42 protein-coding genes and 1 pseudogene are annotated in these 55,928 nt (G+C 33.3%); 25 read left to right on the top strand and 18 right to left on the bottom strand.

Annotation, left to right across the window (positions count from 1 at the left end):
- Window positions 1-102 precede the first annotated feature (102 nt).
- On the top strand, window positions 103-513 hold the full coding sequence (locus tag AC1DCD_RS05910; RefSeq protein WP_464640816.1) for a glycosyltransferase family 2 protein: 411 nt from the start codon (window positions 103-105) through the stop codon (window positions 511-513).
- Between the two features lie 732 nt (window positions 514-1,245).
- Here the strand turns inward: AC1DCD_RS05910 and rlmH are convergent.
- Both rlmH and AC1DCD_RS05900 read right to left on the bottom strand, forming a co-directional pair.
- Entirely contained in the window at window positions 1,246-1,716 is a 471-nt protein-coding gene (gene rlmH / locus AC1DCD_RS05905; RefSeq protein WP_008449823.1) for a 23S rRNA (pseudouridine(1915)-N(3))-methyltransferase RlmH, read from the bottom strand.
- Entirely contained in the window at window positions 1,713-2,036 is a 324-nt protein-coding gene (locus tag AC1DCD_RS05900; RefSeq protein WP_008449820.1) for a DUF4491 family protein, read from the bottom strand. Before AC1DCD_RS05900 ends, rlmH begins: the two co-directional genes overlap by 4 nt.
- A 191-nt stretch (window positions 2,037-2,227) precedes the next feature.
- Here AC1DCD_RS05900 and AC1DCD_RS05895 point away from each other — a divergent pair, with 191 nt between their 5' ends.
- From AC1DCD_RS05895 to AC1DCD_RS05885, 3 genes are all read left to right on the top strand, one after another.
- Window positions 2,228-3,976, top strand: a complete 1,749-nt coding sequence (locus tag AC1DCD_RS05895; RefSeq protein ID WP_008449827.1) for a phospho-sugar mutase — start codon at window positions 2,228-2,230, stop codon at window positions 3,974-3,976.
- A 243-nt stretch (window positions 3,977-4,219) separates the two neighbouring features.
- Entirely contained in the window at window positions 4,220-4,696 is a 477-nt protein-coding gene (locus AC1DCD_RS05890; RefSeq protein ID WP_008449814.1) for a ferritin, read from the top strand.
- Window positions 4,697-5,100: 404 nt separating this feature from the next.
- Window positions 5,101-6,570: a trypsin-like peptidase domain-containing protein gene (locus AC1DCD_RS05885; RefSeq protein WP_008449818.1), complete on the top strand. Its 1,470-nt coding sequence runs from the start codon at window positions 5,101-5,103 to the stop codon at window positions 6,568-6,570.
- Between the two features lie 109 nt (window positions 6,571-6,679).
- Here AC1DCD_RS05885 and AC1DCD_RS05880 read toward each other — a convergent pair whose 3' ends face one another.
- Window positions 6,680-7,879, bottom strand: coding sequence for a C1 family peptidase (locus AC1DCD_RS05880; RefSeq protein ID WP_008449816.1), 1,200 nt, complete (start codon window positions 7,877-7,879; stop codon window positions 6,680-6,682).
- Window positions 7,880-8,194: 315 nt separating this feature from the next.
- On the opposite strand from AC1DCD_RS05880, the gene AC1DCD_RS05875 reads away from it, so the two are divergent.
- Entirely contained in the window at window positions 8,195-10,198 is a 2,004-nt protein-coding gene (locus tag AC1DCD_RS05875) for a phosphatidylinositol-specific phospholipase C (RefSeq protein ID WP_464640812.1), read from the top strand.
- 46 nt (window positions 10,199-10,244) lie between these two features.
- Here the strand turns inward: AC1DCD_RS05875 and AC1DCD_RS05870 are convergent.
- Window positions 10,245-10,512: pseudogene (locus tag AC1DCD_RS05870) on the bottom strand (transposase); the annotation flags it as partial.
- 408 nt (window positions 10,513-10,920) lie between these two features.
- On the opposite strand from AC1DCD_RS05870, the gene AC1DCD_RS05865 reads away from it, so the two are divergent.
- Both AC1DCD_RS05865 and rprY read left to right on the top strand, forming a co-directional pair.
- A complete protein-coding gene (locus AC1DCD_RS05865) occupies window positions 10,921-12,483 on the top strand; it encodes a sensor histidine kinase (RefSeq protein ID WP_036854008.1) in 1,563 nt (520 codons plus the stop codon).
- Window positions 12,484-12,529: 46 nt separating this feature from the next.
- Window positions 12,530-13,237, top strand: a complete 708-nt coding sequence (gene rprY / locus AC1DCD_RS05860; RefSeq protein WP_008448673.1) for a response regulator transcription factor RprY — start codon at window positions 12,530-12,532, stop codon at window positions 13,235-13,237.
- A gap of 422 nt (window positions 13,238-13,659) precedes the next feature.
- Here the strand turns inward: rprY and AC1DCD_RS05855 are convergent, their stop codons facing one another.
- A complete protein-coding gene (locus tag AC1DCD_RS05855) occupies window positions 13,660-14,208 on the bottom strand; it encodes a glutathione peroxidase (RefSeq protein ID WP_008448675.1) in 549 nt (182 codons plus the stop codon).
- Window positions 14,209-14,735: 527 nt separating this feature from the next.
- Here AC1DCD_RS05855 and lepA point away from each other — a divergent pair.
- Both lepA and AC1DCD_RS05845 read left to right on the top strand, forming a co-directional pair.
- Window positions 14,736-16,517 (top strand): translation elongation factor 4, encoded by a 1,782-nt coding sequence (gene lepA, locus AC1DCD_RS05850; RefSeq protein WP_036853912.1) that lies wholly within the window; start codon window positions 14,736-14,738, stop codon window positions 16,515-16,517.
- Window positions 16,518-16,550: 33 nt separating this feature from the next.
- Entirely contained in the window at window positions 16,551-17,150 is a 600-nt protein-coding gene (locus AC1DCD_RS05845; RefSeq protein WP_019035543.1) for a Crp/Fnr family transcriptional regulator, read from the top strand.
- Between the two features lie 249 nt (window positions 17,151-17,399).
- On the opposite strand, the gene AC1DCD_RS05840 is transcribed toward AC1DCD_RS05845, so the two are convergent.
- The 6 genes from AC1DCD_RS05840 to AC1DCD_RS05815 are packed head-to-tail and all read right to left on the bottom strand — an operon-like array spanning window position 17,400 to window position 23,554.
- Window positions 17,400-18,401, bottom strand: a complete 1,002-nt coding sequence (locus tag AC1DCD_RS05840; RefSeq protein WP_036853915.1) for an AMP-binding protein — start codon at window positions 18,399-18,401, stop codon at window positions 17,400-17,402.
- Window positions 18,402-18,425: 24 nt separating this feature from the next.
- Window positions 18,426-19,463 (bottom strand): o-succinylbenzoate synthase, encoded by a 1,038-nt coding sequence (locus tag AC1DCD_RS05835; RefSeq protein WP_036853916.1) that lies wholly within the window; start codon window positions 19,461-19,463, stop codon window positions 18,426-18,428.
- Between the two features lie 31 nt (window positions 19,464-19,494).
- Window positions 19,495-20,322, bottom strand: coding sequence for a 1,4-dihydroxy-2-naphthoyl-CoA synthase (menB, locus tag AC1DCD_RS05830; RefSeq protein WP_008448685.1), 828 nt, complete (start codon window positions 20,320-20,322; stop codon window positions 19,495-19,497).
- A 51-nt stretch (window positions 20,323-20,373) separates the two neighbouring features.
- Window positions 20,374-22,038 (bottom strand): 2-succinyl-5-enolpyruvyl-6-hydroxy-3-cyclohexene-1-carboxylic-acid synthase, encoded by a 1,665-nt coding sequence (menD, locus tag AC1DCD_RS05825; protein WP_008448857.1) that lies wholly within the window; start codon window positions 22,036-22,038, stop codon window positions 20,374-20,376.
- 9 nt (window positions 22,039-22,047) lie between these two features.
- On the bottom strand, window positions 22,048-23,106 hold the full coding sequence (locus AC1DCD_RS05820; RefSeq protein WP_008448769.1) for an isochorismate synthase: 1,059 nt from the start codon (window positions 23,104-23,106) through the stop codon (window positions 22,048-22,050).
- 31 nt (window positions 23,107-23,137) lie between these two features.
- Window positions 23,138-23,554 (bottom strand): PaaI family thioesterase, encoded by a 417-nt coding sequence (locus AC1DCD_RS05815; protein ID WP_008448862.1) that lies wholly within the window; start codon window positions 23,552-23,554, stop codon window positions 23,138-23,140.
- Between the two features lie 652 nt (window positions 23,555-24,206).
- Here AC1DCD_RS05815 and ftsY point away from each other — a divergent pair.
- The 15 genes from ftsY (at window position 24,207) to AC1DCD_RS05740 (ending at window position 42,536) form a co-directional block, all read left to right on the top strand.
- Complete coding sequence (gene ftsY / locus AC1DCD_RS05810; RefSeq protein ID WP_036853918.1) at window positions 24,207-25,160, top strand: signal recognition particle-docking protein FtsY; 954 nt, start codon at window positions 24,207-24,209, stop codon at window positions 25,158-25,160.
- Between the two features lie 28 nt (window positions 25,161-25,188).
- Window positions 25,189-26,487: a 30S ribosomal protein S12 methylthiotransferase RimO gene (gene rimO, locus AC1DCD_RS05805; RefSeq protein ID WP_008448814.1), complete on the top strand. Its 1,299-nt coding sequence runs from the start codon at window positions 25,189-25,191 to the stop codon at window positions 26,485-26,487.
- Between the two features lie 11 nt (window positions 26,488-26,498).
- A complete protein-coding gene (locus AC1DCD_RS05800; protein WP_008448826.1) occupies window positions 26,499-26,789 on the top strand; it encodes an HU family DNA-binding protein in 291 nt (96 codons plus the stop codon).
- The gene (locus AC1DCD_RS05795) at window positions 26,789-28,084 is read left to right on the top strand and encodes an HU family DNA-binding protein (RefSeq protein WP_019035537.1); all 1,296 of its coding nucleotides are present in this window, start codon (window positions 26,789-26,791) and stop codon (window positions 28,082-28,084) included. Before AC1DCD_RS05800 ends, AC1DCD_RS05795 begins: the two co-directional genes overlap by 1 nt.
- Window positions 28,085-28,230: 146 nt before the next feature.
- Entirely contained in the window at window positions 28,231-29,226 is a 996-nt protein-coding gene (locus tag AC1DCD_RS05790; RefSeq protein ID WP_008448819.1) for an AAA family ATPase, read from the top strand.
- A 21-nt stretch (window positions 29,227-29,247) separates the two neighbouring features.
- Entirely contained in the window at window positions 29,248-30,120 is an 873-nt protein-coding gene (locus tag AC1DCD_RS05785; RefSeq protein ID WP_008448717.1) for a DUF58 domain-containing protein, read from the top strand.
- Window positions 30,117-31,184: a hypothetical protein gene (locus AC1DCD_RS05780; protein WP_464640805.1), complete on the top strand. Its 1,068-nt coding sequence runs from the start codon at window positions 30,117-30,119 to the stop codon at window positions 31,182-31,184. Before AC1DCD_RS05785 ends, AC1DCD_RS05780 begins: the two co-directional genes overlap by 4 nt.
- Window positions 31,185-31,197: 13 nt before the next feature.
- Complete coding sequence (locus AC1DCD_RS05775) at window positions 31,198-32,154, top strand: vWA domain-containing protein (protein WP_008448668.1); 957 nt, start codon at window positions 31,198-31,200, stop codon at window positions 32,152-32,154.
- 32 nt (window positions 32,155-32,186) lie between these two features.
- The gene (locus AC1DCD_RS05770) at window positions 32,187-33,887 is read left to right on the top strand and encodes a VWA domain-containing protein (protein WP_464640803.1); all 1,701 of its coding nucleotides are present in this window, start codon (window positions 32,187-32,189) and stop codon (window positions 33,885-33,887) included.
- Window positions 33,888-33,891: 4 nt separating this feature from the next.
- Entirely contained in the window at window positions 33,892-36,477 is a 2,586-nt protein-coding gene (locus tag AC1DCD_RS05765; RefSeq protein WP_464640801.1) for a BatD family protein, read from the top strand.
- A gap of 32 nt (window positions 36,478-36,509) precedes the next feature.
- The gene (locus tag AC1DCD_RS05760; protein WP_060932850.1) at window positions 36,510-37,199 is read left to right on the top strand and encodes a phosphatase PAP2 family protein; all 690 of its coding nucleotides are present in this window, start codon (window positions 36,510-36,512) and stop codon (window positions 37,197-37,199) included.
- Window positions 37,200-37,219: 20 nt separating this feature from the next.
- On the top strand, window positions 37,220-38,491 hold the full coding sequence (locus tag AC1DCD_RS05755) for an S-adenosylmethionine:tRNA ribosyltransferase-isomerase (protein ID WP_464640798.1): 1,272 nt from the start codon (window positions 37,220-37,222) through the stop codon (window positions 38,489-38,491).
- 32 nt (window positions 38,492-38,523) lie between these two features.
- Window positions 38,524-39,750 carry a DUF2027 domain-containing protein gene (locus tag AC1DCD_RS05750; RefSeq protein WP_464640796.1) on the top strand — a complete coding sequence of 409 codons (1,227 nt, stop codon included), beginning with the start codon at window positions 38,524-38,526 and terminating at the stop codon, window positions 39,748-39,750.
- A 32-nt stretch (window positions 39,751-39,782) separates the two neighbouring features.
- Window positions 39,783-41,750 carry an NAD(+) synthase gene (locus AC1DCD_RS05745; RefSeq protein ID WP_464640794.1) on the top strand — a complete coding sequence of 656 codons (1,968 nt, stop codon included), beginning with the start codon at window positions 39,783-39,785 and terminating at the stop codon, window positions 41,748-41,750.
- Between the two features lie 99 nt (window positions 41,751-41,849).
- The gene (locus AC1DCD_RS05740; protein ID WP_464640792.1) at window positions 41,850-42,536 is read left to right on the top strand and encodes a tetratricopeptide repeat protein; all 687 of its coding nucleotides are present in this window, start codon (window positions 41,850-41,852) and stop codon (window positions 42,534-42,536) included.
- Window positions 42,537-42,554: 18 nt separating this feature from the next.
- On the opposite strand, the gene AC1DCD_RS05735 is transcribed toward AC1DCD_RS05740, so the two are convergent.
- Both AC1DCD_RS05735 and AC1DCD_RS05730 read right to left on the bottom strand, forming a co-directional pair.
- Window positions 42,555-44,192, bottom strand: coding sequence for a beta-N-acetylhexosaminidase (locus tag AC1DCD_RS05735; protein ID WP_464640790.1), 1,638 nt, complete (start codon window positions 44,190-44,192; stop codon window positions 42,555-42,557).
- 40 nt (window positions 44,193-44,232) lie between these two features.
- Window positions 44,233-45,504 (bottom strand): MFS transporter, encoded by a 1,272-nt coding sequence (locus AC1DCD_RS05730; RefSeq protein WP_464640788.1) that lies wholly within the window; start codon window positions 45,502-45,504, stop codon window positions 44,233-44,235.
- A 104-nt stretch (window positions 45,505-45,608) separates the two neighbouring features.
- Here AC1DCD_RS05730 and AC1DCD_RS05725 point away from each other — a divergent pair, with 104 nt between their 5' ends.
- The gene (locus AC1DCD_RS05725) at window positions 45,609-47,135 is read left to right on the top strand and encodes an alpha-L-fucosidase (RefSeq protein WP_464640786.1); all 1,527 of its coding nucleotides are present in this window, start codon (window positions 45,609-45,611) and stop codon (window positions 47,133-47,135) included.
- A 169-nt stretch (window positions 47,136-47,304) separates the two neighbouring features.
- On the opposite strand, the gene AC1DCD_RS05720 is transcribed toward AC1DCD_RS05725, so the two are convergent.
- The 5 genes from AC1DCD_RS05720 to AC1DCD_RS05700 are packed head-to-tail and all read right to left on the bottom strand — an operon-like array spanning window position 47,305 to window position 55,352.
- Window positions 47,305-48,309: a DUF1735 domain-containing protein gene (locus AC1DCD_RS05720; RefSeq protein ID WP_464640784.1), complete on the bottom strand. Its 1,005-nt coding sequence runs from the start codon at window positions 48,307-48,309 to the stop codon at window positions 47,305-47,307.
- Window positions 48,310-48,329: 20 nt separating this feature from the next.
- The gene (locus AC1DCD_RS05715; RefSeq protein ID WP_464640782.1) at window positions 48,330-49,499 is read right to left on the bottom strand and encodes a DUF1735 and LamG domain-containing protein; all 1,170 of its coding nucleotides are present in this window, start codon (window positions 49,497-49,499) and stop codon (window positions 48,330-48,332) included.
- A 19-nt stretch (window positions 49,500-49,518) separates the two neighbouring features.
- Entirely contained in the window at window positions 49,519-50,619 is a 1,101-nt protein-coding gene (locus tag AC1DCD_RS05710) for a glycoside hydrolase family 18 (protein WP_464640780.1), read from the bottom strand.
- A 35-nt stretch (window positions 50,620-50,654) separates the two neighbouring features.
- Window positions 50,655-52,211, bottom strand: coding sequence for a SusD/RagB family nutrient-binding outer membrane lipoprotein (locus AC1DCD_RS05705; protein WP_464640778.1), 1,557 nt, complete (start codon window positions 52,209-52,211; stop codon window positions 50,655-50,657).
- A gap of 30 nt (window positions 52,212-52,241) precedes the next feature.
- Window positions 52,242-55,352 carry a SusC/RagA family TonB-linked outer membrane protein gene (locus AC1DCD_RS05700; RefSeq protein ID WP_464640776.1) on the bottom strand — a complete coding sequence of 1,037 codons (3,111 nt, stop codon included), beginning with the start codon at window positions 55,350-55,352 and terminating at the stop codon, window positions 52,242-52,244.
- Window positions 55,353-55,928: the final 576 nt, after the last annotated feature.

Here is a 55,928-nt window from a genome sequence, read left to right as displayed (position 1 = left end):
GGAAAAAATCATCCTGCAATTTGAGCTATAGGATACATACTTCTCAAAATCATCCTGCAAAATGAGCTATACGCCTAATATTATTAATGATATATAAAAGCAATGATAACAGTAGTAGTTCCTATATATAATGTAGAGAAAGTTTTAACTTATTGTCTATCAAGTATTCAGAAACAAACATATACTGATATAGAAGTTATATTGGTAGATGATGGTTCTATGGATAAATCTGGTTTAATATGTGATAAATTTTGTCAGTTAGATAAAAGGTTTCGGGTCATTCACAAGATTAATGAAGGTATTGCAAAGGCGCGTAATATAGGAGTTAAAGAAGCAAATGGAGATTATATTTGTTTTGTAGATAGTGATGATATGCTACACCCACAAATGTTAGAAAAATTGTTTGAAGCTTTACATAATGGAGATTATGACTTCTCTATGTGCAATTATAAGCTGATACAGGCCCATACAGAGCCTATACCTGCCTTAGTGGGGGGGGGGAGAGATATTTGAGCAGGAAAGCTTAATATATGGGCTATTTGCCCCTTCTGGCATTGAAATGAAATATTTGGCAGTATGGAATAAACTATATAAGAGAGAAAATATATGTGATGTTTTATTTGAAGACGTTGTGTCAGAAGATTTTGAGTATAATCTTAAAGTATTTTTGAAAAGCAAAAGAGCAATATGTGTGAATGATATATTATTATTATCAAAATCCAAACTCTATTACTCACAAAGATATTATTGATAATAAATTAATAAAGAGTAGGTTTATTTATTCTATTAATACTTATGCAAATGCAGTAAAAAGAGTTGAAGGACATATAAAATATGAGGCGTGGGCATTATGGAAACTTTATCGATGCATGTTTAGTGTAAGATATTATGCTAAAGGTACAAAATTTGAAAATCTTGTAGAAATTATTATTAAGCAGGTTCATAATAAATATTGGAAGAAAGTTAAGAAGAATAATAATTTATCTTTAACTCAGAAAAGTTTTATGTATTTTTTTATGTCCTTCCCACAATTTTATAAAATATTACTATTTATACATTAGCAATGATATTATATAATACAATATATAGCATTTTATTATAAAAGAGAACAGAAATAACTAAGATATAGTGGTTATATATTTTGTTATTTTGCAGAATATGTTTGGTTAGTATTTAAGTACTAAAAAATAGTTACTGAGACAACATATGTTTATATTTTTTGTATTATAGTGTTCTTATATATGTCTATTCATGGTGATATGGCTCACCTTTAAGAATAGTACAAGCTCTGTAAAGTTGTTCGACAAATATAAGGCGTACCATCTGGTGTGAAAATGTCATTTTAGAAAGAGAAATCTTTTCATTAGCACGTTCGTAAATCTCTTTAGAGAAGCCGTATGAACCACCGATTATAAATATTAAACGTCTGGAAATAGATTGCTTTTGTTTAAGCCATTTAGCATATTCTGTTGAACGAAATTCTTTACCTTTTTCATCAAGTAAAATAATAGTATCTGTTGGTTGTATTTCTTTTAAGATAAGTTCTCCTTCTTTTTTCTTTTGTAGATCTATAGTTAGGTTTTTAGTATTTTTTAATTCAGGAATAGTTATAATAGAAAAAGGCATATAATGCCCTATCCTATTAGTGTAATCATCTATTCCTGTTTGGAATATTTTGTTAACAGTCTTACCTACAACTATCAAAATAGTTTTCATCGTTTCACATCTTTATTATTCTTTTCATTATATTCTTTAATGCGTTTAGGATTCATAGGGAACCATCCTTTTTTTACACGTTCTTTTTGTTCAAATAGCTCGCCAATACCCCAAAGCAATGATGCACCTGTTACTCCAAGTAAGGCAGACCAAAATATAGAAGATACAAATAAGGCAGCTACACAACACCCTAATCCTCCAATTAACCATAACCACCATGGTTTAGTGCCAAAATAATATTCAGTTTTAATTACTATAGGATGCAATAAGCCGATAATAATAAAAGTACAAATTGCAAGGAAAACGCCTTCAAAGTTCATATTATAATAAGTCTTTTATATTGATAAAAAATAATTGCAAAGGTAATAAAATATCTGTCATATCAGATAGACTTATAAATGAAATTCAATAGTATTTTTTGATAAAGGAAAATATGTATGCTTATTTGTATTTGGTTATTTATTTGTATATTTGCAAGTAGAATGATAAATAATTATAAAAGAGTAACAATATGGCAAAAGATTTAAAACTTATTGAGCAATGTGAGGATAAAGCTAAGTCATGGATGTCGCCATCTTTTGATGAAGAGACACGTTTGGCAGTAAAAAAAATGATAGAGGCTAAAGACAAGAGTTGTTTAATAGACAGCTTCTATAAAGATTTAGAGTTTGGTACAGGTGGCTTACGTGGTATAATGGGAGCAGGTTCTAACCGCATGAACATTTATACAGTGGGAATGGCTACACAGGGTTTTGCTAATTATTTGAAAAGAAATTTCAAAGAAAGAGAACAGATAAGTGTTGTAGTATGTCATGATTGTCGTAATAACTCACGTCTTTTTGCAGAAACGGTAGCTAACATCTTTTCAGCAAATGGTATAAAAGTGTTTTTATTTGAAGATTTACGTCCAACCCCAGAATGTTCGTTTGCTATTCGCAATCTTAGAGCACAAGCAGGTGTTAATATCACAGCCAGTCATAACCCTCGCGAATATAATGGATATAAGGCTTATTGGGAAGATGGGGCACAAGTATTAGCACCACATGATAAGGGTATTATAGAAGAGGTTAATAAAGTAAGAGTAGAAGATGTAAAGTTTGAAGGTAAAAAAGAGCTTATTCAAATAATAGGAGAAGATATAGATAAGCTTTTCTTAGATGCAGTAAAAACAGTAAGCATTGATCCTTCAGTTATAAAGAATCAGCATGACTTAAAAATAGTATATACTCCTTTACATGGTGCAGGACGTGTGATGATTCCGCGTGCCTTACGTTCTTGGGGATTTGATAATATACATTGTGTAGAGGAACAGATGGTAAAAGACGGGAATTTTCCTACAGTAGACCGTCCTAATCCAGAGATAGCAGAGGCTCTTACGTTAGGTTTACGTGATGCTAAGAAGATAGATGCAGATATTCTTATGGCTTCAGATCCTGATGCTGATCGTGTAGGTATGGCTTGTAAAAATAGTAATGGCGAGTGGGTATTGATTAATGGTAATCAGACTTGTTTGATTTTCTTGTGGTATATTCTAACTAACCGTAAAGCTATGGGGTTATTAAAGCCTACCGATTTTATTGTTAAAACTATTGTTACTACTGAAGTTATCCGTAAAATAGCAGAGAAGCAACATGTAGAAATGCGTGATTGCTATACAGGTTTTAAATGGATTGCACGTGAAGTTGCGCTTTCAGAAGGTAAGCAAGATTATATAGGTGGTGGAGAAGAAAGCTATGGCTTTATGGCTGAGAGCTTTTGCCGTGATAAAGATGCAGTTAGTGCATGTTGTCTTTTGGCTGAAATATGCGCCTATGCTAAAGATCATGGCAAGACTTTATATGATATAGTAATGGATATTTATATGGAGTATGGTTTTAGTTATGAATATACCATTAATGTAGAACGTCCAGGAAAGACAGGTGCAGATGAAATTCAGCAAATGATGCAGAATTTCCGTACCAAGGCACCTAAGGAACTTGGAGGTAGTAAGATAGCAATATGGAAGGATTATCAAACTTTGGAAGCTATAAAAGCCGATGGTACAAAGGAAAAAATTGATATGCCAGAAACAAGTAATGTGCTGCAATGGTTTTGCGAAGATGGTAATAAGGTTAGTGTTCGTCCTTCAGGTACAGAGCCTAAGATTAAGTTCTATCTTGAAATAAAAGAAAACATGACTTCTCCTAATGATTATAATAATTGTGTCAGTCATGCAAAAGAAAAGATAGAAGCTATAAAAAAGAGCTTAAATCTCAATTAGAATTGAGGCATGATAACAATAGAATTATAGATGAAATAAAAGGGCATTCGTTTTGAGAGAATGCTCTTTTATTTTATAGTAGATTATGTTTTTATGTAAAAACATAATAGTAAAATATAAAGATTGTTATTATTCTATGATTTGAATAATATTGTTGTGTAGAATAACTTGTTTAATATAAAATATTTTTTACCTTTGTAGTAGGATAATACAAATCATTATAATAATAAAAAATAGATAGTTATGAATATAAGTAAAACTATGCAAGAGGCATTTAGCCAGCAGATTATATCTGAGTTGTGGTCTTCTAATCTTTATTTGCAAATGGCTTTTTGGTTTCAAAAGGAAGGCTGGAAAGGCTTTGCAAATTATATGTTTAAGCATTCTGAAGAAGAAAGAGAACATGCTACAGATATGGCTAATTATGTTTTTGATCGTGGAGGCGAAGTAGTGTTAGGTGCAATTGATGCTGTTACTACTTCATGGAAAGATGAAAAATCTGTTTTTGAAAATGTTTATCAGCATGAGCAGCATGTAACCGAATTGATTTATAACTTAGCAGAAGTAGCTGAAAAAGAGAATGATCGTGCTTCTCAAAATTTTATAGCTAAGTATGTTGATGAGCAGGTAGAAGAAGAGAAGAATGTGCGTGATATATTAAAAGATTGGGAACATCAGGAAAATCATGATGTAGCACATATGGATAAAAAGTTTATTTAACCTGACTTAAAATTAATAATAATCTGATTATTATAAAGTGAAACTCACTACTCTGAGAAAGGGTAGTGAGTTTTTTCATATTACATTGTTTTTATATAAATATTTCGAGAAAAAAGGGATTCTAATTAGCTGCTGTATTATTGTTGTTTTTAATGTGTAAGATAAAACAGTAAGGATTTATATTCAGCTTAACAGAAGAGTAATTATAAATGAATTTAAAATTATATGTGGTGCTTTTTAATTGCCGTTAATTGTTAAATTGTAAGTGTTAAAATCGAATAAAGATTAGTTGTGTTATGTATTTATTACGTTTTTTGCCTTTATATTTGCATAATCATTAATAGAAGATGATTAAAGAATAAGAAATAAAAAGAGAAAAATCAAATAAATAAATTAAATTATAGATGAAAAATCTTTCAAAATTATTAGTAGGAGCATCTTGCTTTTCTGCTCTTGCTTTATCAACAGGGGCTTTTATTAAAGTCTGCGCAGCTCCAACTACTGTTGCAGCCTATGGTCAGCCAGTAGATTTAACTTATGCGTCTGAAAAAGCGTTACCTGCAGTTGTGCATATTAAATATGTTCAGAATTCAAAGACGAAGACAGTAGAAGTTGATGAGGATCCATTTGGAGGTTTTTTTGATCCTTTTGGTTTCTTCGATCAGCGTCAGGGGGACGGTAATAGGCGTCGTCAGCAGATACAAACTCCTAAGAAAGAAGCTACAGGAAGTGGTGTTATTATATCTTCAGATGGATATATAGTAACAAATAATCATGTAGTAGAAGGTGCAGATGAGCTAACTGTTACGTTGAATGACAACCGTGAGTTTAGTGCAAAAATAGTAGGTACTGATAAGCAAACAGACTTGGCTTTGCTTAAGGTTAATGCAAAAAACTTGCCTGTATTGCCTATAGGTGATTCAGAAAAGTTGAAAGTAGGTGAATGGGTAATAGCAGTAGGTAATCCTTATAATTTAAGTTCTACGGTAACAGCAGGTATAGTAAGTGCTAAGGCTCGTGGTTTAGGAGCTACTCAAGGAGGTATAGAAAGCTTTATACAAACAGATGCTGCTATTAATCCTGGCAATTCTGGTGGTGCCCTTGTTAACACAAAAGGTGAGCTTGTAGGTATTAATGCAATGCTTTATTCTAGGACAGGATCGTATAGTGGTTATGGTTTTGCTATTCCTACGTCTATAATGATAAAGGTAGTAGATGATATAAAGAAATATGGCAGTGTACAACGTGTAATGCTTGGTATTCAAGGAGGTGATGTGCTTGATTATATAAATGCTCAAAAAGATGATGGAAAAACAGTAGACCTTGGTACAAATGAGGGCGTTTATGTAGATAAAATCACAAATGATGATGGTAATGGTGCAGCGGCAGGGCTGCAGAAGGGTGATGTTATTACTCAGTTTGATGGAACGAAAGTTACTAAAATGTCAGAGCTTCAGCAAGCTATTAATGCAAAACGTCCTGGTGATAAGGTTTATATTACTTATATGCGTAATAAGAAGGTTATTAAAAAGCTGATAACTTTGAAAAATGCTCAAGGTACAACAAAACTTTTAGAGCAGGCAGATATAGATGTTTTAGGTGGACAGTTCCGTCCAGTTAGCAAATCAATGAAACAGCAGTTAGGCATTAATTATGGCTTAGAAGTAATAAAGGTAAATAATGGTGCATTGAAAAAGGCAGGTATTCCTCGTGATTATATTATACAAAATGTAAATGATACTCCTGTTAAGACTATAGACGACTTGCAAAGTATTGTAAAGAAGGCTTCCACAAGTAAATATCCTGTGCTTTATATTCAAGGTATTTATCCAACAGGTAAGAAGGGCTATTTTGCAGTTCCTTTATCAGAATAAGAAAGTAATTGTTATAAAATAATTAATGTAAGATTCCCTATCAAATTGGTGTTTTTTCCAATTGGTAGGGATCTTTCTTTTATAAGTAGTTTTATGTTATAAGGTTAAACTAAAGTTTTATTTGTTTCATCATCTTTTTACTTATAGCATTCTTATTAAGGAATATATATATGGTGTTGTCTGCAATAAAGTTGCGAGACATATACCAAGTACCATTATATTTGTTATTAGTACCCCATGAATTTTTCACCATATAAAAATCTTTACCTTTTTGATCTTTAGCCTTGCCATAAATAACCATAACATGATCGTAGGTCATGCGCCAGTTGTCAAAGCGTTTTTGGCGGCGTTCTTGTGTAACAGACACTTCTGGTGTGTTAATACCTATCTTTGCTATCTTATTGCCTCGCTCTGTCTTTGATAATTGTAACCATCTTGCAGCATCAGAACCTATTATAGATGATATCTTGTCGTTATCTACATCTAATGCAAGCCCATTGCGTGTAAAGCCATCTTCACTAACATCACCTCCCCAAGCTATTGTATAGCCAGCATCAATAGCATCGTCAATAATCTTCATCATATCATTTAATGGGATATTATAGCTTTGTTTCATTCTCCATTTATATGGCGCTTCTATTACAAAAGAGCTATAGAATGGATGATGAGTAAAACTTGTTATACTAATATAATTGTTCCAGTCTATTCCTAATGATGAAGCAAATGTTTTTGGTGTATATTGTTTACCTTTATAAGTGAACGTTTGAGGACATTTACCAATATAAGAATCTATAATACCTTGCACGCTGTTCTGCCATGCTGGGCTTAACTCTTCATGATTTCCTTGTGCTATAGTAGTCATATACTTCTCAAGTCCTGGAAAAAATTCGGTAAAATTAGCAAGGCTATCTCCAACCAAAGATCCAGGTTTTGGCATGACATTTTCAGGCACTATCCCATAAGTTTTAATCATTTCCAAAGCATCGTCAGCACTGCCTCCTTCTGAAAATCTACTATACCCATGCATACGGGTGTGAAATATAGCTTCGTCAAGATAATTTTTATTAGCTACAAACATTTCACTAAGGTCATAAGTTTTACCTGTAGATTTAAGTATCTCACTTTCAAAAAATCCTAATGTAGCATAACACCAGCAGGTACCACTTTTATATTGATTTTTTACAGGAGTAATAGCGTTAGCTTTTATAGTAGTAAAATGGAAATCAGAAGCATTGCTATTTTCTTTATTTTGCGCATATACAGATATGCTTATAGCTGTAAATGCTAATGCTAAATATTGCTTTTTCATATAGTGTAATTAATTTTAATTTAAAGCAAAGTTACATAAAAAAAGGTTAAGGTAAATAGTGAATAAGCTTTTTTTGAAAAATATTTAAAATCAATCAATGAGAATAATTAGACAATAAAGGTGAAAACGTCTTTGAAGTTTTTAAAATATAAATACCTTATATATAAGGTATATAAAAGTTAATATATATGGGATAGATGCTTAATAAAGGTATTATGTTCTTTGATATTTGCAAATAAATTACTAACTTTGTGTTCTTCAAAATAATTTACATTAAAAAATTGATAAGATATGATGATTCCGAGAAAACACAAAATGTCCATAATTGAAAATAATAAACATAAATCAGCTCATAGCATAGCTAAAGATGTGATTACAAATAGCGTGTTATTTATGTTTTGGAGTATGGTTATTATTGCTATATATATGTTGCTTTGTAGTTGTAGCCATAATATAGATAATGTTGAATCTGAACAGCAGCAAGGGGTTCATATAGTATATCTTAATGTTAAGGTAGATGGTGCTATAGTTAAAAATGATAATAAGGAAAGTACGAGGGCTTTTGCGTACGACTTTAATAATAAGCAAGCATTACCTTTGTTACGCCTCAAAGCAGATGATGTAGAAGAAGGGCTTTGCTTAATAAGAAATGAAAATCCTAAAATACCATTAAGATGTATAAAGGTGGTGTGGAAAGGATGTGAAAATGGGGTAAGATGTGATAATTTTACCGCAGATATAAAATGTCCTAATAATGAGAAAATAGGTAAGTGGGAGGCTTGTTTCCTGCTTGGACAAGGTAAGTATGACGAGAAGAGTCGTTGTGTAATATTTAGCGGAGAACACTTTGCACGACCTATAACTATTAGGAAAGAGCAACGATGGGATATGCCTTATCTATCTAAGTGGTTACCACTTTCTACGGAAGATGGCGTAAATATGAGCACCCCACGAGTAAATTTTCTCCCACAAGGATCTTTTATTCGTATGAAGATAGCTAATACTACGGAGAAAGATATTAATATAGCTGCACTTCGTATGAAGCCAACAGACAATTCGATGCAGGCTGCCCCCTTTGTATGGGAAGCAAAATGGCAAGTAGACGAACAAAAGGATTCGCCTATAGTAGTTCCTGTTCTGCTAAAAAATGGAGAGGATTTAATATGTAAGCTCGATAAGCCAATTACTCTAAAGCCTAAAGAAATGTCTAAAGTATATGGCTTTTGGGTAATGCCAGTAGGTAAGAATGTAAGTTTTTCTAACGACCTTTATATAGTGCCTCAAACAGAGGCTATTGCTAAACGGTCAGAATGGTGGTTATATCATACACCTTTAGATGGAATGAGCAATTCTCAAGGACAAGAGGCTGGTAAAAGTTATACTTTTAAGCCCAAGCTACGTTCTATAGTGCCTACCAAACAAAATAATTGGATGCAGGATATGGAGGACGACCGGCTAATATGCAAGATGTCCATACCCGGAACACACGATACCGGAGCATGGTCTTCAGGTATTTGGTGGGTAAAGACACAAGACAAAGATATCAAAGGGCAGCTTGAAAATGGCATACGCTTCTTCGATATACGCTTGGTGCTTGATGGTGATGTGCTGAAGCTGTGCCACTCCAGTGTAGTGTTCGACCGCACGTTTCATAAAGATGTATTGCGTGCTACTGCCGATTTTTTACGAGATCACCCTTCTGAAACGGTTATCATGACTATAAAGCGTGACTGTAAAAAATATGATGATGGTGGTAATAGGTATCGTACAGCAGTAGGCAATATCTTAAATGCAGATCCTTATATTAAGCAATATATAGCAGGAGCTTTTAGTCCGGATCTAACTATGGGCGATATTCGTGGTAAGATGCTTATAGTGAGCCGTGAGGGTTGGTATTCTACAAACTCTGGCTGGATAACAAGTTGGCCTGATAACAGACAGTTTTCTACTACGCTTGCTTCTACTAATTATTCCACTACCACGCTGCATGTGGAGGATACATATAAATGCCGTGCAGGTGATAAGGTAAACCTCGTTCGCCAGAATTTGATTAAAGCTAGTGAAGCGTATGGAGGAATGGCTCCCGAATGGTTTATTACATTCTGCTCGTACACGGGTCCAAACGGCATAGGTACTCCGAATGTTGTTACAGGATATGTAGACCCTTATGTAAAAGATATTCTTAATAAAGACCAGCAATTGCGTACTACAGGCATTCTACTATTCAATTTTGAAGGTTGGTATGGACTAACTAAAGAGGTTATTAAATTTAACAAGAAATTCCCACCGAAACTTATACAACGTTATGAAGATGAATAGAAAACATAGCGTTACAGGGTTATTTTGGTATAAATTAAAGTCCAATACAAAAATATTGGTAGTAAGCATTCTCACCCCATTGAGAAATCACTATTTCATCTGATACATCACGCAAATGTTTTAAGATTAAAAGTCCACACACATCAAGCGAATAGGGGAGCGGGGCGACAGTTAGTGCTGCAATACAATGGAGAAAAAGCATTTTCAAAACGCTCCCAACAATCTTATTACTAAGTTGGAAAGGGGGGTGAAGACTGAGTATGTCCTCTAAAGAAGAGAACATAGAGAGCTATTTTAGCTTTACGTTTAAGCATAAATATCTGCAAGATTTATAATGTAAAGGTCAAAAAAAAATGAAAATATAAGCAAATAATTTGAGTATAATATATTGTAAATCTGAGGAATATTAGGTTTATAAGGAATGACTATTTAGATCAATTTTATGAGTTTAATATATTATTTTTAGTTTTCAGAAAACTTATATATATAGTAAAATCTTGTAAAAGAAGATCTAATAAGTTGTTTGTTTTAAGTATCTACATTGACTTATATATGATTTTTATAAATCAAAATAACTATATTTGGTTAAAATATAAAAAAACAAGCAACTTTATTAACTTTTGATTATTAATTTATCTTAGGTTTGTTTATATTTGCATTATTAACATATTTAAGTATTATTCTTATTATATGTTGTAATAAAGATGAGAAAAGATAGTATTATGAGTAAGAAAACAATTTGGGCAGTTGCAATCATTATGGGATTATCATTTCTTGGTTTGCTTTTTATTCAGTTTAACTATATAGAAGAAATGGTTAGCATGAAGAAAGAACAATTTGCTGAATCGGTAAGTCGTGCTTTATATCAGGCATCTCGTAATATGGAACTTAATGAAACTTTGCGTTATCTTGAAAGTGATATAAATAAGCATGAGAAAAAAGATAGTAATGAAAATAAAATGGTATCAGTTGTTTCTCCAAAGACTCATCAGGTTCCGCCTTCTGATATTCAGGGAGAGCCATATTCTTCTTTCGAGAGCAAACTATTGAGAACAAAACCAACGCTTACGCCAAAAGCTTTAATCTTACGAAATGACAGCAATTCTATTTCAGCAACTAAACGTGATATACAGGGTATTGTAAGAAATAGGTATGTATATAAAAAAGCTATGCTTGATGAGGTTATTTATAATATATTGTATTCTGCTTCAGACAAGCCATTAAAAGAAAGAGTAAATTTTAAATTATTAGATCAAGATTTAAAAGCGGAGTTAATGAATAATGGAATAGATATTCCTTATCATTTTTCTGTAAGTACCCAAGATGGAAGAGAGGTATATCGTTGTCCGGATTATGTATCAGAAGGTGAGCAAAACTCGTATTCACAAATTTTGTTTCGAAATGATCCAGTCAATAGGATGGGAATTATAAAGATACACTTTCCTGATATGAATAGTTATATTTTCTCAAGTGTACAGTTTATGATACCTTCTATTATTTTTATATTTGTTTTATTGGTTACATTTATTTATACTATAGTTATTATATTTCGTCAAAAGAAATATAGTGAAATAAAGAATGATTTTATTAATAATATGACCCATGAGCTTAAAACTCCTATTGCAAGTATTTCATTAGCAGCACAGATGTTAACAGATAAATCTCTTAACAAAACGCCAAAAATGCTTGATCATCTTAGTAGTGTAGTAGCTGATGAGTCAAAGCGGCTTCGTTTTCTTGTAGAAAAAGTTTTACAAATGAGCTTATATGATAGTAAGCGAGCTGTGCTTAAGAAGACTTATACTGATATGAATGAAATGGTAGAAAATATAGCTAATTCTTTTTCATTACGTGTAGAGCATACTGGAGGTAAAGTATATACAGACGTAGAAGCTGTTGACTCAACAATGTATGTTGACGAAACACATTTTCAAAATGTAATTTTTAATTTAATGGATAATGCTGTTAAGTATGCTAAATCAGGAGAGCCATTAAATATATATATGAAAACATGGAATACTAATGAGCATTTATATCTTTCTATTCGTGATACAGGTATGGGTATAAAAAAAGAGAATTTAAAAAAGATTTTTGATAAGTTTTATCGTGTACATACAGGTAATCGACATGATGTTAAGGGGTTTGGCTTAGGCTTAGCTTATGTTAAGAGAATGATAGATTTGCATGAAGGTGATATAAAAGTAATTAGTGATTATGGTAAAGGTACCAAGTTTGTTATAAAGTTACCTGTTATTCATGATCAAGAAGATGAAAATAAAAGATAAATATATTTTAGTAAAACGAAATAATAACATTTAAAGTTTAAGCGATATGGATGAGAAATTAAAAATTTTATTGTGTGAAGATGATGAGAATTTAGGTACTCTTCTTAGTGAGTATTTACAAGCTAAAGGGTATGAGGCAGAACTTTGTCCTGATGGGGAAGCTGGTTTTAAGGCTTTTCTAAAGAGTAAGTTTGACATTTGTGTGTTAGATGTTATGATGCCTAAGATGGATGGTTTTGCTTTAGCTACAGAAATTCGTCAGGTTAATGCAGAAATACCTATTATATTTTTAACAGCTAAGCAGCTTAAAGAGGATATATTAGAAGGTTTTAAGATCGGTGCAGATGATTATATTACAAAGCCTTTCTCTATGGAGGAGCTAGTTTTTCGTATTGAAGCAATACTTCGTAGAGTTAGAGGTAAAAAAGTAAAGGAGCAAACTTTATATACTCTTGGTAGGTTTGTTTTTGATACTCAGAAGCAATTACTTACTCTTGATAACGACCCTGTAAAAATTACAAAGTTAACAACGAAAGAAAATGAACTTTTAGCATTGCTATGTGCTCATGCTAATGAGATATTACAACGTGATTATGCTTTAAAAACAATATGGATAGACGACAATTATTTTAATGCAAGGTCTATGGATGTTTATATTACCAAACTTCGTAAGCATTTAAAACCAGATCCTAATATTGAAATAATTAATATTCATGGTAAGGGATATAAATTAATCATTCCAGGTCAGGAATAAGAAAATATGAAAAGGGGTTGTGTCAAAATTGACACAACCTCTTTTTTTATGCAAAAAGATTTCATCTTTTTAGATGTATATTTTAAAAGGAGTAAGCTGGGAAAAGTTTATCAAAAATGTGCATCTTCAGATTATAGCTTCTGAATTATCCCAAATATAGAGCATAGGACTTTATAAGCTCTAATAAATTAACACGTAATAGGATTATAATCCGAGAAAATATACTTTAGAAAGGATATGTTATTTTAAATGGTTAATATATTGAATGATATCTCAAATAGATATTTCTATATATGAAAGTTCCGTACTGTGTTGTATAAGAGGTTATTATATATGAAAGTAGGAGACAAGCATCTATAATTAGTGTGTTTATCTCCTACTTGATTAAAATTAATAAAAGTTTTACCGTGCAGTAATATTTTTTATATTATAGAATTAATTTTGTTTTCTATTTCAGAAATACTATATGTAGGCTCGAAACGTTCAACAACATTACCTTCACGATTTACTAAAAATTTGGTGAAATTCCATTTTATATCTGTTTCGTTGCGAGGCACTTTATTAGCTTTGTTGTAAAGATCTTCCATAATAGCTGCTAATTTATCTTCATATTTGCCAAGGCCATGAGGTTTTTCTTTCTTTAACCATGTGAAGAGAGGAAGCTCGTTTTCACCATTAACATCAGATATTTTAAATTGAGGGAAATCGGTGCCAAATTTTGTAGTACAAAAGTTTGTTACATCTTCATCAGTACCTGGAGTTTGATGTCCAAATTGGTTACAAGGAATATCCAATATTTCAAATCCTTTCTCTTTTAGTTTTTTGTAAAGAGCTTCTAATTCTTCATATTGTGGAGTAAAACCACAACCTGTAGCAGTATTAATTATAAGAAGTACTTTACCTTTATACTCAGAAAGACATACTTCTTTGTTTTTTTTGTCAGGAAGACTAAAATTGTAAACTGTTTCCATTTTCGTATTATTTTTTTGTTATTGAAATATTATTGTAATTTTTACAAAGGTATATATTTTTCTCACTATCGTAAGCGATATAAAAGAAACTTAACTATATTTTTGTTTTTATTAGTATGCTTAAGTACTAAATGCAATGTAGTTATATAGCAAATGTAAGTTATAATATTAATATAGTCTTTAAAGAACTCTTATAGAAGAAACAAAGGACAACTAAAACAATTTTTTATTTATCTTTTTTGTTAACTTGTTGTGTGGAGAAAAAGCTCGGGATAGAACTTTTTCTCAAGATTATCAAAATAATTATGTTTGGAGAATATTCATATATTGTCAATTTGCTATATATTATAAAATAAGAAAATATTATAGGAATACGTAAATTTAAAATAGGTTATTTTGTTTATTATCAACAAGTAGGATAGTTTTCAAGAACGATTATTAAATTATTTCATATAAAAAACTACACCTTTTTTTAGTTTTTCGTTTTTTATTGTTATTTTTGCAGGTATATATACAATTATGTATCAATGGAACATATCAGAAATTTTTGCATTATAGCTCATATCGATCATGGTAAATCAACTTTAGCTGATAGATTATTAGAGCATACAAATACTATTCAGATAACGCAAGGTCAAATGCTCGACAATATGGACTTGGAGAAAGAGCGTGGTATTACTATTAAAAGTCATGCCATACAAATGGAATATAAAAAGAATGGTAATAAGTATGTTCTTAACCTTATAGACACTCCAGGTCATGTTGATTTTTCCTATGAAGTATCTCGAAGTATTGCTGCTTGTGAAGGTGCTTTGCTTGTTGTTGATGCAACGCAGGGTGTGCAGGCACAAACAATATCAAATCTTTATATGGCAATAGAACATAACTTGGAAATTATTCCTGTTATAAATAAAATAGATATGCCTAATGCTATGCCAGAAGAGGTTGAAGACGAGATTGTTGACCTTATTGGTTGCGAACCTGCAGATATTATTTTGGCAAGTGGTAAGACAGGCGAGGGGGTAGATGCTATCCTTGATGCAATTGTAGAAAAAGTGCCAGCTCCTAAAGGTGATTTAAAATCTCCATTGCAAGCATTAATATTCGATTCTATATTTAATTCATTTAGAGGCATAATTACACTATGTAAAGTAGAAAACGGTGTGATAAAAAAAGGAGATAAGGTAAAATTTGTACAGACTGGAATGGAATATATTGCTGATGAGGTGGGCGTTTTAAAAATGGATATGAAACCAACAAAGGAGCTATCTACAGGCGAAGTAGGTTATATTATATCTGGTATTAAGAATGCTACTGAGGTAAAGGTCGGTGATACTATTACCAATATAGATAATCCTTGTGAGAAAGCTATAGACGGTTTTCAAGAGGTTAAACCTATGGTCTTTGCAGGTGTTTATCCCATTGATCCTAATGATTATGAAAATTTGCGTTCATCATTAGAAAAGCTTCAGCTTAATGATGCTTCACTTACGTTTATGCCCGAGAGTTCACAAGCCTTAGGTTTTGGTTTTCGTTGTGGCTTTTTAGGATTATTGCACATGGAAATAGTACAGGAACGATTAGATAGAGAGTTTAATATGGATGTAATAACTACCGTTCCCAATGTTAGCTACATGGTATACGATAAGCAAGGTAATAAAAAAGAAGTACATAACCCGTCAGGATTGCCAGAACAGACCATGATAGAACATATAGAAGAACCTTATATAAAGGCTTCTATTATTACTATTTCCGATTTTATTGGTCCTATTATGACATTATGTCTTGATAAACGAGGCGAGCTAATAAGCCAAAATTATGTTAGTGGCAATAGGTTAGAATTAATTTTTATGTTACCTTTAGGTGAAATAGTCATTGATTTTTATGACAAACTAAAAAGTATATCTAAAGGCTATGCTTCTTTCGATTATCATATTGATTCTTTTCGTCCTTCAAAATTGGCTAAACTTGACATTTTACTTAATGGTGAGCCCGTCGATGCTCTCTCTACATTAACGCATGAATCAAATGCAGTAGCCTTTGGGCGTCGTATCTGTGAAAAATTAAAGGAGCTTATCCCACGACAACAGTTTGATATAGCTATTCAGGCTGCTATTGGTGCCAAAATTATAGCACGTGAAACAGTTAAGCAGGTACGAAAAGATGTTACAGCAAAATGTTATGGAGGAGATGTTAGTCGTAAGAGAAAATTATTAGAAAAGCAAAAAAAGGGTAAGAAACGTATGAAGCAGGTAGGTAATGTACAAGTTCCACAAAAAGCCTTCCTTGCTGTATTGAAACTTGATTAAGAATAAAATATAACTTTATGGGGAGGTTTTTGTATGCGTATAGATGATATAAGCGAAACTAGAAACATTGCAAGAGAATTAGCAAGAAAGTATAGTACAATGACTCATGAAGAGTTAAATGTGCTTGAGAATATTCTTGAGCCCATGCGTTTTGCAAAGGGGCAAATGATACTTAAAGAGGGTGAGGTATGTAAAAACATTTATTACATAGAACAAGGGTTGATACGCCAGTTCTATTTTAAAAAAGGTAAACAAATAACAGAACACTTGGGTGAAGATCATACCATCTTTATGTGTATAGAGAGTCTTTTTAAAGAAGAACCTACCTCTTTGCAAGTAGAGGCTTTAGAGCCAACTATTATATATGCTATTCCTAAATTTAGATTAGAACAAGTGGCACTTCATAATGTAAATATTCAAATACTTTATAGAAAAATTTTGGAAGAAAGCCTAATAACTTCTCAGATACATGCCGATCTTGTGCGCTTTGAGACTGCGCAAGATAGATATAAAAGATTTTGCAAGTTGTGTCCACAGGTTATATTACGTGCACCTTTGGTATATATAGCAAGTTATCTTCAAATGACGCCAGAAACTTTAAGTAGAGTGAGATCATCGACCCTTTTAGAATAAAAAAATAATAGTTAGCATAGTGATTTAATAAGGATAGAACTAATAATAAATAAAAGAAAAAGAGGTATGGTTAAGCTATAATATCTCTTTCATATAAAAGTTTGTCTTTTATTATTGATGTCTTGTAAAATCCTTGTTATCTAATTCGGTCTTCTTGCTTTATAATAAAACATGGAAGAGCTTCCTTTCTTATTGTAAAAAAGTATTTGAAATCAAAAAAAACAAAACCAATAAGCTTTTAAACATTTCCTATATATCTTTAGCAATAGTTTCTGCCTTTGCTCGAGCTATCTTGCCATTTTTTGTAAGAGGTATATGCGCTAAATGAGCAATATGTTTAGGCTGCCAAAATTTTGGTAAATATTGTTTACATATATTTCTAATTTCATCTAAATCATTGTTTTCTGTAAGCATAACAACTATTTCTCCGAAGATATTATCTTTCTTTTTTGTAATTACAAAAGGAGCCGATAAATATGGTCTGAGAATGGTTTCTACTTCTTCTATTTGTATTTTTATTCCACCAGAATTGATAATATTATCCTTACGACCTAAAATGCGAAAAAGAGTTTTACCCTGTTTTGTTTGTTTTAACTCCACTCTGTCATTTGTTTTAAGTATGTTATCGCATACTAAAGGAGCGTTAATAATTAGACTATTGTCTGAATCTACAGATAACTTTACACTATCAAAAGGTTCATACCATTCACTTGCAGCAGCACCACTAAGTGGTCGTAGGGCAATATGAGATAAAGTTTCTGTCATGCCGTATGTACTCCATACTGCATTAGGGAACGATTTTAAAATAGTCTCCATGTTTACATCTATAGCCCCACCGCCTATGATAAGATTCTTTATAGCCATTAGCCGTTTACGTTCAGAAGGAACTTTGAGAGAGTTGGCTACTTGTAAAGGTATCATTGCCGCAAAAGTTATTTCACCAGAATAGCCTGATTCTCTAAGAGAGTTGTTAGAAAGAGGATGTCCATTAGGTTCTACATAGATAAGTTTCAATCCACGTTCTATGCTACGTACTACCATCATTTTACCTGCAATAAAATCAAGAGGTAGACATAGAAGGGCTGTGTCGTCTTTCTTTAAGTTAAGAAAATCGCAAGTTATTTTAGCAGAGTTTAGCATATTCTGTTTTTTTACAAGCATATTTTTAGGGGTACCTGTAGAGCCACTGGTATGCACAAGTAGCGTACTTTTATCATTATGCCACTCTAATAAAAAATCGTGTAAGGTCATTATTATAAATATTTATGTAAAATATTAACCACAGAAAAACAGTTTATCTCCTCTTATTTCTAAAGGTAAAGGTATGTTATCTATAAAGAGATGTCCTGTACCTAACCCTTGTGGAGTAACAAGTTCAGAGCCATAAATACTTGCTGTAAATTGTGCAATAGCATTTAGTCCTATGTTACTTTCTAAAGCAGATGTTATCCATGACCCAATGTTGCGTTCTTTTGCCATATTTATCCATTCTCGAGAGCCTTGCAAACCACCATGTAGACTAGGTTTTAATATAATATATTGAGGTCTTATGGTATCTAATAATATTTTTTTCTTATCTATATAGTTTATTCCTATCAACTCTTCGTCGAGAGCTATAGGTAATGGACTATTCTTACAAATGAAAGCCATTTCTTGCCATTGATTTTGTTTGATAGGTTGCTCTATGGAATGAATGTCATATTTAGCTAATGCTTCTAAACGTGAAAGAGCCTCATTAGGTGAAAAAGCACCATTAGCATCTACACGCAGCTCTATTTGTTCTTTTGTAAAAGATGCTCGAATATGTTTTATAAGCTCTAACTCTTTAGTAAAATCAATAGATCCTATTTTTAATTTTATGCAATGAAAACCTGATTTTAGTTTTTCTTCTAAACGCTGAAACATTTCATCAAAAGTCCCCATCCATATTAGTCCGTTAATGGTTATCCCTTTCTCACCTTTACCAAAGGGAGTATTAAAAAGGTCTAAACTTCCTTTTCTATCTAATTGTTTCATTGCTGTTTCAAGTCCAAACAGCATAGAGGGATAAGGTCTTAGTGCTGTATAATTTATTTTCCCTGTATGTTCTATATCGTTACAGAAATGTTTTAGGATATGCTCATAATCATAATCAGGCATGGCATCGCATGATAAATCTGGAAGTGTAGCACACTCACCAATACCCTTTATATGATGGTTATCTGTATCATGTATAGTTACATACCAACTTTTACGTGTAAGATATACTCCCCTTGAAGTAGTGGCAGGAACTTTAAAATGAAAAATCTTTTTAGTAATATTTATTTTATACATAGCCTTTTTATATAAAAGACATTTTCAGAAACTATGGAAACTGTGGATATTTATCAAAGTCTGGTTTACGTTTTTCAAGAAAAGCTTGCCCACCTTCATGTGCCTCTTCCATATTATAATATAACATAGTGGCATCACCTGCAAGCTCTTGTATACCTGCCTGACCATCTAATTCTGCGTTTAATCCTGCTTTGATCATACGAAGAGCAAGTGGAGAATGTTCCATCATGCGTTCAGCCCATGCTACACATTCATCTTCTAAATGATCGAAAGCAACCACTTTGTTAATTAATCCCATTCGTTCAGCCTCTATAGCATTATATTGACGACACATAAACCATATTTCACGCGCTTTTTTCTGTCCTACAATACGAGCCAGATAAGAAGCTCCAAATCCAGCATCGAAAGAGCCTACACGAGGACCTGTCTGTCCAAAAATAGCATTATCAGAAGCAATAGATAAATCGCACATTATATGCAAAACATGTCCTCCACCAATAGCATAACCATTAACCATGGCTATTACAGGCTTAGTTAAACGACGTATTTGCATTTGTACATCAAGAACATTTAGACGTGGTACACCATCAGTTCCAATATATCCACCTTGACCTTTAACGTGCATATCGCCACCAGAGCAAAATGCCTTATCGCCAGCACCTGTAAGAATAACTACACGAATATCAAGAGATTCGCGACAATAACTAAAAGCTTGAGACATCTCCCATACTGTCTTGGGAGTAAAGGCATTGCGATAGCGAGGACGATTAATAGTTATCTTTGCAATATGATTAAATTCCTCAAAGAGTATATCCTCAAAACTAAACCCTTCAATGGGTTTCCATTCTCTTTCTTGCATATTCTTCTATTTTAATTATTATTCTATATTTTAATTTTAGTCTTGTATTTTTTATAATATACATTGAAAATATTCATTCATTACTTGTGCATCATTATTGGGATTAGTAAAAACTTCCAACAGAACAGCCCCTTCCGTATTTGTTACAAAACGCTGCATTTGCTCACGCAGCTCCTCCTCATTATGCGCACTAAGGTATTGTAAGCCATAGGAATGGCAGATACCTTCAGCCGATGTGTGATGACTTGCTGCTATATATTCTTCACAATAAGGTGATTTTTTAGGGTCTTTCATTTGGTAAAATATACCGCCACCACCGTTATTGAGTAATAACACTTTTAGAAGACGCTTAGAACATATATTCCAAAGGGCATTATTGTCATAGAAAAAACTTAGATCGCCTATTACACAATATACTTGCTCAGCCTCTGAATCCTTAAGCGAGTACCCTACAGCGACCGACAAACTCCCCTCTATACCATTCACCCCACGATTGACATGGATATATTCTTGCGAATAGATATTGCCTAAACGCACGGCAGAACTATTGGCATAAAACAGGCTATGCTTACCTTTATATGTATAAAGATATGTATGAAAAAGCTTTACTGCTAACATCTGAGAATAGGCTGGGAGGTAGCTTTCAGCTTGTTCTGCCACCGCTTTTCTCACTGTTAACCACTGTTGATAATAATTATTTACCTTATGCTGTTTGCTATGTGCTGCCAATAAGTGTACAAATAAAGCTGGATAAGCTTGTATCACCCATGAAAGATTCATAAAAACATCACGTACCTCACCGTGTTCATCAATAAGAACAGAGGTTATTCCTCGTGCCTTTCGTAGGTATTGCTTAAGTCGTTTGCTAACAATTGTGCCACCTATATAAACAATGAAATCGGGTAAAAAGGTAGTATCATTATCTATTCGTGTCAAGACTGCATCAAGATGTTGTGCATACGGATTGCCACCTGACGACAGATTGTCCTGCAAGAGAACATAATGCTCATGGATTTTAGCAATATCAGCCGACAAAGCTTCGGCAACATCAGCATCTAACTGCCCTATAACAATCAAAGGCTTACTTGCCCGAGATAGTTCGTTAGCTAATAATTCCAGCTTATCAGTATCGCTAACAGCTGTTCCTAAAAATATATAACGCTCTTTAGGCAGCTGTGTTATATTATATTCGTAAAGAGGTTCAGATAGCGGTACATTGATGTGTACTGGTCCGCCGCCGTATGATACGGTAGCATTCAGTGCCTCATTTACTAATCTATTGCAATACCATAGTTCTTCTTCTGTGCGTGGTTCAGAGATGTTAATATGCTTGCGAACATTTGGTTTGAGAGCATTTGCCTGCTTAAGTGTTTGCCCATCACTCTGTCCTATCCACTGTTGTGGTCTATCGGCAGAGATAATAATGATAGGAATGTTACGATAATAAGCCTCAGCTACGGCTGGTGATAGATTGAGAAGTGCCGATCCTGAAGTAACGCATACCACAACAGGGGCATTAATAGCTTCAGAAATGCCTATTGCTATAAAGCCAGCAGAACGCTCATCGGTAACAGGATAACAGGTTATTTCGTTTGTCTCCAATAAATTATGTACAATAGGAGAATTGCGCGAACCAGGACAAACTACAGCAGTATGAATGCCGTGCGATAACAATAACGACGTAAGGATATTTACATTTTTTTTACTACTATACATGTCTTTTATTTATGTCTGTTGCAAAAGTTGAAGCATTGTCTGAAGCTTTGCTTCCGTTTCCTGCCATTCACTTTCTTTTTTACTTTCTGATAAAAGTCCCCCCCCAGCATAAAGTCTACAACAATTGTCCATTATTTGCATACATCGAAGTGAAACATAAAGATGAGTTTCATTGTTTATATTTAGTGGACCTATAAAACCGCTATAATAACTCCTATCTATTCCCTCATTTGATAAAATAAAATCTTTAGCTGCTTCTTTAGGTATACCACATACAGCCGGAGTGGGATGAAGGGTTGAAAGTAAATTTCCTATATTGTTTTCATTAGTAAGTGTAAATTGAAAATCAGTTCGTAAGTGAGCGAGGTTAGAAGCAAAAGTAGTAAAAGGCTCGCTAACATTAATGGAATTGCTATATTGCTGTAGACAATTTAAAATATATTTAACCACATAGTTGTGCTCTTCTTTATTCTTGTTAGACCATTTTATGTTACATTTATCTTTATGCATAGTACCAGCTAAAGCCATAGTATGCCAAATGTTACCATTTATTTTATCTAATAATATTTCAGGAGTAGCCATAAGCCATATACCTGATTGTGGTGTAGATACTAATATTATGTGCTGCTGCGGATATTGCTTACAGGCTTCTAAAAAAATGCTTTCAAGGTTGATATGTGATGTTTTTATATCTACATATCGAGCTAAAACTAATTTATCAAACAAGTTGTTTTGCAATGCATTATAGAATGTATTAAAAGCTTTAGTGTAAGATATATCTATATCTTTATTTTCAAAATCTTTTAATAATATTTTTTCTCCAGAAGGGGGCAACGTGATCTTTTTGGATACAGCATCTTCAAAAAGCAAAATAGGATATTTTTTACTTGCTATAAAAGGAGCAAAGATAAAGCCCTTCTTTCCATTAAGACTATTAAGATTGTAAAATTCCGAAGGTGGAGATGCTTGGTAATAACATGTACAACTATCGGAGAAAGGTAAGCGACTAAGCGCAAATGATCCTTTCTGTATTTTTTCTGTTAAAAGAAAATTATAAAATGAGGGCATTACTAATAACTATTTAATAACTACATTTTACTTATAGCTTTGGGTTTGGCATTAAGTAGTTAGTTACTTGTATTGTAGAAATAAGCTCACCGTTCTGATTTTTTATATCAACATGCCAAACATGTAAAGTTTTACCCTTATGAACGAGTTTGCCATAAGCAGTAACCACATCGCCTATATATGCAGGCTTTACATGAGTTCCATTTACATTTATCCCCACAGCAATATAACCAGGGCATACTGCCATAGAGCCAACACCAGTTAAGTTCTCTGCCATTGATAGTGATGCACCGCCTGCTAAGACTCCAAAGGGTTGTTTGTTTTTATCGCAAACAAGCATTTTTGCTTGTAAAGTATCAGGGTCAGGAGTATTAATAAATTCTATTCCAAGAGAACGTGTTAACCCGTCATCTTTTTTAAAATTATCCCAAAAGTATGAAATATCCATTATATTATTTCTATTATAACTATTAAAGATAAGCAATAAGAGTAATATATGCACTTATAACCTACTTTAGACAAGTATAATCTATTATATACAAAGTTAGTAATAAAATTTGGAAAATACCATTTAGGAAATAAAAAAAAGTTTATAAAAAAGCCCTTTATCACCACAAATTGGTTTTATAGAAATAAATAAAAAACTACTTTACTTTTTAGTAGCTAATATATTTTTATTGATTAGGATAGCAATAAAAATATATAAACTTCTTATATCCAGTAAAAAATAACAATTCTTAGGTGTAGGAAGCTAATGTTTTATAGTAATAAGAATGAATCTTTTTCTTGGAAAAGAGAACTGATTATGATAAAAAATAATTTATTTTTGTACTAAAAATAAATTAAAAATCAGATAAAAATAATTTATTTTTATTATTATGTCATCTCTTTTGCTAACTAAAAAAGTAAATTTTTATGCACAAATAAATAAATATTTGTATAGTGAAAGATGATGTTAGTTTAGTGTTTTTATATTTATGATAAATATTCATCACTAAAGGTCAAAAATCAAAGTAGCAGGTATTGTTTTATAATTTAATATATTAAGGTGTTTTGTTATATCATCTGATTTATTTATCTTTGCATAAAAATAGCATATTATGGGTTTATTTGGATTATTTAATAAAAGTAAGAAGGATACGTTAGATAAAGGATTGGAAAAAACAAAAGCGAATGTTTTTTCTAAATTAGCACGTGCTGTAGCAGGAAAATCTACGGTAGATGACGATGTTTTAGACAACTTAGAAGAGATTTTAGTAACATCAGATGTTGGTGTAGATACTACAATAAAGATTATTCATCGTATAGAAAAGCGTGTAGCAAGGGATAAATATGTTTCAACAAGTGAACTAAATGCTATATTAAAGAGCGAGATAGCTAACTTATTATCAGAAAACAACACCGGAGATATTGCTAATAGTGAGATGTTAGTGGGTAAAAAGCCTTATGTTATTCTTGTAGTTGGAGTAAACGGAGTTGGTAAAACTACTACAATAGGCAAGCTGGCATATCAATTTAAACAAGCAGGCAAAAAGGTTTACTTAGGTGCAGCAGATACGTTTCGTGCAGCAGCAGTAGAACAGATTGATATTTGGGGGAAAAGAGTAGGAGTCCCTGTAATAAAGCAGCAAATGGGTGCAGATCCAGCCAGTGTAGCTTTCGACACATTACAGAGTGCTAAAGCCAATGATGCAGATGTTGTATTGATAGATACAGCTGGGCGTTTGCATAATAAGGTGAACCTTATGAATGAGCTTAAAAAGATAAAAGAAGTAATGAAAAAGGTCATACCAGATGCTCCACACGAAGTAATGTTAGTCTTAGATGGTAGTACTGGACAAAACGCTTTTGAACAAGCTAAACAGTTTGCTGCTGTTACTCAGATCTCTTCTTTAGCAATTACAAAGCTTGACGGAACTGCTAAAGGAGGTGTCGTTATAGGTATTAGTGATCAATTAAAAGTACCTGTAAAATATATCGGTTTAGGTGAAGGAATGGAAGATCTGCAGTTATTTAATAAAGAAGAATTTGTAGATAGTTTGTTTAAGGGTTAAGTTTGCTTTCTTACGTTTTCATTGATATATGAATAAAAATCAGATAGATATTATAACAATGGGGTGTTCTAAAAACCTTGTAGATTCAGAATTGCTTATGAAGCAGTTTGAGGCTAATGGTTTTAAATGTACCCATGATTCAGATAAGCCAGATGGAGAAATAGCTGTTATCAATACATGTGGATTTATAGAAACAGCTAAGGAGGAAAGCATCAATACTATATTGGAATTTGTTAATAGGAAAGAAAAAGGACAGCTAAATAAGCTCTTTGTTATGGGGTGCTTATCGCAACGTTATAAGGAAGAGTTAAAAAAAGAAATACCTGAAGTAGATAAATTTTATGGTAAATTTAACTATAAACAGCTATTAACAGATCTTGGCAAAGCCAGTGTAGCCTCATGCAATGGTGTACGCCATCTTACCACACCACGCCATTATGCGTATATAAAGATAGCAGAAGGTTGTGATAGGCATTGTGCTTATTGTGCAATACCACTTATTACAGGAAAGCATCAATCAAGAAAAATGGAAGATGTTTTGCAAGAAGTAGAACAACTTGTAAAGGAAGGCGTAAAAGAATTTCAGATAATAGAGCAAGAGCTTACTTATTATGGAGTGGATATTGATGGAAAACACCATATATCTGATTTGATTTCAAAGATAGCTGATATAAAAGGAGTAGAATGGATTCGCCTTCATTATGCTTATCCTAATCAGTTTCCTTTAAGTTTGCTCGATGTTATAGCAGATAAGCCAAATGTATGTAAATATCTTGATATAGCTTTTCAGCATATTTCTGATAATATGCTTAACAGAATGCATCGACATGTAAGCAAACAAGAAACGCTCAGTCTGATAAAAGAAATACGTAGTCGTGTACCAAATATTCATTTACGCACAACTTTATTGGTAGGTTTTCCCGGAGAAACGGATGAAGATTTTGAAGAGTTAAAAGATTTTGTTCGTCAAGCACGGTTTGAGCGTATGGGGGCTTTCTCTTATTCCCGCGAGGAAGGTACTTATAGCGCAGAGCATTATGAAGATGATGTTCCTGAAGAGGTTAAGATGCAACGACTTAACGAATTAATGGCTATCCAGCAGGATATTTCAACAGAAATAGAAAGAGCTAAAGTAGGGCATACTTTTAAAGTAATCATAGATAGAAAAGAAGGAGATTATTATGTAGGACGTACAGAGTTTTGCTCACCAGAGGTAGACCCAGAGGTTTTAATTCCAATGAAAGAAGATACGTTGCGAGTAGGTGAATTCTATAATGTGTATATCACAAGTTCCGATGAGTTCGATCTTTATGGAGAAATAAGATAAATTTTTACCGAATGAATAATAAAGAGTTCATAGCTAAGTTATCTAACCAAATGGGGTTTACACAAGAAGAAAGTCAGAAATGTGTTAAGACTTTACTCGATGAAATGGGTAAATCTTTCGAATTAGGTAAACCTATTCAAATATCAGGCTTTGGATCGTTTGATATAAAAAAGCGTATGGAACGAATTATAGTAAATCCAGCTACAGGAGTAAGAATGCTTGTACCCCCTAAATTGGTGTTAAGTTTTAAGCCTACTAATACTATAAAAGCACATATAAAGAAAGGAGGAGTGGCTGAATAATGGCAAAAAGTTCTATCCAGATGCTTGCTACTGCAATTGCAAAGAAAAACAACTTATCAAATGCAGATGCTATAAAGTTTGTAGAAACAATGTTTAATATCATTATAGACGAACTTAAAAATAGTAATCCTGTTAAAATAAAAGGGCTTGGCACATTTAAATTGCAGTCAGTAAAACCTCGTGAAAGTGTTAATGTAAATACAGGGGAACGTGTCCTTATAGAAGGACACGATAAAATATCTTTTACGCCAGACCAAGCAATGAAAGATATTGTAAATAAGCCTTTTGCACAGTTTGATACTGTTGTTTTGAATGATGGAGTAGAATTTGAAGATGAAAACGACCAAAATGAGGATAATACAGAAAATGATGAAGAATGTATAGAAGAAGATAATGTCAAAATACCATTAGAAAAAACTTTAAAAGAAAAAACCGCAGCAAGTTCTTCTGATACCGCTATTGATATTAAAGAAAATGCAGAGATATGTGAAAAATCATGTAAAGAAAGCCCTATTTTAAGTTCTGTAGAGCCATCTAATGATAATACTATTTCTAAATTAGATGAAAATAAAGATGATTTTTCGGAAAAAGACGCAGATAAGACTCTGTATAATGAAGAAAAAATATTAAATGACAAGATCACTTCATGTCAAAATACTACTGAATCTTTACAAAAAGAAGACTCAAGCGTTTTATCAGATAAAATTATACAAAAAGTTACAGAAGAAAAAAATAAAGATATTACAGCTACAGATAATTGTATAGAAAAAGAAGAGCCAACAGATGATGAGCGTGAAATGCGATCTTTATGCTGCATTTTACTGATAGTATTAATTATAGCAATAATAGCTTTTGGAGGTTATTACGTAAAGACGACTTTTTATGATCAATCTTTTAAAAAAGAAATTGTAAAGGATAATACTATTAAAAACATAGTAAAACCCGTAAAATATGTTCCAAAACATGTAGATTCATCTTTAGTACATAGAGTTATTACATCAAAGAAAAAATCTGCTAAGATAAAAAAGATATCAGAAGAGTCGAGGTATGAAAGCTTGAGTAACGATCCTAAAATACGTTATGGGGCTTATAATATCATAGGAATAGAAAAGGTTGTTGTTTTAAAAAGTGGCGATTCTATGACAAAATATAGCCGTAGAACATTAGGGCCAGATATGTTAGGATATTTTCAAGTTTTAAATGGAGTAGATGAAATGTATGAAGGAGATACTATGAAAGTGCCAAAGGTTAGGTATCGTCCTCAATATCAAAAGAAAAGAAAAGAAAGATACTAATATAAGAAAAGGTTTTCTAACACATAAGGTTTTAGAAAACCTTTTTTAAGGTTATTTAGACTGTAGATAACAACCTAAGACTATTATTTATTGTACTTTTGTATGATAATAAATAAATGATAGTAGTAAACTAAAAATAGTTATAAATGGCAGAAGCAATAGATATTCGTGAGCTTAATGCACGGATAGAGCAGCAAAGCTCTTTTATTACAAATTTAACAGTAGGAATGCATCAAGTGATAGTAGGACAAAAGCACTTGATAGAATCTCTTCTTATAAGTTTATTGAGTGATGGACATATTTTGCTGGAAGGCGTTCCTGGATTAGCAAAGACTTTGGCTATTAAGACTTTATCAGATCTTATTGATGCAAAATATAGTAGAATACAGTTTACTCCAGATCTTTTGCCTGCCGATGTTATAGGTACCCAAATTTATTCTCAGAAAGACGAAAGTTTCAATGTAAAAAAAGGTCCTGTATTTGCTAATTTTATTTTAGCAGATGAGATTAATAGAGCTCCTGCAAAAGTGCAAAGTGCTTTATTAGAAGCAATGCAGGAACATCAAGTAACAATAGGTGATGATACTTTTCTTTTGCCAAACCCTTTCCTTGTGATGGCAACTCAAAATCCTGTAGAGCAAGAAGGTACTTATTCTTTACCAGAAGCACAGGTAGACCGTTTTATGTTAAAGGTAATTATAGATTATCCTACTATAGAGGAGGAGAAACTTATTATCAGTGAAAATTTGCAATCCTCAATGCCTACAGTAAGTCCTATAGTAAGTTTAAACGACATTATTTCTGCAAGAAAAATTGTAAAAGAAGTATATTTAGACGATAAAATAATGCAATATATTGCAGATATTGTTTTTGCAACACGCTATCCTGAACGTTATAAGTTGGGAGAGTTAAAGCAGATGATAACTTTTGGAGGTAGTCCTCGTGCAAGTATTAATCTTGCTAAGACAGCAAGAGCTTATGCTTTTATTAAACATAGAGGTTATGTTATACCTGAAGATGTGCGTGCGGTAGCATATGATGTGTTAAGACATCGTATTGGATTGTCTTACGAGGCAGAAGCCTCTAATATGGCATCTGAGCAAATTATTACTGAAATATTAAATAAAATCCAAGTACCTTAATCTTGTTTTGTTCTTTATATTATGGATACAACGAAGCTGCTTAGAAAAGTAAGAAAAATAGAGATAAAAACTCAAGGTTTGAGTAAAAATATCTTTGCAGGTAAGTATCATTCTGCATTTAAGGGTAGAGGTATGGCTTTTTCTGAAGTTCGTGAGTATCAATATGGAGATGATGTAAGAGATATAGAATGGAATGTAACAGGGCGTTTTCATCATCCTTATGTGAAGGTATTTGAAGAGGAACGTGAACTGACTGTAATGCTTTTAGTAGATGTAAGTGGATCGCTTGACTTTGGTACGCAACTGCAAATGAAACGTGATCGTGTTACAGAGGTTGCTGCAACATTAGCATTTTCAGCTATTGAGAATAATGATAAAGTAGGAGTTATTTTCTTTTCAGATACGATAGAAAAATATATTGTGCCATCTAAAGGACGTAAACATATTCTTTATTGTATAAGAGAAATGCTTACTTTTAAACCAAAGAGTAAGCATACCGATTTGCAAATAGCAATAGAATATCTAACAAAGGTATTAAAGCGCAAATGTACTGCTTTTATAATAAGTGATTTTTATACAAAATTTAATTTTGAGCAATCGCTTATCATAGCAAATAAAAAACATGACGTTGTAGCTATTCAGGTATATGATGAGCGTGCAAAGATGTTGCCAGATATAGGTTTGCTGAAGGTAGTAGATGCAGAAACAGGGCACGAAATGTATATTGACACTCATGATATACGATTACGAAAGTTACATCACGATTATTGGATAAATCGTAATACACAACTTAAAGAGATTTTAAATAAAAGTAGGGTAGATAGTGTTTCTATTGCTACTAATGATGATTATGTAGAGAAGCTGATGGCTTTATTTTCAAAAAGAAGTAGATGAAACGTAGTATAGTTTTATTATATATATTATTAGTATGTAGCATTTTTAGTGTTGCACATGATAGCTTAAAAACAGAATTAGACACAAAAAGGATATTAATAGGTGGGAGAGCGGCTCTAAAAATTTCAATAGAAGTGCCTAAAAACGTATTACCTATATTTCCTAAATTTAAGATTAGGCAAGAAATAGTGCCAGGAATAGAAATTTTAAATATAAAACGTGATACTATAACTAACAATACTAACAAAGGCTATAGCGTTACCTACATACTTACCTCTTGGGATAAAAACACCTATAAGATACCGTCCTTACCTGTTATAGTAGAAGGAAAAACATTTATGAGTAAGGAGTTTTTACTTACTGTAGACGAAATAAAAATCAATAAAAAACAAGCACATCAAAAGCCATCAGATACCATTATAGATGTACCTTTTAAATGGATAGATCTTATTCCCTCATTTTTATACTTTATAATTTCATTTATAGGGTTTATAGTATGTTTTATTTTGTATAAAAGAATAATTAAAAAGAATAAGTTTATTCCACTTAAAAGTAGGGCTATTAAGTTATCTCCCTATGAAGAGTCTATGAAGGCTTTAAATAGGCTAAGAGATAAATCTAAAAATATTACTGATCAGAAGAAATATTATACAAAGATAACAGAAATAATAAGATGGTATATATATAAGCGGTTTAATATAAACTCATTAGAGATGACCTCTGAAGAGATAATAGAATCTTTAAAAGCTCAATGTGATGATTTAAAGATCGACGAATTACAAAATTTGTTTTCTACAGCCGACTTAGTGAAATTTGCAAAATTCTCCACTTCTGAAAACGATAAAGAATATTATTTATCTAAAGTTGTTTGCTTTATAGAAGACACAAAAGCTGCAATAGTAGAAACAAATATTGATTCAAGTGTAGAAGATAAAAATAATGACAATAGATTAAAAGTAAATTATAGAAGAACGATAATAAAAAGTATTATATATATTGTAGCGTTGGTATCAATAGTCTTGTTATTATATGCTTGTTATAAGTTTTATACTATTGTGATTTAAAAAAAAAGAAAAAATGGATTTTGCTGATAGTGGATATTTGTTTTTATTACTACTTTTGATACCATATATAATATGGTATTTCTATAAAGGTAGGCGGACAGAACCTACGATGCGTATGAGTGATACTTATGCTTATCTAAATTCACCAAAGAGTGCTCGTGTTCGTTTTATCCACTTACCAATGTTTTTACGTTGTATAACTTTTTCTTTAGTCGTTATAGTACTGGCTCGTCCACAAAGCTATTCGGCATGGGATAATAAAGATAGTGAAGGCATTGATATTATGTTAGCAATGGATATTTCTGCAAGTATGCTAACAAATGATGTTATCCCTAATAGATTAGAAGTGGCAAAGGAAGTAGCGTCCGATTTTATAAGTGGGCGACCTAATGATAACATAGGACTTACTATTTTTGCAGGTGAAGCTTTTACACAATGTCCACTCACAACCGATCATGCATCATTAATCAACTTGCTTAACAGTGTTAGGACTGATTTAGTTGTAAAGGGATTGATACAAGATGGTACAGCAATAGGCATGGGGCTGATAAATGCTGTTGGAAGATTGAAATCATCTAAAGCAAAGAGTAAAGTTGTTATTTTATTAACAGATGGTAGTAACAATGTAGGTTCTATATCTCCAATGACAGCAGCAGAAATTGCTAAAAAATTCAATATTCGAGTTTATACAATTGGGCTTGGAACAGAACAAAATAATGGATATAGTGATATTGATTATACTACATTAAGACAAATAGCTAATGTAACTAATGGTAAATTTTATAGTGCACAAAGCCAAACAGAACTATCACAGATATATAAAGATATTAATAAGCTAGAGAAAACTAAATTAAAAATAAAAGGAAAGAGTGCAAAATATGAAGTCTATATGCCTTTTGCAATAGCAGCTTTAATTTGCTTTTTGCTGGAGATATTATTACGTCTTACTGTTTTTAAACGTATTCCTTAGTGTTTTTCATTATAGTCATAAAATAAATAAAAATGTTTAGATTTGAAAGTCCTATATATCTTTGGTTATTATTGTTGATACCTTTATTATCAATATTTTATTATATTTTATATCAGCATAGAAAGCAACGCATTAAAAAGTTTGGTGATATAGAGTTAGTAAAACAACTATCCCCTTCTTTATCAAATAGGCGTCGTTTTATAAAGTTTCTTCTTATGCAAAGCTCTATAGCTTTAATGGTACTTATAATAGCACGCCCACAAATTGGAAATCGTATATCTTCTACAAAAAATGGAAAAGGTATAGAGACTGTTATAGCTTTAGATATTAGTAATTCTATGTTAGCTCAAGATGTTATACCTTCACGTTTAGATAAAAGTAAATTACTTATAGAAGACCTCCTCCGCTCTTTTGATAATGACAAGGTAGGATTAATAGTTTTTGCAGGAGATGCTTTTGTCCAGTTACCTATTACGTCCGATTTTATTTCAGCAAAGATGTTTCTTAATGACATTAATCCTTCTTTAATAGGTACTCAAGGTACTGATATAGGAAAAGCTATTAATCTTGCTATGCATAGTTTTTCTCCTACATCAAAAGCAGGTAAGGCTATAATAATAATCACAGATGGAGAGGATAATGAGGGAGGTGCAGAAGCTATGGCAAAAAAGGCTCAAGAAGCAGGTTTTCATATCTATATCCTTGGTATAGGATCTACATCAGGAGCAGAAATTCCTATTGGTAATGGTGAAAAATTGAAAGATAAAAGAGGAAATATTGTTGTATCACATCTTAATGAAGATATGTGCAAAGGTATAGCTGATGCAGGTAAAGGTGTTTATATACATGTAGATAATAATAGCGATGCACAACAAATATTAAAAAAACAGTTATCTAAATTACAAAAAGATGACATCAATAATATCGTTTATAGCGATTATGATGAACAATTCCAGGCTATTGCTATAATCCTTATAATATTAATAATAGGAGAGGTATGCATACTTGAACGTAAAAACACAAAAAAGAAAAAATGGTATATGATAAAAAATAATTTTGCAAAGCTATTAATTTGTATATTTTTCTTATCTTTTTTCTGTAATTTTATGATCTATGCACAATCAGAAAACCAACTTATTAGAAAAGGTAATAAGTTTTTTAGATCTAAAAATTATTTAGAATCAGAGATAGCTTTCCGTAAAAGTTTAATTAAAAATAATAAAAGCGATATTACTATTTATAACTTAGGGTGTGCATTACAAGCTCAGAAAAAAAATAAGGAAGCTTTAAGTGAATATAAAAAAGCAACAAAGGTAAGTGAAAATTCTTTGCATAAGTCGAAAGCATATTATAATATTGGAACTATATTTCAAGGACAAAAAAAATATGACGAAGCAATAGAATCATATAAAGATGCATTACGAAATAATCCAAATAATAATAATGCCAGATATAATTTAGAACTTTGTAAACAACAACAAAAACGACAACAACAAAAACGACAACAGCAACAAAAATCTAAAAACAAAAAAAACAATAGTAAACAGCAGAACAAAAATAAAAAGAACAAGAATAACTCTAATAAACGTGATCAGAAACGTGATAAGGAAATGAGTAAAGATAATGCTGAGAGACTTTTAGATGCAGCTATGCAGCAAGAAAAACTTACTCAAAAACGCTTATCTAAGGCAATGCATCAGCCATCTGATCATCAATTAAATAAAAACTGGTAATACAATGAATATTAAGCGTCATCTTCTTTTATTACTATTACTGTTATGCTTTCAGATAATAATGGCACAACATGTACGAGTCGTAGCACCAAGAAGAGTATCAGTAGGTGAAGAATTTCAAATAGAATATACTGTATATACTCAAGATGTGCGACGTTTTCATTTGGGAAAGATTTCATCTGGCTTAGAAAAGATTTATGGACCAGCTACCTCTTCTCAGCGAAGTATTCGTTTTGTTGATGGACATACAAGTAGCTCTTCGTCTATCTCTTTTGCCTATGTTTTTGTAGCAAATAAGAAAGGTATTTTAACTGTTAGTCCAGCTCGTATTGATATAGGAGGACAAATGCTGGCTTCTACACCAGTTAGAATTACGGCTGTAGGAAATGTAAATACCTCAAGAGCTTCTTCTAAAGGATCCTCTTCTATGAGTGAAGATGAAAATACGGATTATTCTTCATCTCCATCTTCTATAACATCTAAAGATTTATTTATTAAAGTTATAGCAAATAAGACTATTGTACATGAACAAGAACCAGTATTATTGACTTATAAAGTTTATACTACTAAAAACTTGAAACAACTTGCAGGCAAAATGCCGGATCTTGTAGGTTTTCATGTACAGGAAATAAATTTGCCACAGCAAAAGTCCTTCCATAAGGAACGTGTAAAAAATAAAGTTTATAACACTGTTACATGGAGTCAATATGTTATATATCCACAAATGACAGGAATTCTAAAAGTACCATCGTTGACGTTTAAAGGTATTGTCCAAATAAGTGATCCTGATTTTAATCCTTTTGAAGCTTTTGGTATAGATAATAGTCGTGATATTCAAAAAGATATAATAGCACCAAGTTTAGCCATTAAAGTATTACCTTTACCTAATAAACCAGCTAATTTTTCAGGTGGAGTAGGGCACTTTAATATTTCTATTCAGGCTGATAAAAAAGAAGTTAAAGCAGGTGATCCTTTATCTGTTCGTGTAGTTATAAGTGGAAATGGTAACTTAAAACTTATAAAGCAACCTAAAATAACTTATCCAAAATCTTTTGAGGCATACGATGTTAATATTTCTGATAAAACTCGATTGACTGTAAAAGGTACAGAGGGTAATATGATTTATGACCAAATAGTAGTACCTCACAATGAAGGTAGATTCACCATTAATCCTATAAAGTTTACATATTTTGATGTGTCTCAGCAGAAATATGTTACAATAGAGACAGAAAAACTTTGTCTAAAAATATTAAAAAATAAAAGTATAAAAAAGAAGGAAGTAGATGATGCTGCTTCTTTAGATAATGATATTCATCCACTGAAATTAGAAGAAAGTTCTTTTAATAACTTTAAATATACTTTCTTTAATTCATTTCTTTATTGGTTTTTTATATTTATCTTATTTGTAATTATAGTATTAATAATCTATTTTTTTAGAGATGGGCTAAAGAGTAGTTCTGCTGATTTTTCTTTAAAGTTGGAAAAAAATGCCAATAAAACAGCAACATCACGATTAGATTCGGCTTATGCTATGATGTTAAAAGGTGATAATATAGAATTTTATGAAGAAATATCTCATGCTCTTTGGGGCTATGTTAGTGATAAGCTACATATAGCTGTAGGAGAACTATCGCGTGAAAATATCACAGAATCGCTTGCTTATATTAATATTCCAAATAATGTGATTGAAAAATTTATATCTGCTTTAGATGAATGTGAGTATGAACGTTATGCTCCTGGTGATGAGCGTGGGAATATGCGTCGTACTTATGATAAAGCTATAACAGCCATTAGTTCTATAGAAGATGTTTCAAAAAGAAATAAGAAAATAAGAAAAATGAAATCGTTATTGCTTTTATTTGGCATTCTTACTATATTTACATTGTCTTCATTTGGAATAAATACATCAAAAAATGAAGCTAATAGTCTATATAATAAAGGTAATTATGCAGCTGCAGCGCAGGCATATGAATTCCTTTTACAAAAGAATATATCACCATCTCTTTATTATAATTTAGGTAATGCTTATTATAAACAGGATAGTATAGCTAAGGCTGTAATAGCTTATGAACGTGCTCTACGTTTGTCTCCTGATGATAATGATATAAAATTTAATCTCCAATTAGCTCAATCTAAAACTATAGATAATATACCATCTAAATCAGAAATGTTTTTTATAACATGGTATAAATCGCTAGTGAACTTATTGAGTATTGATGGTTGGGCATGGATTTCTATATTTTCTCTTGTACTTATTATTTGTGGAATGTGTGCTTTTATACAGATAAAAAAACTTAGTATTAGAAAAACTTTAACTAAGATATTTGTCATATTAATAATACTATTTGTGCTTTCTATCTTTTTGGCATTTCAACAAAAAAGTTTTATCTGTTCGCATGATTTTGCTATTGTAATATCTCCTTCTGTTGTTGTGAAAACAACACCAGATGCAGCAGCAAGTAAAGCGTTTATCATACATGAAGGGACTAAATTGAAAATTATAGATAATTCAATGGATCAATGGTGGGAAGTTGTTCTTGATGATGGAAGGAAAGGTTGGATAGAAAAAGGTGTTGCAGAAGTAATTTAATTATTCACATTTAAAAGATAGGAAGAAAAAGAATGGGTATAGAATTTCTTAGGCACTTGGATAATAATTTAGTTATTGCCTTACATGGTGGTAACAATTTGTTTTTAGACAAATTTGCCATTATCTTTACTACTTCTTATATATGGATACCACTTTATTTATCACTATTATTGTTGATAATTAAAAATAATGAAAGCTGGAGAAAGATATCACTTATCTTAGGCATTTTTGCCGCTACTATCATATTAAGTAATATTATAAATAACGTTATAGTTAAACCTTCTTTTGAGCGTCTTCGTCCTTTTAATGACCCACATTTACATTCTTTATTACCTTTAATTAATGGCTATACTGCTAAAGGATTTAGTTTTTATTCTTCACATACAAGTAATAGCTTTTTCATATTCACATTTCTAACATTACTTATACGTAATAAAACTTTGTCTTTTTTTCTTTTATTATGGGCTATAACCATTGCTTGGACAAGATTATATCTCGGAGTACATTACCCTACTGATATTATAATGGGAGTATTTTTAGGTATTTCATTAGCAATATTAGGATATTTTTCATTTTATAAAATATATAAAATAACAAACGAACATTTACATTTTATATCTGCTAAATATACAGAAACAGGATATAGCCTATCAGATATAGATACTGTATTAAATATTTTAATGTTGACATTAATATACACAATGTTTCATGCAATATTATAACTATAAATAAAAATATTATTATGTCAGAAGAAACAAAACATATTAGCATTTCCGATTATAACTATCATTTACCTGATAGTCGTATAGCTAAGTATCCTTTAGCTAAACGTGATAATAGTAAATTGTTGTTATATAAACAAGGTAAAATAACAGAAGACGTTTTTTATAATTTACCAAAATATCTACCAAGTGGAGGATTGATGGTTTTTAATAACACAAAGGTTATTCAAGCACGTATCCATTTTCGCAAGGAAACAGGGGCTTTAATAGAGATATTCCTTTTGGAACCTGCTGATCCAGTGGACTATGAATTGATGTTTCAAACTACTCATAATTGTTCATGGCTTTGTATGGTAGGTAATTTAAAAAAATGGAAGGATGGTGAATTAAAGCGTAAGTTTGATATAAAAGGCGAAAAATTAACATTAATAGCTTCGTTAAATAAAGAAAAAACTCTTAACACTTTAGGAGGAACTAATCATTGGATAGACTTTACATGGGATAATGAAAATGTATCATTTGCTGAAATATTAGAAATAGTGGGTGAACTGCCAATACCTCCTTATCTTAACCGTGATACAGAGGAAAGCGATAAAGAAACTTATCAAACAGTATATTCCAAAATAAAAGGATCAGTAGCTGCGCCTACTGCAGGCCTTCATTTTACACCAGAAGTATTGAAAGCTATAGATGAATGTGGTATTGTTCGTGATGAACTTACACTACATGTGGGAGCTGGTACTTTTAAACCTGTAAAAAGCGAAGAGATAGAAGGACATAATATGCATTCTGAATATGTTGTAGTGCAACGACACACTTTAGAGCAATTACTTTTACATGATTGTTCTGCTATAGCTGTTGGAACAACAAGTGTAAGAACATTGGAAAGTTTATATTATATGGGTATACATCTTGAAGAAAATCCTAACGCTTCTGAAGCAGATTTGCACATAAAGCAGTGGGAACCTTATGATTTACCACATAATGAAGAAGGACTTGTAATAATAAAAGGTGTGGCAATAACAGTAAGAAAGGCTATAGAGAACATACTTTTTTATTTAAAAAAAGATAATTTACAAGCACTTCACTCAAGTACGCAGATTATTATCGCTCCTGGATATACATATAAGATAGTAAAAGCTCTTATAACTAATTTTCATCAACCTCAATCAACACTTATATTATTAGTAAGTGCTTTTGTTAAGGGCGATTGGCGTAACATATATGATTATGCTCTTAATCATGATTTTCGATTTTTGAGTTATGGTGACTCTTCTTTATTAATTCCTTGAACAAATGTTATAATTTAAAAAAGATTTTATTTATGAAAAAAGGTGATAAAGTAAGATTTCTTAATGAGAAAGGAGGAGGCATAATTGCTGGCTTCCAGAATAAGAATATAGTATTAATAGAAGATGAAGATGGGTTTCAAATACCTACAAATATAAAAGATGTTATTGTTATAGAAGATTCATGTGCTGAAGAGAAAGCATTAAGCCGCATAGAAGAGAAAGAAAAAAATATTGATGCAAATAAAACTAATAAAAGTATTAAGCAGCAACTTTCCTTAGATCCTGAAGAAAGTTTAGATAATTGGCGTAATATAGATGCTGATGTTAAGCCTGACGAAGATCCTTCTGTAGGTTTTAAGATTCCTGTACAAGAGCGTATAGGTGGAGATAAACTTTCGGTATATATAGCGTATGTTCCTATTGATAAGGATAATTTTTCTGCTACTCGATTTGAATCTTATATAATTAATGACTCTAATTATTATATTACATTTACTTATCAAATAGCAAATGAAAGTGATAATAAATGGACTCTTCATGCTCATGGTGAAGTAGAGCCAAATACAAAAATGGTATTAGAACAGTTTGGAAAAGAAGAACTAAATGATTTATTAAGAGGGAATGTGCAATTTATTGCATATAAACAAGATAAAGATTTTGAATTAAAGTCAGTATATGATGTTCAATTGAAACTTGATGCAATAAAATTTTATAACCAGAATTCCTTCCATGAAAATATTTTTTTTAATAAACCAGCTATTCTTTGTAATTTAGTATTAGATGATAAGCAGAGATATAATGCAACTGTTAAACCTGAAAAATATTGTTTGGAAGTAGATACAAGAAAAGATTCCGTATGTAAACCTGCTCGTATACAAAAATCGGTTAATAAGGATAATTTAGAAACTTTGCAGAAGCATTTTACAGAAACATCTCCAATTTCGCCTATTAGGAAAGTAAAGAAGTTGATGCGTGAAGATAAAATTATTATCGATTTACATGCTGATTCTCTTTTAGAAACCATTCAAGGAATGACGTCAGCTGATATTTTAGAATATCAATTAGATTTTTTTCGTAAAACCTTAGAAGAATATAAGAATATTAAAGGTCAAAAAATAATATTCATTCATGGAAAAGGAGAGGGTGTTTTACGACAATCTTTACTACATGAGCTGAACTATCGTTATAAGCATTATTCTTATCAAGATGCGTCCTTTCGTGAATATGGTTATGGGGCAACGCAAGTTACTATAAAATAAGAAATATTTGTTTTATCTTATACCTAAGTGTTATGAAATACGGATTTATAAAAGTAGCATCAGCTATACCTGCTGTAAAAGTAGCAGATATACAGTATAATCTATCAGAGATAGAGAAGCAAGTTATAAAGGCAGAAGGAGAAGGTGTAGAAATAATTGTTTTTCCAGAATTATCTCTTACAGGATATTCGTGTCAAGACCTTTTTCAACAGCAGGTTTTGCTTGATAATATAGAAATAGCAGTAGTACAGCTATTAGATTTTACAAGGCAACTGGATATAACTATTATAGTAGGGGCACCTATTTGCGTCAACTCTGTTTTGCTTAATTGTGCTTTAGTGATACAGCATGGCAAATTGTTGGGTATTGTTCCAAAGACTTATTTACCTAATTATGGTGAATTTTATGAAAAACGTTGGTTTGCTTCTTCGCAAGATTTGCAGCTGCAAAGTATTTATTATGTAGGTGATAAGATAGATATTTCTACAGATATTCAGCTGTTTTCTACTTCTCAAGGGGTTAGGTTTGGCATAGAAATCTGTGAAGACTTATGGTCTCCTCTTCCACCAAGTAATCAGTTAACATTGGCAGGGGCGGAACTTATTTTTAATCTTTCAGCAAGTGATGATCTTATAGGCAAGCATAATTATCTTAAAACTTTAGTTGCTCAACAAAGTGCACGAACTATTTGTGGTTATGTATATAGTAGCTGTGGTTTTGGAGAAAGCACACAGGACGTAGTTTATGGAGGCAATGCTTTAATATATGAGAATGGTAAGTTATTAGCAGAAGCTAAACGTTTTGAAGTGGAAGCACAGATTATTATCTCAGAAATAGATATTGATAGATTGCGTATAGAGCGTAGAGCTAATACTACTTTTGTTAATGCTCAACGTCCTACTATGATGCAGCGTCTGAGAGCTAATAATCAAGCTATTTTAAGAAATATCCCCACTTGTATACCACCATCTATCCAGCGAGAGTTTATTCTTACTCGTTCTGTATATAAGTATCCTTTTATACCTAAAGGAGAAGAGCTTCGTGAGCATTGCGAAGAGATTTTAAATATTCAAGTATGTGGTTTGGCCAAACGCTTATTACATATTAATTGTAAAACAGTAGTTATAGGAGTGAGTGGAGGATTAGATTCTACCTTAGCTTTACTTGTTGCATCTCTTGCCTTTGACAAGTTAGGATATAATCGTAAAGGTATCATAGGTGTTACTATGCCAGGCTTTGGAACTACAGACCGCACATATAGCAATGCTATTACATTAATGAAAAAATTAGATATAACTATTCGTGAAATAAACATTTCAGAATCTGTTAAGCAACATTTTGCTGATATAGAGCATGATATAAATTTGCATAATACCACATATGAAAATTCGCAGGCTCGCGAACGTACACAAATATTAATGGATATAAGCAATCAAGCGGGAGGGATTGTTATAGGCACAGGAGATTTGAGCGAATTAGCTCTTGGGTGGTGTACTTATAATGGTGATCATATGAGTATGTATGCAGTAAATATAGGTATTCCTAAAACATTGATAAAGCATTTAGTATATTATATAGCAAAAGATAGTACAGAAGAGGTTACTAAGTGTACACTTAATGATATTATAAATACTCCAATATCGCCAGAGCTAACTCCGGCGGATAAAAATGGTAATATTATACAAAAGACAGAAGATCTTGTTGGACCTTATGAGCTGCATGATTTCTTTTTATATTATATGTTAAGATTTGGCTTTCGTCCGAAAAAGATCTTTTGGTTAGCACAGCAAGCTTTTAAAGGAGAATATGCTGATGGTATTATTCTTCATTGGCTTCGTATATTTTATAAACGCTTCTTTTCACAACAGTTTAAACGTTCTTGTCTGCCTGATGGCCCTAAGGTGGGAAGTGTAAGCCTTTCTCCAAGAGGCGATTGGAGAATGCCTTCCGATGCTATGTGCTCTGAATGGATACGAGATCTAGAGAATATAGAGAGCTAAGTTTTAATTATTAATATTAATAATAAGAGTAATGTATAGACTATTAACACTATATTTGCTACATTTATAAGACATAAATATTCACATTAAAAAAGGTATATGGTAAATATAAAGAAAGTCTTTTTAGTGATAATCGTGTTATTAGAGAGCTATAATGTAAGTGCTCAGGTAAACCCTTTACGCGACTCTTTATTAGTAGCAACGCATAGGTTAGAGGAGAATGTTGCTTCAGTAGATTTGCGTTTAAAGCGTGCTTCATGGTATTTATTGCTTGAAAAATGGAGTTCGGCTAAAGATGATTATGATATAATTCTTGCTCATAATCCTGATAATATTGGAGCGTTGTTTTTTCGTGCTTATGCTAATGAGCGTTTAGGTAGGTATGGCTTTGCACGACAAGATTATAATAACCTTTTAAAGTTGGCTCCAGGACATTTTGAAGCACAATTAGGTTTGGTTTTATTAAACGAGAAGGATAAGCATTACACTGAGGCTATGGACGGTATTAATAGCTTAATAGAGCAGGCTCCTGATAGTGCTATAGCTTATGCTGTTAGAGCAGGAATAGAGAAAGAAAGAGGACTTCTTACATTAGCAGAATACGATTATACTCAGGCTATTATAAGAGATGTTAATAATATTGATTATATTATTCAACGTATAGAGGTATATATTAAACAAAAAAAATATAAGCAAGCCAAACGAGATGTTGACTTGCTTAAAAACTTAGGAGCTTCTTTCTGTGATATAAAGCCTTTTTTAGATAAGCTGAAAAATAAAATATAATATGTATTCGACCTCTTCTTACCAGTTTTCCCTATTATGCTTATATCTTTCTTGCCATAGATGTAAAGCATATATATAGCCGTATTTGTCGTATAGCTTTGAAAGGCGAGTAGCACGAATCTTAAATTGTTTAAAGTCTTTTTGCGCAGGACTCGTCCATTGCACCTCTGAGAGTGCTGCCATACGTGGAAGAAGCATATAAGTGGCAAGATTTGGATTGCTAATGTATTCTGTCCAAAGGTTTGCTTGTACACCTAAAATATGCTTTTTACTTTCTTCAGACATTGTTTTAGGAGCAGGATCGAGACTGTATACTTGCTCTACATCTAAGGAGTGCACCTGTGTTAAAGGTTCAGAATATTGTTCTTTTGTTTGAGCGTAGTCGAAATAACAATATGAGGTGGGCGACATAATAACATCATGTCCCATTTTAGCTCCTTTTTCGCCAGGCTCAATACCACGCCAACTCATTATTGTTGCACTTTTGTTAATATCTCCATCAAGTATTTCGTCCCAACCTATTATAGATCTTCCTTTACTGTTAAGATATTTTTCTATACGATTGGTAAAATAAGCTTGTAATTTATTAATAGGAAGACCTTCCTTTTGCATAATTTTTTCACACTTTGAACATTCGCTCCAGCGTTTTGTTGGAGTTTCATCTCCTCCTATATGAATATACCTCGAAGGGAAAATATCTATTATCTCATCAAGAACACCTTCTACAAACTTAAAGGTATCTTCATTGCCTATACATAAAACATCATAATATACTCCCCAGTTGTGTCCCACTTTATATGGACCGCCAGTACACCCAAGATTAGGATATGATGCAAGCACAGCTTTCATATGTCCAGGCATATCTATTTCAGGTATAACAGTGATATGACGCTGACGTGCATATTCCACTATCTCACGGCATTGCTCTTGCGTGTAATAGCCACCATACTTAATACTATCATCTACATCGCTATTACGTCCCATCACGGTGCCTGTGCGTACAGACCCTATTTCTATGAGCTTAGGATATTTTTTTATCTCTATGCGCCATCCCTGATCATCGTTAAGATGCCAATGAAAGGTGTTCATGTTATGTAAGGCTATGAGATCAATAAATTTCTTAATGAAATCTATAGAGAAGAAATGGCGAGAGCAATCTAACATCATTCCTCTGTATTTAAATCGAGGTGCATCTTTAATTTCTGCTGCTGGTAATGCGATAGGATTATTAATGGCATTGCATATAGGGAGCGATTTCCTTAATGTTTGTACACCGTAAAAAACTCCTGTCGATGTAAGACCGCTAATTTTAATATTTTTATTATTAATATTTATAGTGTACGCCTCTTCGCCTTTTATGTTTTTGTTGTTTAATAATAATTCTATGTAGTTACCTTTCTTTGGTTTAATGTCAGATACTTTTAGCTTTAATCCTGTTAGGTCTGCTATATAACAAGACAGAAAACATGCGTTTTTTTGCATTAAATCGTCTTTAGAAGAGCAAAAAATAGTGGTGTTGCTATTAAGAATAAAGGCTTTTCCCTTTACCATCACAATACTTTGTGGTAGAGGTATTACATCATAAGACACATCTGTAGCAAAACCTGTTGCCACAAAAAGGCTTAGTACTAAGGATAGTAAGATTTTTTTTGTCATATTTTTGTAAATTAAATATATAAAAGATTTTCAGTAGATATTAATCTTCATAAGTAAAAGGTACAAACCATGTAATAAGCAGTGCAGGAATGGTACAGAATAGCACGAAGATAAAGAAGTGTTTATAACCTATTGCATCACTTACTACACCACTAAGCATACCTGGAAGCATCACGCCAAGGTTCATTATACCACTTGCAAAGGCATAATGTGCCATTTTGTGTTTACCCGGAGCTATTTGTTGCATCATAAACAGTGTAAGACCCACAAAGCCAAAGCCGTAACCGAAGTATTCCATAACTATACCGCACCCTATTATCCAAATGTCAGAGGGCTGGTATACGGCTAATAAGGTATAAGCTATAAAAGGTATGTTAAAAATCAATGCTAAAGAGAAAAGACTCTTTTTAAGTCCTCGTTTAGCAATATAGTTTCCTCCGAGGATACTTCCTATAACAAAAGCTGCTGCCCCAAAAGTGCCATAACATAAGCCTATTTCTTTTTCGCTCAATCCTAATCCACCTACAGTAGTAGATGCTTTTAAAAAAAGAGGAACTATCTTTATAGCAAACCCTTCAGCAAACCGATAGAGGATAATGAAGATAATATAATACCATATATGCTTTTTCTGAAAAAACTCTTTAAAAAAGAATAACAGTTCGTTTAAAGTTTGCTTGAAAGTAGTTATTTTCTTATTTGTTTTCTCTTCTTTAGGTAAGAAAGCGTAGTGATAAATGCTTAAAGCTATCATAATAATACCTATAATGAGCATTATTATCATCCACGCTTTAGCAACACCAAACATCTTAATAAATATGCCTGCAAGATATACCAAACCACCTGTGGCTGCTATCTTTGCTATATTATAAAATGCTCCTTGCCAGCCTATCCAACGTGCTTGTTCCTCTTTTGAAAGCACAGAGATATAAGTGCCATCGGCTGCTATATCATGAGTAGCACCGCTTAATGCTACCACTGCAAGCATGGCAATGGTAATAGCAAAAAAAGAAGATGCACCTAAGGCAAAAGCTATCAATGCAAACATGATACCTGAAAGCAGCTGTGTAGTGACAACAAAAAATTTTTTTGTTTTGTAAATTTCAAGAAATGGGCTCCAGATGGGCTTTAATGTCCATGGAAGCATGATTAAAGAGGTCCAATAAGCTATCTTAGTATCAGATACCCCCATACCTTTATACATTAAGGTGCATACCATGTTAAGTACAACAAATGGTATACCCATGGCAAAATAAAGAGTAGGTACCCAAGTTATAGGACTCGTTTTTTTTCTTTCAGAAGTGATCTGACCCATTGTTTTTTTGTTTTTAGGTTATTAGTTGATTATATTTTTACAAAAGTTGTTGCAAAGGTACGATATTTTTTTTACTTTTGTATATATATAAAATAAAACCTATTATGATATTAAAATCTATTATCTCTGGTGTGTTACCCTTATGCTTATCATCATTGCCTGTTTATGTTAAAGGGCAAAACATGGTAGTTATATCGCCTCAAGACACACCTTCTTCTATTATCTCTAAGGCTGCTAATGTTGCGCCTTCGTTGAGGCAGTATTTATGGCAGCGTCAGGAGCTAACTGCTTTTATTCATTTTGGAATGAATACATTTACTAATAAGGAGTGGGGAGATGGCAAAGATAGTCCGAGCCTATTCTGTCCCACTGAGATTGATGCAGAGCAGTGGGTTAAGACCTTGCGAGATGCAGGTTTTAAGAGTGTTATTCTTACCTGTAAGCATCATGATGGCTTTTGTCTTTGGCCAAGTGCTTATACCGATTATAGCGTAAAAAGCTCGCCATGGAAACAAGGAAAGGGCGATGTTGTGCGCGAGGTTAGCAATGCGTGTAAGAAGTATGGAGTAGGTTTTGGTGTATATCTCTCACCATGGGATCGTAACTCTCTGCTATATGGGCAGGGCAAAGCCTATAATGATTACTTTATAAAACAGCTTGAAGAGCTGCTTACCCAGTATGGTCATGTTAGCGAAGTGTGGTTTGATGGGGCTAATGGAGAGGGTCCTAATGGTAAGAAGCAGAAATACGATTTTGTGCGTTGGTATAAGCTTATACGCAAGCTACAGCCACAAGCTGTTATTGCCGTAATGGGGCCAGATGTGCGTTGGGTAGGTACAGAGACGGGGCGTGGACGTGAAACAGAATGGAGCGTAGTGCCTAAAGACAACCTCGACCCTACATTAATAGCTAAACATTCGCAGCAGACAGAGCTTTTACCCCCTGAAGGCGATATGGTAGGCGACGATATAGGTAGTAGGAGTAAGATATTAAAAGCAAAGGTTTTGGCGTGGTATCCTGCTGAAATAGATGTATCTATACGTCCTGGTTGGTTTTATCATAAGGCTGAAGACAATAAGGTAAAATCGTCAAAAGAGCTAACCGACATTTATTTTTCATCGGTAGGGCGTAATGGTGTGCTCTTGCTTAATATTCCTCCTAATAAGGAAGGACGCCTTTCTGCTGAAGACGTAAAGTCTTTAAAGTCTTTTAAGGAAAATATAGATAATATCTTTAAGACTAATTTGTTAGCCAGGTATATAGATAAAAACAGAGTAAAGGCTTTTAAGGCTCTTAAACCAAGCATAGATGGACGTTATGAAACTTCTTCTGTTTTAGCTGATAATGAAAATAAGGCTAAAAACAAAGTGCTTACCTATTATTTAAAGTCGCCTATTACGTTTAATGTTTGTGCTTTACAGGAAGATATTAGCAAGGGGCAACGTGTAGAATCGTTTGTCGTTGAGGCAAGAAGAGTAGGAGGTAGCTGGGAAAAAGTGGCAGAAGGCACTACTATTGGTTATAAGCGTCTTTTGCGTTTTAACACCGTAACTGCTCAAGAAATACGACTTGTTATCAAGCAAACACGTGGTAAGGTATATTTATCAGAGTTTGGCTTATATATGGAATAAACCATTATCTTTTCTTAAACGCATTTATTTTGTAAGTGGCAAAACTACTATATATAGTAGTTTTAATTATATAAAAAACCTCCTTAGAGTCGTCTAAAATTTGCTCTAAGGAGGTTTTCTTTTATATTAGCTCTATGCTATAATAACGTCTTCATTTACAAATAATACTTTATTTATAGAGCTTGAAACCGTTAAGAAAGGAATTTTCTTTTACTTTATCAAAGCGTTCTATAGTATCAATGTGTAAGTACTTAAGTTTAATAGGTTTTACAAAAACAATAGACCAAACTTCGTTTTCGGTAGTAGGTTTCTTCTTTAAAGTAGCTACTCCTAATTTTTCCATCTTATTTTCGTCTGTGCCACCATAGATTTCGAGACGAGAAGGTACAAAGTTTGCTACATTTTGTCCTTGTATTGTTAGTGGTAAAATATACTCAAAGCCTGCAACCTCTTGTTCTTTTGCTAATTTTACTTTAAGCATGCCATACCCATAACTGAGGAATAGATATATAGACCCATCTTTAAATAAGCCATTTTCATCTTGTATATAATCAGTACCATAATATTCGTTAGGTATGGTATAGTCAGTTACAGGTATTAATGTTTTACCATCTAAAGTTCCGGCAGAGTTAATATAGCTTTGCTCTTTAGTAACGTTCCATACATAATGATTATATTGCTTACTTATCCTTGTACCGTCATTAGGCACTATAGTGAATGCTATACGTCCATCTTTCTGCATGTCGAGCAGCGATTTTGATGTTTTGTTAAGTGTTATAACAACATCTTTAGACGAGGTTTCACCTTGCTTTATTGTAACGGTCTTTGTCGAGAAGTTTACCGCATCTTCACCTAAAGAAGTAACACCTTTCTTTGTAGCGAGCTTACTGTTATCTACCTTAATATTAAAAGTAAGGTCTTTATCTGCTGTTGCTGTTAGGCGAACTTTAAACTTTAGGTCCTCTTTAGGTACTTCTAACATCTTAGTACCTACTATTTGGGTAAAGTTGATATAGCTTTCCTTGCCAAGATTGTCTATGAAAGCTATAGCCGAATAGTCTTCTTTCTCTTCAGGATATAACCCGCTTCCCACTTCTGGTTCGCTTTGGCACGATACTAAGAAAGGCATTAGGGCAGTGGCTACTAATATTGTTGTTTTTGAAAATAGTTTCATGAGATATTTTTTATAGGTTATTAGTTATTATGTCCATCTATACGAACATCTTTAGTCCATGTTATAGCAGTAGGAACAGTAGCAGGTTTACCATGCCCTGTAGCATCTTTAAACTCTTGTCCCTCTCCTTCGTTTAGTTTCCAGTAAGCCTCTAAGCCAGGACTTGTTGGGTCGCAAGAGTACATATTATTAGCAATTTCCGATTTAGAACGTGCTTTAGTCCATAAACGAAGTTCGCTAACCATAACATTTGCTTTAAGATAATCCTGATTACCAAACTGTGCATGATCACTAAGATATACTACCTTACCGGGTAAGTCCATAGAGTTGTCTAATGTGCCGTTAACATATAGATATAACTTTGTCCCTTGACATACAAAGGCTAAGTGGTACCATGTGTTAGACTTAAAGAGCATATTGCTATTCATCTGTGTACCTTGTGTCTTTACCTGTAAGCGATTACCCTCTATAGGAGCATCTCCGAAACGTGTATATATCTCTCCGTCTTTACCTGCTGGTGCCCAGCAGCCAAAGAGGGTCTGGTTGTTAAGCTCGCCTACACGAGTGCCAAGCATGCTGATGTTTACGTTCATCTCGAGAGTCCACTCCTTAAGCGAAAGCTCTTTTCTAAAGTTTAGCTTAATGTTGCTACTACTGTTAATAGTAGGAACAGCCTGATATACTACTTGGTCTAAAATATATACCATGGTGCTACCAGAGGTAAGTACCTGCTCAGCACCATCTTTAGCCTTTAGCTTGAATGCTATAGCATACTTCTTTCCGCTATCTTTTAAAGCCTTAGAAAGTGGCTTTATAGTGAGGACAGCTGGTTGTGAAGTAACTTTCCCTTTGCTAACGGTAATTTCAGAAGCCGATAAGCTATAACTACCTTCTGGTAAAAAGGTGTAGCTTGTCTCGTTATGCTTGTTAAAAGCGTTTAGAGCTTCAGGGTCAGGAGTTAGCTCGAAAGAGCTGTTTTGCTGAGCTATGTCTGAAAGGCGCACACTGATGTTTTGTGTAACAGCTTGCTGTCCTAATGTTATCTTAGTAGAAGAATTACCACTTGTGGCTGTCTGTGCTATATATGCTTGATGTGTCAATTCAGAATATTCTGCATTATTGCAAGAAGAAAAAGCCACAGTGCCCATTATTAAGCCACCTAAAACGTATTTTGGTAGATAATTTTTCATTTTCTTTTCTTATTAATCGTTATTTAATAATAGGGTTCATTATATTAATAGCTTTGCGCAAATATGGGTAAGTAATAGAGTTTTTAGGTCCATACTCATACTCCATGTGGAAAGTACCTACACCACCTTTTCTATAAGTCTTACCATCGTAGGTAGGCTCCCATTGTGCAAAACCCCATAGAGATGGCATTGTTTCACCATGAGGGGCTCTAAAAGTCACACCACCTGAGCTTGCGTAGCGTTCAAAGTTCTCACATACTATAATTTTTTTAGCAATCTCTTCCACTTTAAGAGTTCCTTTAAAATGTCCTATTTGTGAAGATACTCTGCTATCTAATCCCGAATTAGAGCTATTACCGTATGCCTGTAGGATAAAATAGTCGAAATAGCTACCTAAAGAAGCAAGGAATGCGTGAGGCTCTCCATCTACTACTAACATCTTCTTTGTACCCGATTTAGGACCTATGCGTTTAGCTAAAGTTTCTACAAAGGTAGTCATTATCTTTGGGTTTGTCCAAAGCTCACGATCAGTAGCAAAGGGCTGTGCATAGCTTGGCTCTGCATCTATATCGAAACCATCGTAGTTATATTTGTAAATGGTGTCGCATATAGCGTTAGCATACTTCTTTGTAGCTTCTAACTGTGAAGCCTCGTCATTTTTCCAGCCCCAAAACTCATGTCTCCACTGCTTAAAGGTCATGCCTGCCTTGCGCTTATCTTCAGGAATTTCTGGCGTTATCTGGTCGCCAATGTCAAACACTAAGAAGCATATAAGAGCCTTTGTTCCTTTTTTCTCTTGTACATAACGAAGATCCTTTAGCTGAGCAGCAGAAGGATTTTTCCAGTTACCCCATAGAGAAACGAAGTCTGTACTATCTGGAAGTCCTGCAAGCGAATTTTCTAACGACGCACCGCTACCTGTCCAGTTACCAAACCACCCAAAAGATACCTCATGATCGGTAGCTTTATATTTGCGTAGCTGAGCATAATAAGCCTCACTTCTGTTAGTGGTTGTAAGATCAGTAGGGTTTTTAGGTTCTGTCTCAGTCCAGTCACTACATGCTGTAAAGGCTGTAGTGGTTATAGCTGTGAGTAATATTGTCTTGAATAAATTTTTCATCTTTTTAGTTTCAATCTATTTAATTTCACAATATATTATTTTTGCCACCACATTTTAGCTTCATAGTTGTCTTGTCCTCCACGAAGCATTTTTACGGCTTTTTCGTAATTGTTTTTGTTTTGGGTAATTTCATCATGTGCAAAAGGTATGCGGTTAGGCACCTGTAGGGTAGAGCCTGTAGACTGTGCTACTGGGAACACCTTAGGATATCCAGTTCTGCGAAGCTCGCACCAGCCTTCTTGCCCGTCAGGATAAAGAGCTATCCATTTCTGTGTTATTAAGCGTTCCATCTTTTCTTCTTCAGTAGCGTTATTGTTCCATTTAATGGTAATAGTGCTTACAGCACTGGCATTAGCACCATAGCCTCCTGCAGCGTCTACATAGTCGGATTGCTTTAAGGTGTTGTTATTGATATAATCGTCAGCACCTTTAGCTCCCCACTGCTCAAATGATAGGCGAATAGCTTCGTTATAAAGCTCCTCTACAGAGCCTCCCATGCCAGCCCAGTTAGCCAATGCTCCCTCAGCGCGGCAGAAAGCCATCTCTGAAGCAGAAAGCCATACGCCACGAGTATCTTTTGTTACGTTAGCAGAAGAGTATAGCTTAACAGCCACAGCTTTGTTACCTATCTTAGCACCTACACGACAGCCTATAACAGGGCGTGCGCCTTGTGTAGCAGTAGCATTAAAATATTTCATAAGTCGTGGATCTTTATATCCAGTCATATAGCTCTCTATGTCGGCAGCAGCACGAGTATCACCCCATTCTACAGATGTTTTATATAATCCGTTAGGTGAGTATTCTATGGTACAGTTGTCTTCATTTTTAGTAATAACCCCATCTTTTACAGCTTGTTCGCCTATCTTTTTAGCAAGTTCAGGAGCTACAAAGCGCATACGTATAGCCATACGTAGCTTTAAAGAGTTAGCATATTTTTCCCACTTAGCACAGTTGCCTTTATACACCTTATCATATTCTTCTGCCACAGTGAGGTTAGGCTTTATAAGTAATAAAGGTTTTATAATGCTGGTAGCCTCATCAAGGTCTTTTATAAGCGATTTGTATACATCTTCTTGAGAAGAGTAAGCATTAGGATTGTCCTTAACTGCTCCTATCTGAAGAGGTCCGTACATATCTGTAAGACGTAAGAAGTTAGCTGCACGCATAATCAAAGCTAAAGCATACATTACCCCTTGCTTGTTAGTAAGGCGTGCTATTGCTTTAAAAGCAGATACTGTTTTAGGTTGAGAGTCTTTATAAGGATAGCTTACCCAGCCGTCAGGAGCATTAAATTTAGCAAAGTTTTTCTCTGCAAAACTGTTATTAGCGTATGTAAAAAAGCGTCCTAAGGTGTTACCTATTAAGTCTTGATTCATCTGATAGGTATTTTCCTGTTCTGGGAACGACTCGTTTTCCATTTGCACAATAAAAGATGAGGTTGTATAGTTATCTCTGTTAAGCTCTTCTGAAGATAGACATTCTCCCGGACGGTTCTCTTCTTGGAAGCCTTCTGTGCATGAAGATAACGTATAAATCATAGTAGAAGCCATTATACATGGTACAATACTTCTTTTTATGTAATTCTTGTTCATTTTAATTATTTATTAGGATACAAGATTGTTTTAGAATTGTAGTTTAATATTAAAGCCTAAAGAACGCAGACTTGGCTGCATAAAGTAGTCGAAGCCTTGGTAATATGTTCCTGTAGAGGCTGTAGATTCAGGATCGAAAGGAGCTTTATTGTAAAGCATTAATAGGTTGTTAGCGTTTATACCAAGAGTTAGCTCTGCGCCACCTAACCACTTACGAGGGAAGGTGTAAGAAGCATGAAGCTCTTGAATGCGAGCATTTGTAGCACTATAAATATATTCAGACCATATAGGGTTGTCGCCACCTACAATGCTATAATAGTTTTGTGCGCTGATAACACCATTATTAACAGATATGCCTCCGTTATCTCTTGCTATCTCTGTGCGTTTAGAAACACCGTAAGAGTCCATTATAGCCTGTGTTTGAGACATTACTATACCTCCTAAGCGGGCTGTAATAACGAAGCCAAGATTAAACCCTTTGTAAGTGAAATCGTTAGAGAAACCAATATTACCCTTTGGAAGCACTGACCCTCTGTAAGAAGGATTAGTAAGGTTAACCTGAGCTATATTGCCGTCTTGCACAGCTATATTGCCATCGGCATCGCGCTTAAAGTCGGTAGTCATGTAGATATCTCCCATAGTACCACCTTTTTTAAGTATTACCTCGGCACCCTTTAAGCCACCTTGTCTGATAGTTTCTTTAGGATCTTCAAGCAAGTCGATAATCTTGTTTTGGTTAGCACTGTAAGTAACATTAGAGTTCCATGTAAAGTTGCCCCACTTATGGTTATAGCCTAAAGAAAGCTCTATACCACGATTGCGCACATTACCTGTCTGCACATACTCGTTAGTATAACCTTCACCACCTGTAATAGGACGCAAGAAGGTTTGGTTCATTGTGTTAGACTGGTATAAGGTTAAGTCTAATGTAAGGTTGTTATTAAAGAATCGGGCTGTAAGACCTGCCTCCCAAGAGTTTGTTCGCTCTGGCTTAAAGTTGTTTGGGAACTTATAAGTTACAGTAGCATACGACTGTGAAGCTGGATTATAGCCATATCGCCAAGGAGATGTGATATTAGGCGAAATAGCCGAACCTACTGATGCCCATGAAGCACGCACCTTCATATAGTTAATAAATTCTGGCATTTTAGCCATTTGTGATATTACTGCCGACATACCTACAGAAGGGTAGAAGAAAGAAGGATTGTCTGTATTGTCTAAAGCAGAGTCCCAATCGTTTCTACCTGTAAGCGTCATATATAGCATACTCTTCCAGCCAAGCTCAACGTTAGCAAATATAGAGTTGATACGATGCTTGTTACCATAATATATAGGGCGGTTGTCGTTTGTAGGTTTGCCATAATCTATAGCATGAGGAGTAAAGATATTAGAAGGTGCCTTTAGTCCTCCTTGAAATCCTGATACAGAGTAAGCTGTACGAGAGAAAGAAGTACCAATGTTAGCACCAATGCTATAATTGCCCAATGTTTTGTTAATGTTGAGCATTAAGTCTCCATATATAGAGTTGTCATCTACGTTATCATAGCCATAGTAGCCATATTTAGAATGAGCAAACAAAGTAGTGGTAGAAGCATAACGCTTGTCATCTTGGAAAGTCTTAGCATCGTCCCAACGTAAACGGCCAGTAACATCTAAATAGTTTGTTATCTTATATTTAACGTTACCGCTTACCATATAACGATTGCGCTTGTTCTGTCTAACCATTCTGTTAGCCACCCAATAAGGGTTCTGCATGCTTAAAGCATCACCATAACCCCAGTTTTGAACGTGTATACCACGCGAAGGATCGTAAAGCTCAAATGTGCGAATAGCATCAAAGCTCTCACCTCGTGGGAAAAGATAAACAGAGGTTAGAGGGTTGAAATACTGACCTTGAGCCATTAAGTTGCGGTCTACCTCACGAACATAATTAAAATTGAAATCAACGGTCAACTTATCATTCAGCATAGAAGTAGTATTACGGAATGTAAAGTTATAACGGTCGTACTTGTTGTTAGGGATTATACCTTTAGCATTTGTTGTACCAAGAGAAAGGTATGTCTGATTCTTTTCAGTACCAGCCGTTAAAGAAACGTTGTTCTGGATATTAGCACCTGTATTAAAAAACTTTTTAGGCTCGTAATTGCCATAAGGAGAACCTGTAGCAGCACCCCATGACCTGTTATCTTCAGGAGCATTGATATACTTGTTTTGGAACTCTGGCATTACGAAAGGATTAGCAAACTGAGAGCTGTTACTTATAGTAACCTTAACCTTTCCTTTCTTACCTTTTTTAGTAGTAATCATGATAACACCTTGAGCAGCAGCAGAACCATATAGAGCAGCAGCAGCAGGACCAGAAAGAACGCTTATCGATTCGATATCTTCAGGGTTGATGTCTGCTATACCCTCGCTACCAGGCTGTGAAGCATAGAAACCACCATCTATAGCACCATTGCTTGTGTTAGTAACAGGCACACCATCTATTACATATAAAGCCTGATTGCTTTTAGTAATACTCTTAGGACCACGCATTACCACACGAGTAGCACCACCCATACCAGCAGAAGAAGCATTGATATTAACACCTGCTACCTTTCCTGAAAGAGAGTTCATAAAGTTAGTACTCTTTACATTGGTAACCTTATCACCACCCACTTTCTGCACATTGTACGAAAGAGCTTTTTCCGAACGCTTAATACCAAGAGCAGTTACTACTACCTCATCTATAGCTGTTGCTTCAGGAGCAAGCTTTATGTTAAGCGTAGTAGCACCATTAACAGCTATCTCCTGAGTCTTATACCCAATATAGCTAACTATCAACGTAGAATTGGCTGGAATGTGGAGAACATACTTACCGTCAATGTCGGTTTGAGTACCTGTCTGAGTACCTTTCACGCGAATAGAGGCACCTATAATAGGATCGCCTTTCTCATCAACTACACTACCAGCAACTTTTACTTTAGTGTTAACACCAAGAGCCTTTAGGCTTTCTGAAACATGTGAACCTCTACCATTTATAACCGTACTAACATAATTTGCTTTAGCAACGCTGGATACACCCACAACATTACTTGCAAACGCTGTTAAGCTACAACATGATAGAAACACACTAACTGGAAGGATCTTACCTTTTTGCATTAGTATAAAAATTTTATTAATAGAATTATTTACGTTATGATATTTCAGGCCATTTTACTTTTTTCATTAAGACAGCCCTCTGATACCATCTTAGTAATTAAGCCTCCTTCTTATGGGAGATTTTTAGTTATTATTTCAGTGGCAAATTTAATACATATTTTTTGTTTGTAGAAATGATATTAAAAAGAAAACTCAAAATATAACAAAAATAAATGTTTTTTAATCTCTAACATATACTTCTACCTATTTATATATAGAGCGTATAGAATAAATAAAAGTATATTCATATTATGCAAACTTGCCCTTTAGCCTTAGAATAGTTAAAGCTCGAGTAAACATGAGCTTTTGCATATACAACAACACGCTTTAAAGATTAATACATTACTTCTTAATAAATAAAAAACATGGAACGAAAAACATTTTTAAGTTATTTTACTCATAAAAATAAATTAAAAATAAAACAAAAATAATTTATTTTTCCTCCTGTTGCCTAATCTTTTTAGACCTATAGCTCATTTTGCAGGATAGAATCCTCCTTAACTACCGATATACACTGGTGTTCTCAGCAATTCAAAC

This window comes from Prevotella sp. C0209C1 (genome assembly GCF_056583855.1).
The sequence above is the reverse complement of the archived record's forward strand: the minus strand, read 5'-3'. Positions and strand labels throughout refer to the sequence as shown.

Coding starts and splice junctions, on each gene's coding strand:
- AC1DCD_RS05910 (WP_464640816.1), top strand. CDS start 103: ATGATAACAGTAGTAGTTCCTATATATAATGTAGAGAAAGTTTTAACT.
- rlmH (WP_008449823.1), bottom strand. CDS start 1,716: ATGAAAACTATTTTGATAGTTGTAGGTAAGACTGTTAACAAAATATTC.
- AC1DCD_RS05900 (WP_008449820.1), bottom strand. CDS start 2,036: ATGAACTTTGAAGGCGTTTTCCTTGCAATTTGTACTTTTATTATTATC.
- AC1DCD_RS05895 (WP_008449827.1), top strand. CDS start 2,228: ATGGCAAAAGATTTAAAACTTATTGAGCAATGTGAGGATAAAGCTAAG.
- AC1DCD_RS05890 (WP_008449814.1), top strand. CDS start 4,220: ATGAATATAAGTAAAACTATGCAAGAGGCATTTAGCCAGCAGATTATA.
- AC1DCD_RS05885 (WP_008449818.1), top strand. CDS start 5,101: ATGAAAAATCTTTCAAAATTATTAGTAGGAGCATCTTGCTTTTCTGCT.
- AC1DCD_RS05880 (WP_008449816.1), bottom strand. CDS start 7,879: ATGAAAAAGCAATATTTAGCATTAGCATTTACAGCTATAAGCATATCT.
- AC1DCD_RS05875 (WP_464640812.1), top strand. CDS start 8,195: ATGTCCATAATTGAAAATAATAAACATAAATCAGCTCATAGCATAGCT.
- AC1DCD_RS05865 (WP_036854008.1), top strand. CDS start 10,921: ATGAGTAAGAAAACAATTTGGGCAGTTGCAATCATTATGGGATTATCA.
- rprY (WP_008448673.1), top strand. CDS start 12,530: ATGGATGAGAAATTAAAAATTTTATTGTGTGAAGATGATGAGAATTTA.
- AC1DCD_RS05855 (WP_008448675.1), bottom strand. CDS start 14,208: ATGGAAACAGTTTACAATTTTAGTCTTCCTGACAAAAAAAACAAAGAA.
- lepA (WP_036853912.1), top strand. CDS start 14,736: ATGGAACATATCAGAAATTTTTGCATTATAGCTCATATCGATCATGGT.
- AC1DCD_RS05845 (WP_019035543.1), top strand. CDS start 16,551: ATGCGTATAGATGATATAAGCGAAACTAGAAACATTGCAAGAGAATTA.
- AC1DCD_RS05840 (WP_036853915.1), bottom strand. CDS start 18,401: ATGACCTTACACGATTTTTTATTAGAGTGGCATAATGATAAAAGTACG.
- AC1DCD_RS05835 (WP_036853916.1), bottom strand. CDS start 19,463: ATGTATAAAATAAATATTACTAAAAAGATTTTTCATTTTAAAGTTCCT.
- menB (WP_008448685.1), bottom strand. CDS start 20,322: ATGCAAGAAAGAGAATGGAAACCCATTGAAGGGTTTAGTTTTGAGGAT.
- menD (WP_008448857.1), bottom strand. CDS start 22,038: ATGTATAGTAGTAAAAAAAATGTAAATATCCTTACGTCGTTATTGTTA.
- AC1DCD_RS05820 (WP_008448769.1), bottom strand. CDS start 23,106: ATGCCCTCATTTTATAATTTTCTTTTAACAGAAAAAATACAGAAAGGA.
- AC1DCD_RS05815 (WP_008448862.1), bottom strand. CDS start 23,554: ATGGATATTTCATACTTTTGGGATAATTTTAAAAAAGATGACGGGTTA.
- ftsY (WP_036853918.1), top strand. CDS start 24,207: ATGGGTTTATTTGGATTATTTAATAAAAGTAAGAAGGATACGTTAGAT.
- rimO (WP_008448814.1), top strand. CDS start 25,189: ATGAATAAAAATCAGATAGATATTATAACAATGGGGTGTTCTAAAAAC.
- AC1DCD_RS05800 (WP_008448826.1), top strand. CDS start 26,499: ATGAATAATAAAGAGTTCATAGCTAAGTTATCTAACCAAATGGGGTTT.
- AC1DCD_RS05795 (WP_019035537.1), top strand. CDS start 26,789: ATGGCAAAAAGTTCTATCCAGATGCTTGCTACTGCAATTGCAAAGAAA.
- AC1DCD_RS05790 (WP_008448819.1), top strand. CDS start 28,231: ATGGCAGAAGCAATAGATATTCGTGAGCTTAATGCACGGATAGAGCAG.
- AC1DCD_RS05785 (WP_008448717.1), top strand. CDS start 29,248: ATGGATACAACGAAGCTGCTTAGAAAAGTAAGAAAAATAGAGATAAAA.
- AC1DCD_RS05780 (WP_464640805.1), top strand. CDS start 30,117: ATGAAACGTAGTATAGTTTTATTATATATATTATTAGTATGTAGCATT.
- AC1DCD_RS05775 (WP_008448668.1), top strand. CDS start 31,198: ATGGATTTTGCTGATAGTGGATATTTGTTTTTATTACTACTTTTGATA.
- AC1DCD_RS05770 (WP_464640803.1), top strand. CDS start 32,187: ATGTTTAGATTTGAAAGTCCTATATATCTTTGGTTATTATTGTTGATA.
- AC1DCD_RS05765 (WP_464640801.1), top strand. CDS start 33,892: ATGAATATTAAGCGTCATCTTCTTTTATTACTATTACTGTTATGCTTT.
- AC1DCD_RS05760 (WP_060932850.1), top strand. CDS start 36,510: ATGGGTATAGAATTTCTTAGGCACTTGGATAATAATTTAGTTATTGCC.
- AC1DCD_RS05755 (WP_464640798.1), top strand. CDS start 37,220: ATGTCAGAAGAAACAAAACATATTAGCATTTCCGATTATAACTATCAT.
- AC1DCD_RS05750 (WP_464640796.1), top strand. CDS start 38,524: ATGAAAAAAGGTGATAAAGTAAGATTTCTTAATGAGAAAGGAGGAGGC.
- AC1DCD_RS05745 (WP_464640794.1), top strand. CDS start 39,783: ATGAAATACGGATTTATAAAAGTAGCATCAGCTATACCTGCTGTAAAA.
- AC1DCD_RS05740 (WP_464640792.1), top strand. CDS start 41,850: ATGGTAAATATAAAGAAAGTCTTTTTAGTGATAATCGTGTTATTAGAG.
- AC1DCD_RS05735 (WP_464640790.1), bottom strand. CDS start 44,192: ATGACAAAAAAAATCTTACTATCCTTAGTACTAAGCCTTTTTGTGGCA.
- AC1DCD_RS05730 (WP_464640788.1), bottom strand. CDS start 45,504: ATGGGTCAGATCACTTCTGAAAGAAAAAAAACGAGTCCTATAACTTGG.
- AC1DCD_RS05725 (WP_464640786.1), top strand. CDS start 45,609: ATGATATTAAAATCTATTATCTCTGGTGTGTTACCCTTATGCTTATCA.
- AC1DCD_RS05720 (WP_464640784.1), bottom strand. CDS start 48,309: ATGAAACTATTTTCAAAAACAACAATATTAGTAGCCACTGCCCTAATG.
- AC1DCD_RS05715 (WP_464640782.1), bottom strand. CDS start 49,499: ATGAAAAATTATCTACCAAAATACGTTTTAGGTGGCTTAATAATGGGC.
- AC1DCD_RS05710 (WP_464640780.1), bottom strand. CDS start 50,619: ATGAAAAATTTATTCAAGACAATATTACTCACAGCTATAACCACTACA.
- AC1DCD_RS05705 (WP_464640778.1), bottom strand. CDS start 52,211: ATGAACAAGAATTACATAAAAAGAAGTATTGTACCATGTATAATGGCT.
- AC1DCD_RS05700 (WP_464640776.1), bottom strand. CDS start 55,352: ATGCAAAAAGGTAAGATCCTTCCAGTTAGTGTGTTTCTATCATGTTGT.